Annotated in this window: 56 protein-coding genes, 1 tRNA gene, 1 other RNA gene and 1 riboswitch (1 of these 59 only partly in view); of the genes, 31 read left to right on the top strand and 27 right to left on the bottom strand. The window is 51.1% G+C overall.

Translation table 11 applies throughout. The features are described 5' to 3' along the window. Positions 1–1,673 carry the 3' portion of a glycosyltransferase gene (locus EYB30_RS17905; protein WP_166840812.1) on the top strand. The gene continues 1,165 nt to the left of window position 1, outside the view, so 1,673 of the gene's 2,838 nt are visible here — the last part of the coding sequence; its start codon lies off the left edge, out of view; its stop codon occupies positions 1,671–1,673. After that, positions 1,660–2,886 (top strand): alginate O-acetyltransferase AlgX-related protein, encoded by a 1,227-nt coding sequence (locus tag EYB30_RS17900; RefSeq protein ID WP_166840810.1) that lies wholly within the window; start codon positions 1,660–1,662, stop codon positions 2,884–2,886. The genes EYB30_RS17905 and EYB30_RS17900 overlap by 14 nt, the downstream gene beginning before the upstream one ends. Positions 2,887–3,020: 134 nt before the next feature. Here EYB30_RS17900 and EYB30_RS17895 read toward each other — a convergent pair whose 3' ends face one another. From EYB30_RS17895 to EYB30_RS17885, 3 genes are read right to left on the bottom strand one after another with little or no spacing between them, the layout of a single operon-like run. Next, complete coding sequence (locus tag EYB30_RS17895) at positions 3,021–5,222, bottom strand: glycosyltransferase family 2 protein (RefSeq protein WP_166840808.1); 2,202 nt, start codon at positions 5,220–5,222, stop codon at positions 3,021–3,023. Beyond that, the gene (locus tag EYB30_RS17890; RefSeq protein WP_166840806.1) at positions 5,219–6,262 is read right to left on the bottom strand and encodes a glycosyltransferase family 29 protein; all 1,044 of its coding nucleotides are present in this window, start codon (positions 6,260–6,262) and stop codon (positions 5,219–5,221) included. The genes EYB30_RS17895 and EYB30_RS17890 overlap by 4 nt, the downstream gene beginning before the upstream one ends. Further along, complete coding sequence (locus tag EYB30_RS17885; protein WP_166840804.1) at positions 6,259–7,290, bottom strand: glycosyltransferase family protein; 1,032 nt, start codon at positions 7,288–7,290, stop codon at positions 6,259–6,261. The genes EYB30_RS17890 and EYB30_RS17885 overlap by 4 nt, the downstream gene beginning before the upstream one ends. Before the next feature lie 107 nt (positions 7,291–7,397). Here EYB30_RS17885 and EYB30_RS17880 point away from each other — a divergent pair, with 107 nt between their 5' ends. The 8 genes from EYB30_RS17880 (at position 7,398) to EYB30_RS17845 (ending at position 18,238) form a co-directional block, all read left to right on the top strand. Then, positions 7,398–9,392 carry a capsular polysaccharide biosynthesis protein gene (locus EYB30_RS17880; RefSeq protein WP_166840802.1) on the top strand — a complete coding sequence of 665 codons (1,995 nt, stop codon included), beginning with the start codon at positions 7,398–7,400 and terminating at the stop codon, positions 9,390–9,392. 39 nt (positions 9,393–9,431) lie between these two features. Then, positions 9,432–10,841 (top strand): MBL fold metallo-hydrolase RNA specificity domain-containing protein, encoded by a 1,410-nt coding sequence (locus EYB30_RS17875; protein ID WP_166840800.1) that lies wholly within the window; start codon positions 9,432–9,434, stop codon positions 10,839–10,841. A gap of 57 nt (positions 10,842–10,898) precedes the next feature. Further along, a complete protein-coding gene (locus EYB30_RS17870) occupies positions 10,899–12,065 on the top strand; it encodes a nucleotide sugar dehydrogenase (RefSeq protein WP_166840887.1) in 1,167 nt (388 codons plus the stop codon). Positions 12,066–12,159: 94 nt separating this feature from the next. Then, the gene (locus EYB30_RS17865) at positions 12,160–14,142 is read left to right on the top strand and encodes a polysaccharide biosynthesis protein (RefSeq protein ID WP_166840798.1); all 1,983 of its coding nucleotides are present in this window, start codon (positions 12,160–12,162) and stop codon (positions 14,140–14,142) included. A 124-nt stretch (positions 14,143–14,266) separates the two neighbouring features. Next, positions 14,267–14,593 carry a hypothetical protein gene (locus tag EYB30_RS17860; RefSeq protein ID WP_166840796.1) on the top strand — a complete coding sequence of 109 codons (327 nt, stop codon included), beginning with the start codon at positions 14,267–14,269 and terminating at the stop codon, positions 14,591–14,593. A gap of 93 nt (positions 14,594–14,686) precedes the next feature. Beyond that, positions 14,687–15,406 carry a YjbF family lipoprotein gene (locus EYB30_RS17855; RefSeq protein ID WP_166840794.1) on the top strand — a complete coding sequence of 240 codons (720 nt, stop codon included), beginning with the start codon at positions 14,687–14,689 and terminating at the stop codon, positions 15,404–15,406. A gap of 7 nt (positions 15,407–15,413) precedes the next feature. After that, complete coding sequence (locus EYB30_RS17850) at positions 15,414–16,136, top strand: capsule biosynthesis GfcC family protein (RefSeq protein WP_166840792.1); 723 nt, start codon at positions 15,414–15,416, stop codon at positions 16,134–16,136. Further along, positions 16,133–18,238 carry a YjbH domain-containing protein gene (locus EYB30_RS17845; protein ID WP_166840790.1) on the top strand — a complete coding sequence of 702 codons (2,106 nt, stop codon included), beginning with the start codon at positions 16,133–16,135 and terminating at the stop codon, positions 18,236–18,238. The genes EYB30_RS17850 and EYB30_RS17845 overlap by 4 nt, the downstream gene beginning before the upstream one ends. A gap of 62 nt (positions 18,239–18,300) precedes the next feature. On the opposite strand, the gene EYB30_RS17840 is transcribed toward EYB30_RS17845, so the two are convergent. From EYB30_RS17840 to EYB30_RS17830, 3 genes are all read right to left on the bottom strand, one after another. Further along, a complete protein-coding gene (locus EYB30_RS17840; protein ID WP_166840788.1) occupies positions 18,301–19,839 on the bottom strand; it encodes a sensor domain-containing diguanylate cyclase in 1,539 nt (512 codons plus the stop codon). Positions 19,840–19,907: 68 nt separating this feature from the next. Further along, positions 19,908–20,924, bottom strand: a complete 1,017-nt coding sequence (locus EYB30_RS17835; protein WP_166840786.1) for an MJ1255/VC2487 family glycosyltransferase — start codon at positions 20,922–20,924, stop codon at positions 19,908–19,910. Between the two features lie 3 nt (positions 20,925–20,927). After that, positions 20,928–21,521: a thymidine kinase gene (locus tag EYB30_RS17830; protein ID WP_166840784.1), complete on the bottom strand. Its 594-nt coding sequence runs from the start codon at positions 21,519–21,521 to the stop codon at positions 20,928–20,930. Positions 21,522–21,661: 140 nt separating this feature from the next. Here EYB30_RS17830 and EYB30_RS17825 point away from each other — a divergent pair, with 140 nt between their 5' ends. From EYB30_RS17825 to EYB30_RS17815, 3 genes are all read left to right on the top strand, one after another. Next, positions 21,662–22,081, top strand: coding sequence for an MAPEG family protein (locus EYB30_RS17825; RefSeq protein WP_166840782.1), 420 nt, complete (start codon positions 21,662–21,664; stop codon positions 22,079–22,081). A gap of 50 nt (positions 22,082–22,131) precedes the next feature. After that, positions 22,132–22,557, top strand: coding sequence for a YqaA family protein (locus EYB30_RS17820; RefSeq protein ID WP_166840779.1), 426 nt, complete (start codon positions 22,132–22,134; stop codon positions 22,555–22,557). Between the two features lie 71 nt (positions 22,558–22,628). Then, the gene (locus EYB30_RS17815) at positions 22,629–23,021 is read left to right on the top strand and encodes a DUF2750 domain-containing protein (protein ID WP_166840777.1); all 393 of its coding nucleotides are present in this window, start codon (positions 22,629–22,631) and stop codon (positions 23,019–23,021) included. A 187-nt stretch (positions 23,022–23,208) separates the two neighbouring features. Here EYB30_RS17815 and serA read toward each other — a convergent pair whose 3' ends face one another. The 4 genes from serA to ssrS all read right to left on the bottom strand — a co-directional run bounded on the left by serA (position 23,209) and on the right by ssrS (position 26,333). Further along, positions 23,209–24,435, bottom strand: coding sequence for a phosphoglycerate dehydrogenase (serA, locus tag EYB30_RS17810; RefSeq protein WP_166840775.1), 1,227 nt, complete (start codon positions 24,433–24,435; stop codon positions 23,209–23,211). Between the two features lie 80 nt (positions 24,436–24,515). Then, entirely contained in the window at positions 24,516–25,172 is a 657-nt protein-coding gene (gene rpiA, locus EYB30_RS17805; protein WP_166840774.1) for a ribose-5-phosphate isomerase RpiA, read from the bottom strand. Positions 25,173–25,480: 308 nt separating this feature from the next. Further along, positions 25,481–26,086, bottom strand: a complete 606-nt coding sequence (locus tag EYB30_RS17800; protein ID WP_166840772.1) for a 5-formyltetrahydrofolate cyclo-ligase — start codon at positions 26,084–26,086, stop codon at positions 25,481–25,483. 62 nt (positions 26,087–26,148) lie between these two features. After that, positions 26,149–26,333: non-coding RNA, 6S RNA (gene ssrS / locus EYB30_RS17795), on the bottom strand. Positions 26,334–26,528: 195 nt separating this feature from the next. Here ssrS and EYB30_RS17790 point away from each other — a divergent pair. From EYB30_RS17790 to EYB30_RS17740, 11 genes are all read left to right on the top strand, one after another. Beyond that, positions 26,529–27,110 carry a UPF0149 family protein gene (locus tag EYB30_RS17790; RefSeq protein WP_166840770.1) on the top strand — a complete coding sequence of 194 codons (582 nt, stop codon included), beginning with the start codon at positions 26,529–26,531 and terminating at the stop codon, positions 27,108–27,110. Beyond that, entirely contained in the window at positions 27,110–28,294 is a 1,185-nt protein-coding gene (ubiH, locus tag EYB30_RS17785; RefSeq protein WP_166840767.1) for a 2-octaprenyl-6-methoxyphenyl hydroxylase, read from the top strand. Before EYB30_RS17790 ends, ubiH begins: the two co-directional genes overlap by 1 nt. Next, a complete protein-coding gene (locus EYB30_RS17780; RefSeq protein WP_166840765.1) occupies positions 28,294–29,517 on the top strand; it encodes an FAD-dependent monooxygenase in 1,224 nt (407 codons plus the stop codon). The genes ubiH and EYB30_RS17780 overlap by 1 nt, the downstream gene beginning before the upstream one ends. A gap of 189 nt (positions 29,518–29,706) precedes the next feature. Next, the gene (gcvT, locus tag EYB30_RS17775) at positions 29,707–30,786 is read left to right on the top strand and encodes a glycine cleavage system aminomethyltransferase GcvT (RefSeq protein ID WP_166840763.1); all 1,080 of its coding nucleotides are present in this window, start codon (positions 29,707–29,709) and stop codon (positions 30,784–30,786) included. Positions 30,787–30,842: 56 nt separating this feature from the next. Beyond that, positions 30,843–31,229 (top strand): glycine cleavage system protein GcvH, encoded by a 387-nt coding sequence (gene gcvH / locus EYB30_RS17770; protein ID WP_166840761.1) that lies wholly within the window; start codon positions 30,843–30,845, stop codon positions 31,227–31,229. Positions 31,230–31,330: 101 nt separating this feature from the next. Continuing rightward, positions 31,331–34,222 (top strand): aminomethyl-transferring glycine dehydrogenase, encoded by a 2,892-nt coding sequence (gene gcvP, locus EYB30_RS17765; protein ID WP_166840759.1) that lies wholly within the window; start codon positions 31,331–31,333, stop codon positions 34,220–34,222. 192 nt (positions 34,223–34,414) lie between these two features. After that, the gene (locus EYB30_RS17760; RefSeq protein ID WP_166840757.1) at positions 34,415–34,810 is read left to right on the top strand and encodes a Rap1a/Tai family immunity protein; all 396 of its coding nucleotides are present in this window, start codon (positions 34,415–34,417) and stop codon (positions 34,808–34,810) included. 26 nt (positions 34,811–34,836) lie between these two features. Further along, entirely contained in the window at positions 34,837–35,109 is a 273-nt protein-coding gene (locus EYB30_RS17755; RefSeq protein ID WP_166840755.1) for a hypothetical protein, read from the top strand. A 296-nt stretch (positions 35,110–35,405) separates the two neighbouring features. Continuing rightward, positions 35,406–35,591, top strand: a complete 186-nt coding sequence (locus tag EYB30_RS17750) for a hypothetical protein (RefSeq protein WP_166840753.1) — start codon at positions 35,406–35,408, stop codon at positions 35,589–35,591. Continuing rightward, positions 35,579–35,881: a type II toxin-antitoxin system RelE/ParE family toxin gene (locus tag EYB30_RS17745; RefSeq protein WP_166840751.1), complete on the top strand. Its 303-nt coding sequence runs from the start codon at positions 35,579–35,581 to the stop codon at positions 35,879–35,881. The genes EYB30_RS17750 and EYB30_RS17745 overlap by 13 nt, the downstream gene beginning before the upstream one ends. A gap of 96 nt (positions 35,882–35,977) precedes the next feature. Further along, the gene (locus EYB30_RS17740) at positions 35,978–36,232 is read left to right on the top strand and encodes an addiction module protein (protein ID WP_166840749.1); all 255 of its coding nucleotides are present in this window, start codon (positions 35,978–35,980) and stop codon (positions 36,230–36,232) included. Here EYB30_RS17740 and modC read toward each other — a convergent pair. The 9 genes from modC to moaA all read right to left on the bottom strand — a co-directional run bounded on the left by modC (position 36,229) and on the right by moaA (position 42,457). After that, on the bottom strand, positions 36,229–37,359 hold the full coding sequence (modC, locus tag EYB30_RS17735) for a molybdenum ABC transporter ATP-binding protein (RefSeq protein WP_422125037.1): 1,131 nt from the start codon (positions 37,357–37,359) through the stop codon (positions 36,229–36,231). The genes EYB30_RS17740 and modC overlap by 4 nt on opposite strands. 56 nt (positions 37,360–37,415) lie before the next feature. Next, positions 37,416–38,117: a molybdate ABC transporter permease subunit gene (gene modB, locus EYB30_RS17730; RefSeq protein ID WP_166840885.1), complete on the bottom strand. Its 702-nt coding sequence runs from the start codon at positions 38,115–38,117 to the stop codon at positions 37,416–37,418. After that, a complete protein-coding gene (gene modA, locus EYB30_RS17725) occupies positions 38,117–38,896 on the bottom strand; it encodes a molybdate ABC transporter substrate-binding protein (protein ID WP_166840744.1) in 780 nt (259 codons plus the stop codon). The genes modB and modA overlap by 1 nt, the downstream gene beginning before the upstream one ends. A gap of 3 nt (positions 38,897–38,899) precedes the next feature. Next, entirely contained in the window at positions 38,900–39,349 is a 450-nt protein-coding gene (moaE, locus tag EYB30_RS17720; protein ID WP_166840741.1) for a molybdopterin synthase catalytic subunit MoaE, read from the bottom strand. A 15-nt stretch (positions 39,350–39,364) separates the two neighbouring features. Beyond that, positions 39,365–39,727: a MoaD/ThiS family protein gene (locus tag EYB30_RS17715; protein ID WP_241698081.1), complete on the bottom strand. Its 363-nt coding sequence runs from the start codon at positions 39,725–39,727 to the stop codon at positions 39,365–39,367. Positions 39,728–39,856: 129 nt separating this feature from the next. Continuing rightward, positions 39,857–40,345: a cyclic pyranopterin monophosphate synthase MoaC gene (gene moaC / locus EYB30_RS17710; RefSeq protein ID WP_166840739.1), complete on the bottom strand. Its 489-nt coding sequence runs from the start codon at positions 40,343–40,345 to the stop codon at positions 39,857–39,859. 1 nt (position 40,346) lies between these two features. Then, positions 40,347–40,886 (bottom strand): molybdenum cofactor synthesis domain-containing protein, encoded by a 540-nt coding sequence (locus EYB30_RS17705; protein ID WP_166840738.1) that lies wholly within the window; start codon positions 40,884–40,886, stop codon positions 40,347–40,349. After that, positions 40,868–41,473 (bottom strand): molybdenum cofactor guanylyltransferase, encoded by a 606-nt coding sequence (gene mobA / locus EYB30_RS17700; RefSeq protein WP_166840736.1) that lies wholly within the window; start codon positions 41,471–41,473, stop codon positions 40,868–40,870. The genes EYB30_RS17705 and mobA overlap by 19 nt, the downstream gene beginning before the upstream one ends. Positions 41,474–41,485: 12 nt before the next feature. Further along, a complete protein-coding gene (gene moaA, locus EYB30_RS17695; protein WP_166840734.1) occupies positions 41,486–42,457 on the bottom strand; it encodes a GTP 3',8-cyclase MoaA in 972 nt (323 codons plus the stop codon). Then, a riboswitch (molybdenum cofactor riboswitch) is annotated at positions 42,446–42,579 on the bottom strand. It overlaps the preceding gene by 12 nt. Positions 42,580–42,779: 200 nt before the next feature. On the opposite strand from moaA, the gene EYB30_RS17690 reads away from it, so the two are divergent. Further along, complete coding sequence (locus tag EYB30_RS17690; protein ID WP_166840732.1) at positions 42,780–44,306, top strand: carbon-nitrogen hydrolase family protein; 1,527 nt, start codon at positions 42,780–42,782, stop codon at positions 44,304–44,306. A gap of 67 nt (positions 44,307–44,373) precedes the next feature. Here EYB30_RS17690 and EYB30_RS17685 read toward each other — a convergent pair whose 3' ends face one another. After that, the gene (locus EYB30_RS17685) at positions 44,374–44,739 is read right to left on the bottom strand and encodes a hypothetical protein (protein ID WP_166840730.1); all 366 of its coding nucleotides are present in this window, start codon (positions 44,737–44,739) and stop codon (positions 44,374–44,376) included. A gap of 223 nt (positions 44,740–44,962) precedes the next feature. Here EYB30_RS17685 and EYB30_RS17680 point away from each other — a divergent pair, with 223 nt between their 5' ends. Next, entirely contained in the window at positions 44,963–46,672 is a 1,710-nt protein-coding gene (locus EYB30_RS17680) for a phosphate ABC transporter substrate-binding/OmpA family protein (protein WP_206674681.1), read from the top strand. Between the two features lie 30 nt (positions 46,673–46,702). Then, entirely contained in the window at positions 46,703–47,401 is a 699-nt protein-coding gene (locus tag EYB30_RS17675; protein WP_166840728.1) for a hypothetical protein, read from the top strand. A 10-nt stretch (positions 47,402–47,411) separates the two neighbouring features. On the opposite strand, the gene EYB30_RS18770 is transcribed toward EYB30_RS17675, so the two are convergent. The 4 genes from EYB30_RS18770 to EYB30_RS17660 form a co-directional block, all read right to left on the bottom strand. Continuing rightward, complete coding sequence (locus EYB30_RS18770; protein ID WP_277816743.1) at positions 47,412–47,540, bottom strand: hypothetical protein; 129 nt, start codon at positions 47,538–47,540, stop codon at positions 47,412–47,414. A gap of 199 nt (positions 47,541–47,739) precedes the next feature. Beyond that, positions 47,740–47,816 (bottom strand) — tRNA-Val (locus tag EYB30_RS17670). A 127-nt stretch (positions 47,817–47,943) separates the two neighbouring features. After that, entirely contained in the window at positions 47,944–48,954 is a 1,011-nt protein-coding gene (locus EYB30_RS17665; protein WP_166840726.1) for a DUF3080 family protein, read from the bottom strand. Next, positions 48,920–50,299, bottom strand: coding sequence for an MATE family efflux transporter (locus EYB30_RS17660; protein ID WP_166840724.1), 1,380 nt, complete (start codon positions 50,297–50,299; stop codon positions 48,920–48,922). Before EYB30_RS17660 ends, EYB30_RS17665 begins: the two co-directional genes overlap by 35 nt. Positions 50,300–50,359: 60 nt before the next feature. On the opposite strand from EYB30_RS17660, the gene EYB30_RS17655 reads away from it, so the two are divergent. Further along, positions 50,360–50,989 carry a riboflavin synthase subunit alpha gene (locus EYB30_RS17655; RefSeq protein ID WP_166840722.1) on the top strand — a complete coding sequence of 210 codons (630 nt, stop codon included), beginning with the start codon at positions 50,360–50,362 and terminating at the stop codon, positions 50,987–50,989. Between the two features lie 23 nt (positions 50,990–51,012). On the opposite strand, the gene EYB30_RS17650 is transcribed toward EYB30_RS17655, so the two are convergent. The 3 genes from EYB30_RS17650 to EYB30_RS17640 all read right to left on the bottom strand — a co-directional run bounded on the left by EYB30_RS17650 (position 51,013) and on the right by EYB30_RS17640 (position 52,966). Then, on the bottom strand, positions 51,013–51,213 hold the full coding sequence (locus EYB30_RS17650; protein WP_166840720.1) for a CPXCG motif-containing cysteine-rich protein: 201 nt from the start codon (positions 51,211–51,213) through the stop codon (positions 51,013–51,015). Between the two features lie 66 nt (positions 51,214–51,279). Then, positions 51,280–52,044: a pteridine reductase gene (locus tag EYB30_RS17645; protein WP_166840718.1), complete on the bottom strand. Its 765-nt coding sequence runs from the start codon at positions 52,042–52,044 to the stop codon at positions 51,280–51,282. A 61-nt stretch (positions 52,045–52,105) separates the two neighbouring features. Next, the gene (locus EYB30_RS17640) at positions 52,106–52,966 is read right to left on the bottom strand and encodes a fructosamine kinase family protein (protein WP_166840716.1); all 861 of its coding nucleotides are present in this window, start codon (positions 52,964–52,966) and stop codon (positions 52,106–52,108) included. Between the two features lie 140 nt (positions 52,967–53,106). Between EYB30_RS17640 and EYB30_RS17635 the strand changes: the two genes are divergently transcribed. Genes EYB30_RS17635 through EYB30_RS17625 form a run of 3 tightly spaced genes read left to right on the top strand, consistent with a single transcriptional unit; the run spans position 53,107 to position 56,365 of the window. After that, complete coding sequence (locus EYB30_RS17635; protein ID WP_166840714.1) at positions 53,107–54,600, top strand: methyl-accepting chemotaxis protein; 1,494 nt, start codon at positions 53,107–53,109, stop codon at positions 54,598–54,600. 23 nt (positions 54,601–54,623) lie between these two features. Continuing rightward, a complete protein-coding gene (locus EYB30_RS17630) occupies positions 54,624–55,109 on the top strand; it encodes a DUF6436 domain-containing protein (protein WP_166840712.1) in 486 nt (161 codons plus the stop codon). Between the two features lie 14 nt (positions 55,110–55,123). Then, positions 55,124–56,365: an EAL and HDOD domain-containing protein gene (locus EYB30_RS17625; RefSeq protein ID WP_166840710.1), complete on the top strand. Its 1,242-nt coding sequence runs from the start codon at positions 55,124–55,126 to the stop codon at positions 56,363–56,365. The last annotated feature ends 65 nt before the right edge of the window (positions 56,366–56,430 follow it).

The raw sequence follows: 56,430 nt of genomic DNA, 5'->3' as shown, positions 1-56,430 counted from the left end.
ATACCGAGTATTATTACCGGATTAAACAGCGCTTTGGCGCGCACAGTATTACTGAGGTGCTACCCGGGGTGCCACTGGCCTTTGGCCGGGTGGATGCGCAGTCGTTAAGCCAGCACAGCCAGACCCATTTACGTACGCAATATAGTGGCGTGCGTAAGCAGTATATGGATGCGGCTTTCGCCTGGCAACAGCAGGCAGGCAATGAAGGCTTGTATCTTAGCGCGGCACCTGGGCAGCGGCCCTTTGCCGTACCGATGATGATTTGCCGCGGCGAAGATGCTGCGCGTTTACACAATAAAACGCTATTGATACAGGCGGCTGATGCCTTTGATGCCAGCTGGTATTTGCAGCGTTACCCTGACATTGCCGCAGCAGGGGTAGATGCGCTGCAACATTATTTATTGCATGGTGAAACCGAAGGGCGGGACCCTTCGCCGCTGTTTAGTAGCTCAGGTTATCGTTATGCTGCTAATTTGGCTGACGGCGAACCGGCACTGCTAAGTGCGATTGCGGCCGGTGTTAATACTAAGCAGCCACTGCAGGTAGCAGGAAAACTGCCATCAGATAGCCGCACCCCTGACACGCATCTGATGCTTTTTAGCCATGCGACCAGTGGCGGCCAGTTTGGTGCCGAGCGCAGCTTTATAGATGTACTGGCCGCGCTGCAGGGCACAGGTTACCGGCTGACGGTGGTGCTGCCCGGCGCGCAAAACGCAGAGTATGTCGATACAGTGCGACAGTACTGCCATTCTGTGTTGTTGCTACCTTATAGCTGGTGGCAATATCAGCGGCCTGTACAGCGCGCGCAGGTAGCGTATCTAACCGCTTTTATGCAGCAACAACAGGTTAAACTGGTGTATGTAAATACGTTGGTGCTGTATGAGCCTTTGCTGGCTGCCCGCGCCGCCGCTGTGTCGTCGGTAGTGCACGTGCGCGAATTATTGCAGCATGATGCTGGCCTGTGTCAGGTGTTGCACGCGACAGCAGAGCAGGCCCGGCAGCACTTGCTTGAAAGTGCTGATCAGTTTATTGCTAACTCTGCAGTGGTGGCAGATTGGCTGGATGAGCCCAAACGCTGCAGCGTGATTGCCAACGCGGTAACCCTGGCAGAGGTGGCGCCGATGCCTGCTGGTGAGCGGCTGCGGGTGGCGATGTTAAGCAGTAATCTGGCGAAAAAAGGCCTGGCAGATTTTATCCGTCTGGCGCAAAGTGCTGCACGCCAGCAGCTGCCGCTGGATTTTTACCTGTTTGGCCCCCACAGTGCTGATTTAGAGCAGGCTGTCGCTCGTGGTGAGCTGGCGGCCAATGTGCAGCTTTGTGGTTATGTTGCCAAACCTGAGCAAGCCCTGGCGCAGGTGGATGTGGTGCTGAATTTATCGCACTTTCAGGAGTCGTTTGGTCGCACCGTGCTTGAAGCAATGCAAGCGGCCAGAGCCGTGGTGGCTTACGAGTGGGGCGCTTTGCCTGAGTTGGTGTTGCCTGGCTGTGGCTTTTTAGTACCTTATAAAGACATTAACGCGGTGGAGCAGGTGTTGTTGCGTTTACACACCGACAGAGCCTTGCTAAAGCAAACTGCGCTGCAGGCCAGTCGTTATGCCAGAGCGCAGTTTTCGCTACAACGGCTGGGGCAGGGGTTAACGGCGTTATTTAGGAAACATTTTGACGAACTATAACATTAAGCTTGATAAACAGGCGCAGCAGCAGGGGCCAGTTAAGCGCTGGTGGCTGGATTTTCCTGTGGCTGACAGCCCGGCAACGCTGGTTGAGTTAACTGAAACAGGCTTGCTGTTTCAAGGCTGGGTGTTGCTGGAGCGGCCCTTTGCAGTGCAGCTGTATGTTAAGCAAGGCGCGCTACGCTGCTGCTTTGCGCTGGATAAACCCAGGCCGGATGTGGTGCAGGTGATTTTAAAGCAGGATGCGACTAACCACCCGCAGCGCCAGTGTGGCTTTCGCTTTACACTGCCAATGCAAGCGGCTGATTTTGAGTTGGGTGTTTTACATGATGGTATTGAATACCCGTTGTGTATCGGCCATATTAGCGGGCCTTTTAAGGTGCTGCAGGGCAAAGACGGCTGGCTGTTTTTAGATAACGATACCAACAAAAGCGTAGAGCAATTTACCGGAAAATTGCTGCTGGACAACGCGGCAAAGCAGGGGTGGCAACAGTTTATGCAGGCCCTGGTGCAGCAAAGCGCCGCGCAGGGCTGCAAACATGTATTGCTGCTGGCACCGGCGAAGGAAGCCGTGTATGCGCAGTTTCATCCGTATCAAAAAGCCAGGCTTACGCCGGTAGATCAGGTGTTGGCGCTGGCACCGCCGGCACTAACTCTGTGTTATCCGCAGCAGACACTCAGCACTAGCCCACGGCGCAGCTTTCGTTTGACCGATACCCATTGGTCGCCCTATGGCGCTATGCTGGCCAGTATTGACGTCGCCAAAGCATTCGGCTTAGATGCTGAAGCGATAACAGCGTTGTTTGCCCGGGATAACTACCGCGACGTGCTGGCGGGAGGCGATTTAGGGAATAAGATGTTCCCGCCGCAGCGCGCAACAGAGCAGCTGCTGAAAAGTTTTTCTTATCGCAAGTATGTTACTGAAGATAACGGCCTGGCTAATTTTGGCCGTACTATGGTGCTGCACTACGATGCCGCGTTAATAGACGCACATTTGGTGATTTTTGGCGCCTCGTCCAGTTATTCGATGCTGGATTATCTGTGTCGTATATTTAGCCGTATTACCCTGATGCACACTGCTGGTAATGTCGACCCTACCGTGTTAAACACGCTGGCAGCGGACTATTTGCTGTGCCAGACCAATGCCCGTTATGTGGTGCGCGCGCCCGTCGCCGATTACAACCTGGCACAGGTGATAGCGGCAAAACAGTAGGGGGAAATCTCCCCCCGGCCCCCTCTTTACGAAAGAGGGGGAGGAAAAGCGGTAGGGGTGCATTATTGCACCCTATCTTTTAAGCCTCCCTTGAGTAAAGGGAGGTTTGGAGGGATTTGCAATTGACGATATTGTTAATCAATATCAATACTAAAATCTTCCCGTAGCCGGGTTAGATGAGGGCTGTAGCAGGGATCGTGTTTGATGATCTGCGCCCATTTTTGCTGCATGTAGGCGATTTCCTGCTGCTCGCGTTGTTTTTTCTCCGGTGTGTCCTCTTTACCGCGGCTTTTCGACTCGAAGTGGTATAACTCGGCGCGCGGTGTCCACAGGTTGCGATAACCGGCTTGCTGCACTTTTAAACACAAATCGACATCGTTAAAGGCGACGGTAAGGTGAGTTTCGTCCAGGCCGCCGACTTGCTCAAACACACTTTTACGCAGTAGCAGGCAGGCTGCAGTGACGGCTGACAGGTTTTGCACGCTTTTTAGCCGCTGCTGATAGCCGTTGGCGTAGCGGTCATAGTTTTTGTGTGAATGACCGGCCAGGCCCCATAAGCCGAGGATGACACCAGCGTGCTGAATACTGTTGTCAAAGTAATACAGCTTAGCGCCAACACAGCCAATGTGTGGCCGGATGGCATGTTGTACCATTTCGGTCAGCCAGGTGTTATTGATAACTTCGGTGTCGTTATTTAGCAGGCATAGTAGCTCGCCACTGGCTTTGCTGGCGCCAAAGTTATTGATAGCAGAATAGTTAAAAGGGTGGTCGTATTTAATCACCTGTACTTTGTCATGAGCACTGATGGTATTAAACCACGCCAGGGTGGCTGCTTGCTGGCTCTGATTATCCAGTATGATAATTTCAAAATTCGGATAGTGCGTTTTTTGCAATACGCTGTTGACGCAGTTGCGGGTGATATCAAGCGCGTCCCGGGTGGGAATAAGAATGCTGACCTTAGGCAGCGGGCGTGGAATGCGGTAGCGCACGTTAAAACGGTTACTGTTGGCGATGGGGTTAACGCTTAGTACTGCACTGCCTTCACGTGCCGCCAATTGCTGCAGATATAATGCAGCTTGATCGCAGGTGTACTGATTGTAACGCTGGCGCTGGTTTTTTTGCGCTATATGTAACAGCACTAAGGGTAAGTGCCGTATTTGCCGGGCCAGATTGTCGCCGGGCAGCGCCAGTAGTGCTTGTAATAACAGCAGATAATGATGTTGCTGCCACCAGTGGTGCATGCTGTGGGCCGGGGCGGCTTGCTGTTGTAAGCCCTGCTGCAATATATCGGAACGTACCATATAAGCGCTGCCAATATAGTTTTGGCTTAGCAGCAAGTCTGGGTTCCAGTCTGGTTTAAAGTGTGGCGCAATCCGCTGCTGACTGGTGTTTAAGCTATCATGATCGCAGTACAGTAGCGCTACTGGCTGTGCGGCAAACTCTGCGGCAAAAACCTGTAACGCTTGTGGATGCAGGCAGTCACCTTCTTGTAGCAGCATGCTGTAGCTGTGTGGGGCTAAGGCTAAGCTGGCGTTGTCGGCCAGCAGTATGATGCGGCGGTCGCTGGCGATAAGCTGTTGTAACTCCTCTGTCAGGGTATTGGCAGCACTGCACAGGTATAACTGCCATTGGCGGTGTTGCTGCGCCAGGACACTGTGAATACTCAGCAATAACTGCTGCGGCTCGGCTTTAGCGCGCAGCAACAGGCAAAAGTGAATGTTATGCTGTTGTGCCTGCGGGTAGGCAGCCAGAAGCTGCGGCTCTTTGGTTTGCCGCCAGTAGCTGTAAGGTTCGCAGCTGATAAGCTGATGCGCCAGCAGGGGCTGATATTCGCGTACCAGCTTGGCCAGAGCGATGTCGACGCCACTGCGTTTACTGCGGGCGCGGCTGATGCGATAAATATAACTCCAGCTTTGACCGGCGGCTTTGTGGCGCCGCGATACTTGAGCCAGCATGTAAAACCAGGCTTTGGCGCGGCTGATTGGCCGCACTACCACGCTAAAACGGGCGTTTTGGGATGGTGTCGGTAGCTTATGCCATTGCAGTGTCAGGCGTCGCAATGGGTTGTGGCGCAAAAAAACCAGCGCCAGCTTATTGCGACTCTCGGGCAGTAAGTCTGCACCGTGTGGGTTGTGGTTTTGTTTGACAAATAGCTGTTGCTGCGCCAGCAGTTGTCTGGCGGCATCATTTTGCGCAACCAACACCAAGCGATACCAGCCGGGCGGCTGATCGGTGTTCGCTGTCAGCGATACGCTGTAACCGCCTGCTTTGCCTTGTTGCCAGATTGAGCCTTTAAGCTGCAGTGCGAGGGTAGGGAGATGGCTTTGTTCTGTCATGGGCCTGAGTTTTGCTCTGTTCTGTCGTTGTGTAGCTGTCGCCACTGTTGTAACAGCTGATGTTCTGCCAGCCAGTTATGGCGGCTAACCGCCTGATGAGCCGGGGCGGCATAATGATATTGGCCGCTTGCCGTAGTATGGCCAAAACCGGCCAGTTGCAAGACACTTTTAGGTTGCGCCTCGTTTTGCCGGCTGTTGTTGTGCAGAACACTATAGCCGAGAATGCTGGCAATATACTGCGCCGTTAATAGGCCGGCACTGGGTGGCGCTGCCAGTTGCCTTACCAGCTTGCGCCAGTGTACTAACCCAATGCTAAGTAGTTGCATGTCCGGGCGGGTGCAGCATTGTGGCCAGCGCTGTTGCTGCCATACCATATCCGGGCCACTGACCAGACACCACTGAACAGCAGAGGGCGCCTGACCACGAAAATCCGGCGCCATTACCCAGACGTTGCATTTACGGCCACTGTCGCAATATTGGGTGTGTTCACTGTGAAACTGATTAAAGCGGATCACGATATCGGCTGCATCAATAGCCGTACCCAGCAGACTACCGTTAAGTGTCGGGCTGTTACCCACCAGCACCACACTGCCTGCCTGTTGCAGGTATTGGCTAAACTGGGTATGCCAGCGATGCTGTTCTGATCGCCAGTGTCTGACCTGGCGCTGGTAACGCCGGGGCACGGCTGCAGTGGTCACCGCACCACCGCTGTCATGCTGGTGTTCGGCCAGCAAATTACGACATTGACGCAGGCGATGACCATATAATTTATGCCAGATGCGCCGGGGCCAGAGTGCTATAAAACGCTGTAATATGTTGGCTTTGTTCGCGCTAAGCGGGTAGCCCAGCGCGCGGCGAAACAGCAGGTAGGCCAGGTAGTCATGGCCCTTGCCACTTTGCAGCCACAACTTACGAAACAGCCATAAGGTGGCCAGATTGTAATGGCCGGCACGGCTTTGCGAGCTTGCCTGGGCACGCAACTGCTGACAGCTAAGCTGCTGACAATAGTTTGGTCGTTGACAAAAAGGGGCGTGCTTCATGCGGCGTAGATAAACTGCAGCAGGTGCTGCGCTTGCTGGTCAACATTGGCGGTAGCGAGCAGGCGCTGGCGTAATTGCCTGCTTTGCAACGCATAGTAGTCTGGTTTTGTTAATGCGCAAAGTGTATCAAACCACTGGTTGTCATTGTGCGCCAGTAGCGCGCCGCAATGGCTTAAACGCTGCATGTCGGCAATCGGGCTGGCGACAGTGGGGGCATTAAAATAGGCTGCCTCGATCGCTTTTAGCGCCGACTTATGCTGATTAAATTCGGTATTTTCCAGTGGTGCCAGATTAATGCTGCTTTGTGCTACATGATGTGCGTAATCGGCAAAGGGCTGTTTATCATGAATGAATAATTGGCCCGGGCGGCAGCTAAGCTGGCAGTTAAGATGGCCGGTAATGTGCAGCTGCGCCTGCGGGTACTGCTGTAAAAATGCTGTTAGTGGCGCCGCTATGCTGGCAAAATCACGGTCATGGCTGCGGGTGCCGGGGAAATACGTCAGCCGCAGCGGGCGCTCAGCACTTGGTTCGCGGTGTTGATACCAGCTTTGATGCACAGTGTTAGGCAGCGTTAATATCCGGGCTGAGGCGTACTGTTGTTGCAGTTTTTCTGCCAGCGGGGCGGTAGAGGTGCTGATAAGATCAAAGTTGGCCAGGGCTTTAGCATTAGCGCTGAAGTTTTTTAGCGTTTGCGCCAGACTCACTTGTTGGTTGATTACGCCGGGGCTGACCGGGGCATACTGGCTGGAAAAAATTAAATCATCAATATCAGCCAATAGCTTAACACCGCGTTTGCGTAGTTTTTTTACCAGCCAGTTAAAGCCAAAGCGGTAGCTGGGACGATGGAAAATAATGACGTCGTACTGTGCGCGGGATGACAATTGTGTATAGTGCAGCAGGCTGGTGTGATGGCCCTGCGCCGTTAATGCCAGTGCCAGATTTTCGCAACGATAGATAAACGAAGGGTCTTGCATAAACCGTTGCGGGTTTTTATTGCAGGCGACAAAAGCAAAGCGAAGTAAATTCAAAACAGTTCCCGGGCCGGTATTTAGCGGCAAATTGTAAACAATACTGCAGCAGAATAACAATGCTTGCGAAGGCTGCAGCGTAAATAAGCATAAAAGGAGCCAAGGGCGTGGCGTTTTCGGGTACCCGGCTGAGCTATTCTACTACAGCAACATTGCTCAGTTCATCTGCTGCTTTGGCGGCTATTCCACACTTAACCACCTTACTGGGCGCAGCGGCGATTAAACAACAACGTTGGCCGTTTGGTACTGCTGAGGCCGCTGCAGTGCTGGCCTGGGGGCGAAAACCCTCAGCAGTAAAAGCCGGGCAGCTGGCAAGCAGGCTTAAGTTGCCGTTATTACGCCTGGAAGATGGTTTTTTACGCTCGGTGGGGTTGGGCAGTCAGACACCACCTTTATCCGTCGTGTTAGATGATGTAGGCATTTATTATGATGCAACAGCGCCGTCACGGCTGGAGCAGCTGGTATGTCGGGATTTAACGGCGAAACAACAACAACGGGCGCGTGATCTGGTGCAGTTGTGGCAGCGCCTGGCGCTGTCAAAATATAACCACAGCCCGGATTATCAACCTGCCACCTCAGAGCCTTACGTGTTGGTGGTGGATCAAACCTTTGGCGATGCTGCCATTGCTTTTGGTATGGCCGATCAGGCGGCGTTTAGCCAGATGTTACTAACGGCGTTGGCACGCTACCCTGAGCACAAGCTGTTGCTAAAAATTCACCCCGATGTGTTTGCCGGTAAAAAGCGCGGCTATTTCTCTGAGCTGGATGCGGCAACCCGGGCGCGGGTAACTATTTTAGCCAAAGACGTACACCCGGCCGGGCTGTTGCAGCACGCTGAGGCGGTATTTTGTGTTACCTCACAAATGGGGTTTGAAGCCTTGTTATGGCAAAAGCCGGTATTTACCTTTGGTATGCCGTTTTATGCTGGTTGGGGCTTAACCACTGACGCACAAAATGCGCCGGCGCGGCGCAGCAAGGTGACGCTGGAGCAGCTGGTATATGCGGCTTTGGTCGCCTATCCGCGTTATATTGACCCCGAAACCGGGCAATGCTGCGAGGTGGAGCAACTGATGCAGTGGCTGGCATTGCAGCGCCTAGAGCGCAACCGTTTTGACCGACCGTTATACTTGGCGACACCACCGCGCTGGAAAAAAGCTATCTTTAAGCGCTTTCTTCAAGGTGCAGATTTACGTTTTGTCGGCAAAGGCATGCCACCTGCCAGCGATGGTTATCAGGTTGTTTGGGGGGCACAGAGCGGAGAAAATAAGCTGCGGGTAGAAGATGGTTTTATCCGCTCTGTTGGCTTAGGCGCAGATTTAACTCAACCGGCATCCTGGGTACTGGATGATGTAGGCATGTACTATGATGCCCGTTCGCCGTCACTACTGGAAAATATCCTGTCACAACATCAGTTTACTGACGCTGAGCGCGAGCGCTCGACGGCATTGATTGACCGTTTGCTGACGTTAAAAATGACTAAATATAATATTGGTAGCCAGAGCTGGCAGCGGCCGGCAGCAAACAGGGTGCTGCTGGTGCCCGGTCAGGTTGAGTCTGATGCTTCTATTCGTTACGGCTCGCCGGTGCTTAAGACTAATCTGGCCTTGTTACAAGCGGTAAGGGCGGCTAACCCCACAGCTTATGTCGTGTATAAACCGCACCCGGATGTGCAGGCCGGTTTGCGTATTGCCGGTCAGGCAGATTGCGGCGCTGCGGCACAGTACTGCAATGAGGTTATTGCCAATGTCGATATGGCGCACTTACTGAGCCAGGTTGATGAAGTGCATACGCTAACCTCACTGACCGGCTTTGAAGCCTTGTTGCGCGGTGTAACAGTGGTGTGTTACGGCCAGCCGTTTTATGCCGGTTGGGGGCTGACAACAGATATATATCCGCTGCCACGCCGGCAGCGCAAACTGTTGCTAAGCGAGTTGGTGGCAGCTAGTCTGATTCTGTACCCCAGCTACATCAGCGCGACGACCGGTTGCTTTACCACGCCGGAGCGGGTGTTATTGGAGTTGCAGCAGCAACGCAGCGCTTACCGGGGACTGACTGTCAGACGGCGGCTAATGCGCTTATTACAGCGCTGCTGGCGTTTTTAAGGCGCAAAAATCTCGCCCCGGCCATCAAAAGGACTTTTTATGGCGTTATATGTTAAACCGCAATTTATTCACCACGGCGCTGTAGATGGCGTGACCGGCTCTTGTCATGAATACCGCTTAGCGGCTGATTACGGCCTGTTAATTGACTGCGGTTTGTTTCAGGGCGCTGAAGTGTCGAGCTCGGGGGCAGCCGGCGCGCCGCAAATTGGTTTTGATATTAGTCATATTAAAGCCTTGATTGTCACCCATGTGCATATTGATCATGTCGGACGGATACCCTATTTGCTGGCCGCAGGTTTTGGCGGCCCTATCTATTGTACCCAGGCGTCGGCCACGTTATTGCCGCTGGTATTGGAAGATGCGGTAAAAATGGGTATTAGCCGCGATGCAACATTAGTTAACGGCTTTTTAGCGCGGCTGCGCCGTCAACTCGTGCCTTGTGCTTTCAATAGCTGGATAGCTTTGCCGGCGCTTGCCGGTGGTGCGGCTAAGCTGCGCTTTCAACCTGCCGGCCATATTTTAGGTTCGGCCTATGTTGAGCTTAAGCACAATACGCCGCTAAAAAACGGTTATAAAACGGTGTTTTCCGGCGACTTAGGCGCTCCCTATGCACCGTTGTTGCCAGCGCCTAAGTCACCTTATGCCGCCGATGAGGTCGTGATTGAAAGCACCTATGGCGACAGAGTACACGGTGACAGACGCAGCCGGATTAAACGTTTAGAACAGGTGCTTTTGCACTCACTTAACGATAACGGCACTGTGTTGTTTCCGGCCTTTAGTATTGGCCGCACCCAGGAGTTGTTGTATGAGCTGGAAGCTATTATTCATCGCCTGCGCGGGCAGAAAATTCATCAGCATTTGCGCTGGGACCAGCTACAAATTATTGTCGACTCGCCGCTGGCAGCCCGCTTTAATAAAGCTTATGACGCGCTAAAGCCGCATTGGGATGCTGAAGCACGCAACCGGCTCAAACAAGGCCGCCATCCGCTGAGCTTTGAGCAATTACATACTATCGATGGCCATGACCAGCATTTGGCGCTGGTGCAGTTTTTAGCCCAAAGCCGCCAGCCGGCGATAGTCATTGCTGCCAGTGGTATGTGCGAAGGCGGCCGGGTGGTAAATTATTTAAAAGCCTTATTGGCGGACAACGCGCACCAGGTGGTGTTTGTTGGTTATCAGGCGCGCGGTACGCTTGGCGCAGCAATACAAACTCATGGGCCACAAAGCGGCTATGTCGACATTGACGGTGAGCGCATCCAGATAGCGGCGGAAATTATCACATTAAGCGGTTATTCAGCCCATGCTGATAAAACAGGCTTAATTAACTTTGTTGCCCGTATGCGACGCAAACCAGAGCAAGTGCGGATAGTGCATGGCGATAATAGTGCTAAACAGGCGCTACAGAGTGCTTTTTTAGCATTGGGGATTAATGCTATTATTGCCAGCTGATTTTAGTTATTTTAGAAACAAGCCTGTGCAGGCAGGTAAAGGAAGAGTATGTCAGGGGTGAAAATTGCCGTTGCCGGCACCGGTTATGTTGGCTTGTCTAACGCCATGTTGCTGGCCCAGCATAATAATGTGGTGGCGCTGGATATCGTGCCTGAAAAGGTGGCGCTGTTAAACGCCAGAAAATCGCCGATTGAAGATCAGGAAATCAGTGATTTTCTGCGCAATAAAACGCTTAACTTTACCGCTACACTGGATAAGCAACTGGCCTTTGCTGATGCTGATTTTGTCATTATTGCTACGCCCACCGATTACGATCCTCAGACGAATTACTTTAATACCCAAAGTGTAGAAGCGGTAATTAAAGATGTAATAGCGATTAACCCTGATGCCGTTATGGTCATTAAATCGACGGTGCCGGTGGGATACACTGCGTCGGCACGGCAAAAATTCTCCACAGCTAACCTGATATTTTCGCCTGAGTTTTTGCGCGAAGGCCGGGCCTTGTATGACAACTTGTATCCATCACGCATTATTGTTGGCGAGCAAAGCGAGCGGGCGCAGCACTTTGCTGCTTTGTTACAGCAAGGCGCTATAAAACAAGATATACCGCTATTATTTACTGACAGTACTGAAGCCGAAGCGATTAAGCTGTTTAGCAATACCTATTTAGCGATGCGGGTAGCGTATTTTAACGAGCTGGATAGCTATGCTGAAAGCCATGGCCTGGATAGCCGGCAAATCATTGAAGGGGTAGGCTTAGACCCGCGGATTGGTAAACATTACAATAACCCCAGTTTTGGTTATGGCGGCTATTGCCTGCCCAAAGATACTAAACAGCTGCTGGCCAACTACAGTGACGTGCCGAATAATATGATCCAGGCGATAGTAGATGCCAACCGCACCCGCAAAGATTTTATCGCAGAATCAATATTAAAACGTAACCCGACAATTGTGGGTGTGTATCGGCTGGTGATGAAGGCCGGCTCTGATAATTTCCGTGCTTCGGCAATACAGGGCATTATGAAGCGCATTAAAGCCAAAGGTGTTGAGGTGGTAGTGTATGAGCCAGAGCTGAAGCAGGCTCAGTTTTATAACAGCAGGGTTATTACTGACTTAGCTGAGTTTAAACAGCTCTCTGATGTGATAGTGGCCAACCGGCGCAGTGACGCCCTGGCGGATGTCGCCGATAAAGTGTATACCCGCGATCTGTTCGGTAGTGACTGAAACCTGATGGCGCAGTGGCATCAGTGCTATACTAGCGCCAGTTTAAATTGATTTTTGCTGGCCGTACCGGCTGGCAGTGTTGTTGGAGTTATTAATGCTGGCATGGTTGCTGGGGTTGCCCAGGGCAGTAAAACGTTTGATCTCTGTGATTTCAGACATGTTTTTCTTAATCAGTTCTCTTTTTGCTGCCTATGTGTTAACACAGCACGAGGAGCAAACCGATGTCGCTGAAATAGCGTTAGCCTTTGCTATTACCCTGCCAATTACCTTATTTATTTTTACTAAGCTGGGATTGTACCGTGCGGTAATCCGCTACATTGGTCAGCATGCGTTGGGTGCTGTGCTGGCAGGTATTGTCAGCAGTGCTTTTGTGCTGGCGTTATTGTTTGGTGTCTTACAGGTGCAAGACAAAGGTAACCTGATTTTTGTCTATGCTATTTTGTCACTAATCAGCTCTGGCGGTCTACGGTTGCTGGCGCGGATGTTTTTAGTGCAGCGCAATAATGGTCATAAAGAGCGGGTGTTAATATATGGTGCCGGCTCGTCTGGCCGTCAGCTGGCGCAGGCGCTGATGAATGGCGAACAATATCACCCGATAGTCTTTGTCGACGATGATACCACTTTACATCGCTCGACGATTCTGGGGGTGCCAGTAGGCGCGCCAGCGCAGATCACCAGTTTGATTAAATCGCATAATATCAGCCGTATTTTATTGGCGTTACCCTCGGTTAGCCGGGCGCGGCGACGCGAAGTGCTGGATGCCTTAGAGGAGCTGCCAATACCGGTGCAGTCTATTCCGGGGATGAGCGACCTGGTTGATGGCTCGATGCGGATAGACGAGCTGCAGGATGTGAAGATTGAAGATTTACTAGGACGGGATCCGGTAGCTCCTAAAGCCAAGTTGATGCAGGCGAATATTCAAGGCAAAGTGGTTATGGTGACCGGCGCCGGTGGTTCTATCGGCTCTGAATTATGCCGGCAAATTATTACCTGTGAACCCAAAGTTCTGGTGCTGTTTGAGTTATCCGAATTTAGTCTTTATAACGTCGAACAGGAACTCAGCGTACTGATCAAACAGCGTGAATTGGATATTCAACTTATTCCAGTTATGGGCACGGTGCAACGGGGTAGCCGGCTGGAAACCGTAATGAAAGCGTTTAAAGTGCAGACAGTATATCACGCCGCCGCTTATAAGCATGTGCCTTTGGTAGAGTACAATGTGGTAGAGGGAGTGCGAAACAATGTGTTTGGCACCTGGTATGCTGCAGAGGCAGCCATTGCCAGTGGTGTAGAGACTTTTGTACTTATCTCTACGGATAAAGCGGTAAGGCCAACTAATGTAATGGGCGCCTCTAAACGGCTAGCTGAGCTGGTGCTGCAGGCGTTAGCGCAGCGACAAAACAGCACCCGCTTTTGTATGGTGCGCTTTGGTAATGTGCTGGGCTCCAGTGGCTCTGTGGTGCCGCTGTTTCGGGAGCAAATTCGAAAAGGTGGACCGGTAACGGTGACACACAAAGACATTATCCGTTACTTTATGACCATACCTGAGGCGGCGCAGTTAGTACTGCAAGCCGGTGCCATGGGCCAGGGCGGCGATGTCTTTGTATTGGATATGGGCGAGCCGGTGAAAATAGCCGATTTGGCTAAACGCATGATCCACCTGATGGGGCTGGAAGTGAAAGACGAAGTACACCCTAATGGTGATATTGAAATTAAGTTTTCTGGTCTGCGCCCGGGCGAAAAACTGTATGAAGAGCTCCTGATTGGAGAGCATGTGCGTGAAACGGCGCACCCCCGCATTATGGCAGCGGATGAAATATGTTTAAGTTGGCCGGATATGGAAGCATTACTGACGCAACTGGATGTGTTGTGCGATAGCTTTGCGGTGGAAGATATTATCGAACTGATGCGCGTTGCCCCCACCGGCTTTAATTATAGCTGTGCCAGTAGTGATTTAGTGGTAAAGGCGGGCGGTGACCCGGAACAGTTCGCTCCTGCAGCGGTTTCGCTTAATGTGGTGGCTGATAATACGACGAACAGAGCCGGAGCGGTCGCCGCAGGCAAAAAATATTGCTAGCCAAAAGGTTAACAGTAAGCTGCAAAAAAATGCGACAAAAACGCATTTAGTGGTTGAGTAAGCCTTGGCTTTAGTTTAATCTTCCACTAACTGGAAACTTAAGTTTGTTATTGAGGGAATTGCTATGAAAAAATTAATTATTGCTGCTGCGGTAATGGCTTTATCAGCCGGTGTTAACGCACAGGAAGCTGCTGGTGGCGCTAACGCAAAAGAAGGCACTATCGGCGGTGTTGCTACTACTACTGTAGCAGCTGGTGTGGTTGGCGTTGCTGTTGCAGCGGCTGTTATTTCTAACAACCGTGGTTCAACGGTTAACCCAGGCCCAGGCCCAGATGCCGATACCTGTAATGCGGGTGACGGTGCTCCGGTAAACGGCATTTGTACTGGTACTACGGTAACGGGCACTGGCACTAATACCATGACGGTAACTTATACTTATTCAGCCCAATAATGCTAAGTTAGCTGTTGTTTAAGCCGCCAGTTGGCGGCTTTTTTATTGCAAGATAATTAATGGACTATTTAATTTAGCAGGCATTTAACTGTGATGGCTTTTGTTAAAACTGTTTTTAGCGGCGCCTTGCTGCTTACGCTTACCGCCTGTGCTGGCACTTACCACTCGTATATTGATAATTTACAGCTGGCATTTGCCAAATCTGAAGATGTTCAGCTAAGCCTGACTGAGGTCCTCAATGCGCCCTCAGACTTATTGTATGTAAAGCATGGTGAACGCGCCGTGGCTGCTATGGCGTTATATTACATTGAGGCTGGTCAGCATAAGTGGATTTCAGCTGATAATGCGCTGCTGGTGATGGAGCAGGGCCGGTTAGTGCGCACCCTGGGCTTTAGCAATGATTTACTGTATTTAACCAATACCACAGCCGACCCGCTGCGTAACAGTGACAAAATTAGCGCTGACAGCAGCTGGTTACGTCTGGCCGACTGGCAAAGTGGTGAATATGGCTATGGCTTGCGTTCGCGCTTCGAGGTAATACCCGGGCAGACACTAGAGTTTTTTCAGCAGCCGTTGCAAACGACTTTAGTGGTTGAGCATGTGCAGTATGAGAATAAATCAGCGTATCTGCGGTTTGATGATAGCTGGCAAAACCGCTTTTGGTTTGACACTGCCAGCGGCACTCTGATCAAGAGCGAGCAGACATTGGCGCCATTTTGGCAGCCGCTAACTATGACTTATATTAGTCGTATTGCCCGTTTAATACCGACAGTTGATGCCGCAGCTGCGCAGGGAAGTGATGATGCCAAGTAAATTACGAATGAGCGCCCTACTGCTAACGGCAGGCCTGTGTTTTACTGCCCGCTCAGCGGTACAGGTAACGATTGACAATAAACTGTATCAGTATGACAACAAGCCGCGCCTGGCTGAGGTATTAGCGCCGGTGGCGCTTGAGCGCAACTGGTACTGGCCTGCAGCGGCGTTGTATCAGTTAGATAGTCCTGAGCCTGAGCAATTACGTGCAGAGTTGCTGGCGTTGATCGGGGAGTTACTGGCGCAATATCAGGGAGATGCTGCCGCGCAGCAAAGTTTGCAGGCAATAAAAACGCAGCTGACCTCCTGGCGGCTGGCGAAGCGCTTAGCGATCAGTATTGATTACGATGCAGCCAGAATTAAACCCGCACTTAACCCGCGCTTCGGCAATGGAGCCTATTTGTTACAATTGAGCACACGACCTAATCATATCTATCTGTTTGGTGCGGTAGAAACTGAAGTAGTACTGGAGCATCGTCCGGCAACCCCGGTAGTGGATTATATAGTGGCTGCTAACACGACAGCGCTGGCAGAACAGAGTAAAGCGATGATTATCCTGCCGGCTAATAAAATGGCTACCGCAGGTGTGGCGTATTGGAATCAAACATATAGCGAAGTGATGCCCGGTGCCCAACTGTTCATACCACTAAAGACATCGATGCTGGATACGCGTTTTGCAAAGCTGAATCAGGGATTGTCAGAGCTTGCTATGCATAGGGTATTGCCATGAATGTAGTACGAATTCCATTTTGTTTATCATTAATTTCAGCCGCTTTGTACACTATGCCGGCTAAAGCAGAGCAGCGTCAGAGCTGGCAGTTGCAACCTGCCGGGGTGTCGCAAATGGCACACGGCGGCGTCGGCTTAATACAAACACCAACAGCGCGTATGGCACCTGCCGGCGATTTATCAATAAACTATACCGACAACGAAGAATACCGCTTATGGTCGGTTAGCATTCAGCTGTTTGACTGGATGGAATCGACAGTGCGTTATACCGATGTACGAACCCGCTTATACAGTGCTGATCCCGGTTTTAGCGGTGATCAAACGCTAAAAGATAAGGGGATTGATGTAAAGTTTCGCTTGCTGGAGGAAAGCACCTATTTGCCACAGGTATCCGCGGGCTTCAGGGATTTTGGTGGTACCGGTTTTTTTGAAAGCGAATTTATCAGCTTAAGTAAAAAATGGCATAACCTGGACTTCCATCTGGGCATTGGCTGGGGCTACTTAGGCACTGGCGGTAATATTGACAACCCGTTTTGTCAGTTAAAAGACAGTTTTTGCGAGCGCCCAAGAGGGTTTGCCGGGCAGGGCGGCAAAATTGACTATAACCGCTTTTTTAAAGGGCCTGCATCATTATTTGCCGGTGTGGAATACCAAACGCCGTGGCAGCCGCTGCGGTTAAAGCTGGAATATGAAGGCAATGATTATAGTAATGACAGGGCTGGTGATTTACAACAGGACAGCAACTGGAACTTTGGCGCTGTGTATCAGTGGGGGAATTTTAACTTTGATTTGAATTACCAACGCGGTAACACCCTGGGTTTTGGTGTGCATTATAAACTTAATTTACACAGCGCCAGCCAGCTGAAAATTAAACCTGCACCACGTCAGTTGCCCGAGCAGATTGAGCGTACCGAGATTACCGATAGGGATGCCTTACCACAGGCTCTTTACAGCGAAGCGGGTTTTGTGTTGCAAACTGCGCATATGACTGACGATGAGTTTGTAATTTATGGCCAACAGGTTGCTTACCGGGATGGTGCCGAAGCAGTTGAGCGCATAGGCCGTATTTTGGCGACCGAGGTGCCGGCCTATATTAAGCGCTACCGTATTGTTAACTATGGCGGTAATTTACCCTTAGTTGAAACTGTGGTGGATGCTGAGCAATTTATTGCCGCCGCGCGCTATGATTCGCTTGACGCCGATATCAGCTCAACCTATGTCCGGCAACGGCCTGAGCAACATACGCTGGATTTAACCGCACAGCCAGCGCAAACCGGCTTTTATAGCGGGCTGGAGACGTTCTGGATCCAAACTTTTGGCGGCCCTGAGGCGTTTTATATGTATCAGGGCGGTGTATTTGCCAGTGCTGGTTATCGCCTGAGCAGTAATTTGAGTGTAAATGGTACGGCTAAACTAACTTTACTGGAGAACTTTGATAAGTTTAATTTTAAGGTAGACAGCCAGGCAACGCCGTTACCCCGGGTGAGAACCTATATTCGTGAATATGTGACGGGTAGTACAGTGTCGATGGAAAACCTGTATTTGCAGTGGCAGGATCAGATAGCGCCGGATGTGTATGCCCAAGCCTATGGCGGTTACCTGGAAACCATGTTTGGCGGTGTCGGCGGTGAAGTATTATACCGGCCGGTCGATTCGAACCTGGCGATTGGTTTTGATATTAACTATGTACAGCAACGCTCGTACGAGAACGATTTTGACTTTTTTGATTACAAAACCTTTACCGGCCATGTCAATGTGTACTGGAAGCCGGAGTTTTTACCCGACACCCAGCTAACCTTTAATATTGGCCAGTTTTTGGCCAAAGATAAGGGGGTAAATATTGATTTTGCCAAGCGCTTTGACAGTGGCATAGTGGTGGGCGCTTACGCTGCCATCACCAATGTTTCTGCTGAGGAGTACGGCGAGGGCAGCTTTACCAAAGGTTTTTATCTGTCGATACCATTTGATTTGTTCTCGCTGAGACCATCAAAAGGCCGCGGCCGTTTACCATGGATCCCGATTGCCCGAGACGGCGGCCAGCCACTGAACAGGCCTGCCACGTTAATCGATGCGACAGAGCAGCGTTCGCCGTTTTATGATTAATACGGCAAAGGCCGGATAACTATCAGGGCAGCTTCGGCTGCCCTTGCTTTTTACACTGGTTTTTAGCTCGCGCTACATACCTGATTACGGCCGGACTTTTTCGCTTGATACTGGGCGGCATCGGCTTGTTTTATCAGCATTTCGGTGCTGCTGCTTTGGTTGGCAAAGATGCTGCAGTAGCCCATGCTGACCGTAAGCACCGGCTGAATGTCAGAGTTTTGATGCGCTATGCCCAGCTGTGTCAGCTGTTGCTGTATATTGCTGGCAACTTTATGGCACGCCTCGCTGTTGCTACCGGGCAGAATGATGGCAAATTCTTCTCCACCATAGCGTGCGGCCAGCTCGCCCTGGCGTTTTACCTGTTGTTGTAACAGCTGTGCTACTTGTTGTAAGACTTCATCACCGGCCTGGTGGCCATAGTGATCGTTATAATGCTTAAAGCGGTCAATATCCAGCATCAGTAGCCCCAACGGCTGTTGGTTACGGGCGCTACGTTTTAGCTCGCTTTGCAGGTGATGGTCAAACTGACGGCGGTTGGCAATACCGGTTAAGCCATCCTGGCTGGCTTGTTTTTGCAGCTCCTGATTGGCTTGCAGCAGTTGTTGTTGTATCTGTTGCAATGACTGGCGGTAGCGTACGTTCTGCAGGGTTTTCGCAATCATTTCGCCTACCAGTTTCATCCGTCTGAGGTCGTTACTGGTCCAGTCGCGCTGCCGCGCGACCATGTCGCAGCCGACAAAGCCAAGCAATTTGTTATCTGCGTGCATAGCACAACACAGCACTGACTGGATATCTTCGGCGTCAAATTCTTGCTTTTCGGCCTGGGCGGCCAGTGGTAGTTCAGACACTTTGTTAACGGCAAAAACCAGATCCTGGCGTATTTTCTGATAAAAGTAAGGCAAGCCTTCTTGCGGGATTTGTTGCAACTGATCTTTATGGCTGCTTACACCGGGGCGCACCCATTCGTGGGTGTTGCTCATTTCACTGATGTCGGCATTAAACTGAAATACATAACTGCGATCGGCATGACAAAATTCGCCCACTGCGGCCAGCGCATCAAGAATATGCTGGTCGAGTTTGTCGTGCTGCACATTAATAAGTTCGGTTGAAATCAGTGAGATAAGCTTGTCAAACGCCAGCGCCTCTTCCAGTTCGCTAATATCGGTAGCAGAGCCAGACTTTTCCGCGGCTAAGGCACCGGTGCTGTCGCTGATAAACTTTTGCCCCTGCATCGGCTGTAAGCTTATCAGCACGCTGCTGTGTAAGGTAAAAGACAGGGTAACCAGTTTACTGTGTAACAGCAGCGGCTGGCCCGGATTGTTGCCCAGTATTACCGGCAGTTGCAGCGCTGTGCCACTAAGGGCCAGCAGCAGGGGGTTGTGTAGTAAATCGTATGGGCTGTGGTTATCAGGATTGTATAGCGGTAACTGCTGAATATCGGCCAGCGACAGCTCTGCCAGGGTGGGATCGCGTTGCAGCAGTGTCAGCGCGGCCTGGTTCGCCAAAATACGGCTGCGGCTGTGCTCTTTGTACAGCAACGGGGCTGGCATGGCGTCCAGAATCGGCCAGAAGTGGGGTAAAGCAACGGAGTTTTCAGCCATAGCATACTCAATGAATAATGAGTTTTAACTATAACGGATTTGGCCATTTTGGCCAAAATAGCAACAGTCTAACGCCAGAGCTGCTGGCTAAGGCTGGCGACACTGTCGGTAGCGCCCTGCAGCAACCAGTGGCAGATAGCCTGGGCGACATTGGGATACTGCACGCTGCGGCGGGCCTGATTGCTGTTAAGCCACTGTGCTATGTGCTGGCTGCTAAGCTCGTCGGTGGTGCTGGCCAGATTAAGCTGTTTTAAGGCTAAGGCGTTCGAGTGCTGCTCCATCTGGCCTTGTAACGGTTTGACCATAATGCGTTTTTGCAGTTGCAAGGCTTCGCTTATCAGTTCGAAGCCAGCATTGCTCAGCACATAGCTGCAGCTGGCTAAGTCGGCTTTAAACGGCGCTAGTGCCGGCGGGTGTGTACTAATATGGCCCTGAGTGCCTATCTCGAGGCCAGGACCATACAGGCTGAACTGATAACCGGTTAGCGGTTTAAGCCAGCTGATGACCTGCTGCTGGTCTTCAAACGGCAGATAGACTAACACTTGTTGCGGTTTAACGCTGCTGTGGTCGCCTGTTTCGTCGATAATGGGCGGCAGTATTGGCTGGTTAAAGTGGTGCCAGTGCAACCCGAGCTGGGTTTGCGCCGGCGCAAAGTGCTTAAATACCAGCTGTGTCATCAGATTGGCATCTTGCATTGGGATTTTATGCAAAAAAGCGTACTGATGGCCAATGGCGATGCTACGTTTGCCTGCGCGTCGGGCGGCATGCGCTGTGATGGGTTCGAAGTCGGTAAGGATTAGATCATAGCGGCTGACATCGAGGCTGTTAATGTCATGCTTCAGTTGCAGCAGTGACGCTTGCTTAACGCTTTGCCAGTAACTGACTTTGCCATTTAGTGTCACAAACGTCAGGCCGCGTTTCAGCTGAAAATTGCCAAATTGCTGCATATCAAACAGGCCGGACTCTTCGCGGCCGGAGAACAGATAATCTACCTGTACACCGGCCTGCGCCAGATATTTCCCCATGGCGCGGGCCCGGCTGATATGGCCATTACCTGTTGCCTGCACACCATAGAGAATTTTCATCTGTTACTCCAATTGTTTATCCTGCCAAACCAGGGCTTTAAAATGCGCCCGGCACATTGAAACATAGCTTTCGTTACCGCCAATTTGGACCTGCGAGCCATTGGTTGCGGCGTTGCCCTGTTCATCTAAGCGCACCACAAAGTTGGCTTTGCGGCCGCAGTGACAAATGGTTTTCAGCTCAATCAGTTTGTCGGCCCAGGCCAGCAGCGCTTCACTACCGGCAAAGGTTTCGCCTAAAAAGTCGGTACGCAGGCCAAACGCCAGCACCGGAATATTCAGCTGGTCCACCACATCGGTCAGCTGGCGCACCTGGGCTTTGGATAAAAACTGTGCTTCGTCTATCAGCACACAATCTAAAGCGCCACTGTGCTTTAACTGCTGTATATGGCTGACAAAGTTAAAGCTGCTATCGAAAATATGGGCATCCATTGCCAGGCCGATACGCGAGCTTACCTTGCCAAGACCAAAGCGGTTGTCCAGGGCGGCAGTGTAAATGGCCACCGTCATGCCTCTTTCCTGATAGTTATACGCACTTTGCAGTAAAGAGGTGGATTTACCGGCATTCATTGCCGAGTAGTAAAAATATAATTGCGCCATAGCATCGCTCTGAAAAAAATAACGATGCAGTATAGCAATATCGCTGCAGAAAATATAAAGCCTGAAGATGACAGAATTAAGACGCTGGTAACTTAGTGCAAGCTGCATTAATCTCTGCTGAGATTAATAAGGAGTTGATAATGGAAAAGTTAATTTTACTGCCGGTGTTTATTCAGGTGCTGCTAACCAGCGTGGTGATGGTGTTGATGGGTCGTCGGCGTATTGCCGCGGCGAAAAACAAAGATATTTCGCTGTCGGCATTTCGTACCATGAATTTAACCGGCGCCAGTGAGCAGGTGATTGCCACCAGCCGTAACTTTGATAACCAGTTTCAAATGCCGATGCTGTATTTGTTTAGTGTGTTATTCACGCTGCAGCTGGGGGTGGCCGATTTGGCCTATGTGCTGCTGGGGGCAAGCTTTGTCTTACTGCGTATTATCCATACGGTCATTCATATTGGCAGCAACCATGTGCGTAGCCGGTTTAATGTGTTTTTACTCGGCTGCGCCGTGCTTTGGGCTATCTGGCTGCGTTTAGCCTGGCAGGTATTGGCCAGCTAAAATGGGGTCAGAGCCCTCTGACCTCATTTTAGCTACCCCCATTTTATCGGATGGTGTATTTTAGCCTGTTTTTTAGCGGCCTGCTGGCGGCGACGTTGTTTCCTGCCTCCAGCGAGGTATTGCTGCTGGCGTTGTTGCAGCAGGGCTATAGCCCGTTATGGCTTTTTGTGGCGGCAACTGCGGGTAATACGCTGGGCTCTTGTGTTAACTGGTATCTGGGGCGGCGTTTGCTGGATTTCCAACACAAGCGCTGGTTTCCGGTGTCGGCGCCGGCACTTGAAAAGGCGCAGCAGCAGTTTCAGCGTTTTGGCAGTTGGAGTTTACTGTTGGCCTGGTTGCCGGTAGTGGGCGACCCGCTTACCTTAGTTGCCGGTGTTCTGAAAGTCCCTTTTAGCCTGTTTTTACTGCTGGTACTGCTAGGTAAAGCGGCGCGTTATGCGTTGCTGATAGGGGCCGGCAGCGCCTGGCTTACTTAATTTTATTGGTAAAATGCCCGCAGATCCGTCATCATTAGCGCCATTCTTGCTGCCACTTTAGGAACCTGATTATGGAATACCAATTAACCGCTGACGAACTAAACCGCATAACTGCCCTGGATGCCGAGCAGCGCTATGCCTATTTTATTCAGGCGGTTGCCGATCTGGAGAAGATTTGGATTTTAGTAGACGACGATGGCTTTGTGCTGGTAAGTGCTGAAGACGAGCGCTGCATTCCGGTGTGGCCCCATGCCGAGCTGGCCGAGCAGTGGATTGAAGGTGAGTGGTCACATTGTACAGCGCAGGCGGTTGACGTAGACACCTGGCTGGATAAATGGACGTCAGGCTTAAACGGTGACGAGTTGGCAATTGCTGTACTGCCGGATACCGATGGCCCGGGCGTTGTGGTATTGCCGGACGAGCTGGCCGAGACATTGATTAACGAAATGCAGGATGATGCCTAAACAGCACATTAGGCCGCTGTAACAGCTGTAGGGGCGCATTATTGCGCCCTTTTTATTGCTGCGGCTAAATGCGAATACGATATAAACAGGGGCGCAAATATACGCCCCTGTGATGTGATGCCTATGTATTAGCGGGGCGCCAATGTTATGTGTTCCGGGGGCGCAAATATGCGCCCCTACATAGGGGCTAGTGCAATACGCGGGCGCGCAGCGTGCCCGGAATGGCTTTTAGCTCATTCAGTGCCTGCTCGACATCATCTGAGTCGATATCAATCACCACATAACCAATATCGGCATTGGTTTGCAGGTACTGGCCGGCGATATTGATATTGTGTTTGGCAAAGGCTTCGTTGATTTTAGTCAGCACGCCGGGCTGGTTTTTATGAATATGCAGCAGGCGTGAGCGGCCTTTGTGTTCTGGCAGTGACACTTCCGGGAAGTTAACCGCTGATAAGGTAGAGCCGTTATCGCTGTATTTTACCAGCTTACCGGCCACTTCAAAGCCGATATTTTCTTGCGCTTCCTGGGTTGAGCCGCCAATGTGTGGGGTCAGGATCACGTTGTCGAACTCACGCAGTGGCGAGACAAATTCTTCGTCGTTACCTTTGGGCTCTACCGGGAACACGTCTATTGCCGCACCGGCCAGCTTTTTACTGCGCAGCGCTTCGGTGAGGGCATCAATGTCCACCACAGTGCCACGTGAGGCATTAATTAAAATGCTGCCCGCTTTCATTAATTCCAGCTCGGCTTCGCCAATCATGTTTTTGGTTTGTGGCGTTTCCGGTACATGTAGTGTGATCACATCTGAGGTTTTCAGCAAGGTACCGAAATTGACCTGGGTGGCATTACCCAGTACCAGCTTGTCTTCGATATCGTAAAACTGCACCCGCATACCGATATTCTCGGCCATGATGCTAAGCTGGGTGCCGATATGACCATAACCGATAATACCCAGGGTTTTACCCCGGGCTTCGAACGAGTTGTTGGCGGTTTTTTGCCACTCGCCGCGATGTGCTGCGGCGTTACGCTGCGGAATGCCGCGCAATAACATAATGATCTGCCCAAGCACTAATTCGGCCACCGAGCGGGTATTGGAAAATGGCGCGTTAAATACCGGGATCGCGCGTTTTAATGCTGCGGTTAAATCAACCTGATTGGTGCCGATACAAAAGCAACCAATGGCGACCAGTTTACCGGCGGCATCCAGTACTTTTTCAGTTAACTGGGTGCGCGAGCGGATACCGATAAAATGCACATCTTTAATGCGTTCAATCAGCTCATCTTCCGGTAGTGACGTTTTTAAGTATTCAATATTGCTGTAACCCTGATTTTTAAAGCTTTGCACCGCACTTTGGTGCAAGCCTTCCAGCAGCAGTATCTTGATTTTGTCTTTGGCCAGCGAAAATTTTTCCATGTCACTCTCTTCATTAAATTAAAATAAAATCAGTAAGTTATTATTGTTATTAGTCTATTCTCGTGGGCCCTGTTTTCGGGTTAGCGTATCACTTGGGTACCGTCAGCGCTGCCAACCAGCACCATGTCGGCGGCGCGGTGGGCAAAAATGCCGTTACACACCACACCGACGATATTATTAATTTGCTGTTCCAGCTTTAGTGGATCAGTAATAGCAAGCTGATGGACATCCAAAATAACGTTGCCGTTGTCGGTGGTCACGCCAGCGCGCAACACCGGCTTGCCCCCCAGCTTTGTCAGCTCTCGCTGCACATAGCTGCTTGCCATTGGGATCACTTCAACCGGCAGCGGAAACGTACCCAACACGTCAACTTGTTTGCTCTGGTCGACAATACAAATAAAGCTGTCGGCAACCGCCGCAACGATTTTTTCACGGGTAAGCGCAGCACCACCGCCTTTGATCATGTGTTTTTGGCGGTTTATTTCGTCGGCGCCGTCAACATAAACGCTAAAGCTGTCGATGCTGTTTAAGTCAAACACTTCGATACCCAGCGCTTGTAGTCTCTTGGTTGACTGTTCCGAGCTGGATACTGCACCTTTTATTTCGTGTTTAATACTGGCCAGCGCATCAATAAAATGATTTACCGTTGAACCGGTACCCACGCCCACCACCGTATCGCGCGGGATATATTCTAGTGCAGCCCAGGCAGCATTTTTTTTCATTTCATCTTGCGTCATTGCTGATCCAAAGTCGTTTAGCCATACAGATGGATATTATATCGAAAGGCGTTGCCGACAAAAGGGTAAAAGCAAAAAAAGCCGCCGGGGTGTATATTTGCGCCGGAAAAACACAGCCGCAGCGCAGCATTGTAGGGGCGCATACTTGCGCCCGAATTTGCATAGGTAGGGGCGCATAGGTAGGGGCGCATACTTCGCCCGAGTTTGCATAGGTAGAGGCGCATCATTGCGCCCGAAATAACAAAACCGGGCGCGATGATGTGCTTGAAAAATACAGCTAGGCGCAATGATACGCCCCTACGATTAGGTCAGAAGATAAAGCAGTGCTCTGGCGTAATAATCTGTTTTAAAGGTATATCCCAGGCTTGTGCCGGCACGGCATCCACCTGCTGGCAACTATGCGCCAGGCCAATAACCTGGCAATGGCTGTCCGGGTACAGTTGCGATAGCGTACGATCGTAAAAGCCGCCACCCATACCCAGGCGGTTGCCTGTGGCATCAAAGGCTACCAGCGGCGTAAAAATAATATCCAGCTGGTTAACAGGGATTAAACGCTGGCATTGAGCCAGAGGCTCTGGAATACCAAATTTGTTCGGGAATAGCAGGGTGTTTTTGTCGTAGCGGATAAACAGCAGATACCCTGCCGTAAAGGGGTGCAATACCGGCAAATACACGGTTTTGCCAAGTTGCCACAGTGCCTGTATCAGCGGATAGGTGTCCAGCTCGCCGTCGTTGGCTAAATACAGCGCGATATGCTCTGTGCTGGCTAAGGCGGTTAGCTGTGTCACCTGGCGGATCAAACCGGCTGCTGCCTGTTGCTGTGCTGCCGCACTGAGTTGTTGCCGGCGTTGGCGTACTTGTTTGCGCAGCAGCTGGCGCTGGTTATGGCTATCTGGCACGGCGCTTAACGTCATTACTTAGAAATCATTGCTTAAAAAGAGTGTCTTAGTATGCCTGAAGCGGTGGCGAAGAAAAGGGGTTCTCCAAATTGCCGTGTCTGGTGTTAGCCCTTGAACCATAGGTTCAAGGCGGGAGTCAGATGGCCACCTCAGGCTTCCCGGTACGGGCCGGGCTTGCACACTGGCAGCGCAGAAGAATCCCTTGGTAAAAACAATTATCGGCTCAGGGACATCCACCTGATCACCAACAACCCAGAGAACTGGCTTAAGTATAACACCGCCTTTTAGGCTGTATAAGGTTATTCATCGCAGTTTTCGCCCTGTTTAGGTTAGTTGCATGGTTTTACAGCAACTTTTGTTTACGCTTTGCGCTGGGTCAGTTTTTCTGCCACTAAAGTTGGCGCTTTTTCACTGTGGTGGTAGCATAAAGGCAGTTGATTACAGCACGAATGGTTATATGAGCAGCCCTTTTTTACTGAGCTACGATGAATGGACGTACAAGCTGGATCAGGCCTATGTAATGGCCTCTGCAGCCGAGGTACACGGGTTAATTGCCGGCTTGCTCAGTGCCGGTGTTGAACCTGACGCCCAGCAACTGTTGCCGGTACTGCATGATTTTCTTAACGATGGCCAGGCCCTGCCCACTGAGATGAAACAACATGTGGTGAACCTGATTGAAACGACCAGTTCAGCATTGGCCGAAAACGATTTTAGTTTCGCTCTGCTATTACCCAGCGATGATGACAGCCTGCCAGAGCGCTTAGATGCCATGGTAGAGTGGACTCAGGCTTTTTTAGTTGGCTTTGCCGTACAACAAACTGACTTATCTCTGGTGTCTGAAGATGTCCGCGAGGCGCTGGATCAGCTAACTGAAGTAACCCGTATTGATATCCATACTACCGATGATGGCAGTGCTGAAGAAAATGACGAAGCGTATTTTCTGGTACTGGAGCACATCCGCATTATGGTGCTGGCCTGTTACACCGAAGTGGGGCAAAAATTTAGCGCCAAGCCGGTCAGCAACAAGACACTACATTAATGCCAACTGATAACAGCACCGTGTTTGATATTGTCATCGCCGGTGGCGGCATGGCCGGCAGTACGTTAGCCTGGGCGCTGCTAAAGCTTAATCCTGCGCTTAAATTGGCTATTATCGAACAACAGGCCGATAGTGTCAGCCCAGTCAGCTTTGACAGCCGCAGCATTGCGCTGGCGGCTGCCAGCAGTGCCTTATTGCAGCGCTGGGGGCTGTGGGATGAACTTAGCAGTAAAGCCTGCGCCATTAAGCATATTCATGTTTCGGATCGGGGCCATTTTGGCAAAACCAATATAACGGCAGCAGAGTATCAGCAAAGTGCGCTGGGCTATGTGCTGGAAGTGGAGCATTTGGGCGCATTGCTCAGTAAAAAGCTGGCCGGCCAGCGCCAGCTAAGCCGCTTTGCGCCTGCCAGTATCAGCAGCATTACACCGCAGCAGCAACAGCAGCAATTAACCTTAGCTGACGGCAGGGCGCTGAGCGCCAAGCTGCTGGTAATTGCTGAGGGGGGCTTATCTCGAAGCCGTGCCCTTGCCGGCTTTACGGTGCAGCAGCGCCAGTATCAACAACATGCGGTTATCGCTAACCTGGCATTGGCACAGCCCCATCAGCATAGCGCCTACGAGCGCTTTACTGAGCACGGGCCCATTGCGTTGTTGCCGTTGCCACAGCAACGTTATTCGCTGGTGTATACCGTTGACGATAGCGCTGTTGAGCACATTATGCAGCTGGACGATGCCGCTTTTGTCGACCATGTGCAACAGGCGTTTGGTTATCGGGCCGGCGTGTTTAGCGCGGCCGGTAAGCGGGTGAGTTATCCGCTCAGTTTGCGTTTAAGCGGTGATATTGTGCGCCACCGCGTGGCATTGTTAGGTAATAGTTTACATAACCTGCATCCGATAGCCGGGCAGGGCTTTAATCTGGCGCTGCGTGATATTGCCCAGCTGGTGCAGCAGGTCGCTGCTTATGGCAATGACATTGGCGGCTACACTATGCTGCGTGCTTATCAGCACGCGCGGCGACAGGATATTAATATAGTCAGCACCGCTACCGATGCGCTGGTGCGGCTGTTTTCTAATCGTTCACGGCCGCTGGCGTTGGCGCGAAATGTCGGGTTATTGGCCATGACACTGTGCGATGATCTAAAGCGGCCACTGGCCGAGCAGGCAATGGGGCTGCGTAGTTAATGCAAAATGTTGATATCACGATAGTAGGAGCTGGCAGTGCCGGTTTAACACTGGCTTTGCTGCTGGCGCCGCTGGGCCTGAGCATTGTGATACTGGAGCAAGGCAGCGCGCCCAATAGCGCCGATGTTCGCCATCAGCGGGTGAGTGCGCTTAATTTAGCCTCGCAGCGTTTACTGAGTCACCTGGGCGCCTGGCCGGCAATAGCAACGACGGCACAGGCTTACAACCAGATGCAGGTATGGGATGCTGACAGTTTCGCCGGTATCGAATTTGATGCTGCTACCGAGCGTTTATCTGAGCTGGGCTGGATTTGCGAAAACGAGCAAATCCGGCTGGCGCTGTATCAGCAGTTACAGCGCCATAGCAATGTACATTTCGAGTTTGACTGTACCATTAACAGCCTGGTGCAAAGTGAGCGCGAGGTGCTGGTGAATATTAACCAGCAGCAATTGCTACTCAGCCGCTTGCTGGTGGGGGCCGATGGCGTGAACTCCCGGGTGCGGCGCGATGCCCAGTTAGCGTTAACCCACTGGGACTATGAACAACAAGCTATAGTGGCCACCATTAATACCACTTTGCCACATCAGGCCTGTGCCCGGCAGGTATTTTTGCCGACCGGCCCTTTGGCTTTATTACCGCTGCCCAACCCGACACAATGCTCTATTGTCTGGAGCTGCACGCCAGCACGTGCCGCTGAGCTATTAGCACTGCCACCAGCGCAATTTAATCAGGCACTGACGGCCGCCAGCAACAGTGTGCTGGGCGTATTACAGCTGCACAGTCAGAGGCAGGCTTTTGATCTTAAAATGCGCTATGCCAGTAGCTGGCTGCGCGGGCGCATTGTGCTGGTAGCCGATGCGGCGCACAGCATACATCCGCTGGCAGGCCAGGGCATGAATTTAGGCCTGATGGATGTGGCTGCATTAGCAGAACTAATCAGTGAGGCGGTAGAGGCCAATAAAGACTTTGCCGACAACCGCCTGCTCAGGCGCTACGAGCGCTGGCGCAAGGCCGAAGCGCAAACGCTGATCGCGGCGATGGAAGTTTTTAAACGCGGTTTCAGTAATCAGCAACCGTTACTTAAGCTGGTAAGAGCTGTGGGTATGAGTGGCGTTAATCAATTGCCCTGGCTGAAAACACAGATCATCGCTGCAGCCCTTGGTAACAGTGGTGACCTGCCTAAAGTCGCCCGGCCTCAGACAAAAGCGCAGCACAGCGCTTAGGTTAGTTTTTTTAGTAAGCAGGCTTGTCGCATTACAAAAACTAATTAATCAGGGGCTGTTGGCCTGCCTTAGCTTGCGTTATAATCCGGCTGCCTTTTTATCCGCTTTAACTGTATGGATATGCAAATTGTTCAGCAGTGGCGCTGTGTGTAGAGCGTAAGCGGGCCTTACATTAAGCAGGACATAACAATGGCTAATCAAACTGCGTTACATGGCAAACACCTGGAAGCCGGTGCCAAAATGGTCGACTTCTTTGGCTGGGACATGCCAATCAATTACGGTTCACAAATTGAAGAACATCACGCGGTACGCCGCGACGCCGGTATGTTCGACGTCTCTCACATGACCATCGTTGATTTAAAAGGCGCTAATACCCGCGCCTTTTTGCGTTATTTACTGGCTAACGATGTGGCAAAACTGACGGTGCCGGGCAAGGCGCTGTACAGCGGCATGCTAAATGAAGCCGGCGGCGTGATTGATGACTTAATTGTGTATTTCCTGCAGGAAGATTTCTTCCGTCTGGTGGTTAACTCTGCCACCCGCGAAAAAGATTTGGCGCACATTAATAAAGAAGCCGCGGCATTTAACGTAAGCGTAACCGAGCGGCCTGAATTTGCGATGATAGCGGTACAGGGTCCGAATGCCAAAGCTAAAGTAGCCATGTTATTAACTGCTGAGCAGCAAGCGGCAGTAGCGGGCATGAAGCCGTTTTTTGGTGTGCAGGCCGGCGACTTGTTTATTGCTACCACCGGTTACACCGGTGAAGACGGTTATGAAATTGCCTTGCCAAACGAGCAGGCGGCCGATTTTTGGCAAAAGCTGCTGGACGCCGGCGTAGCCCCGGCCGGTTTAGGTGCGCGTGACACCCTGCGCTTAGAAGCCGGCATGAATTTATACGGCCAGGATATGGACGAAACGGTATCGCCGCTGGCGGCCAATATGGGCTGGACTATTGCCTGGGCGCCTGAAGAGCGCAATTTTATCGGTCGTAAAGCCTTAGAGCAGCATAAAGCCGCAGGCACGCACAAACTGGTGGGCCTGGTGATGGAAGCCAAAGGTGTATTGCGCCACGGTCAGCGCGTAGTGGTTGAAGGTGGCGAGGGTGAAATTACCTCGGGTACTTTCTCGCCTACGCTGGGCTTTAGTATTGCGATGGCACGGGTACCGGCTACGGTAGGCGACAGCGCTGAGGTAGACATTCGCGGTAAAATGGTACCGGTAAAAGTGGTGAAGCCGGCTTTTGTGCGCATGGGCAAAAAAGTCATCTAAACTGTTTTGATGTATAAAAAATAAACTAATTAAAAACGCCAGGTAAGGATTAAATAATGAGCTCAATTCCTAACAATTTAAAATACGCCAGCAGCCACGAGTGGGCGCGCGACGACGGCAATGGTATCTACACTGTAGGTATTACTGAGCATGCCCAGGGCTTGCTGGGTGATATGGTGTTTGTTGAATTGCCGGAAGTGGGCGATGCAGTAACCCAGGGTGATGACTGCGCGGTTGCGGAGTCTGTTAAAGCAGCTTCTGATATTTATGCGCCGCTGTCGGGTGAAATTGTTGAAGTCAATGAGGCCTTAGCCGATTCACCAGAGCTGGTAAACAGCAACCCATATGAAGATGGCTGGATGTTTAAGATTAAAATTGCTGATGAGGCCGAACTGTCTGCCTTGTTAGATGCAGCCGGTTATAAAAACTCCATTGATGAGTAACCACTGACCAATCCCGTTTAAGCCCCGTGTCGTATTAGTTATCAGATAAGCCACGGGGCTTAATTTTAGCAGTAACGCAACCTTACCAGGACATTCAAGGCATGACCAACTCCGCTGTGAAAACCCTGTCGCAACTTGCGAACCACGACGAATTTATTCAGCGCCACATTGGCCCTGATGCGGCTGAAACGGCCGCTATGCTAAGTGAACTTGGCGTAGACAGCATCGAGACGCTGATTGCGCAAACGGTACCGGCCGATATCCGCCTGACCACACCACTAGCCACCGGCGCAGCCCGCACCGAAGCTGAGGCGCTGGCGGTGTTAAAGCAAGCCGCCAGTAAGAACAAGATGTTTAAATCTTACATTGGTATGGGCTATCACCCGACGTTAACGCCGAATGTGATCCTGCGTAATGTGCTGGAAAACCCGGGCTGGTACACGGCTTATACACCGTACCAGCCAGAAATTGCTCAGGGGCGGTTAGAATCACTGCTGAATTTCCAGCAATTAACGCTGGATTTAACCGGTATGGAGCTGGCCAGCGCCTCACTGCTGGATGAAGCTACCGCCGCGGCGGAAGCGATGGCACTGGCCAAGCGGGTAACCAAGAGCAAGTCTAATCTGTATTTTATTGCCGATGATGTGCACCCACAAACCATCGACGTAGTAAAAACTCGCGCTGAAATGTTTGGTTTTGACATCGTGGTGGGTAAGGCCGCAGAAGCTGACAGCCATGATGTGTTCGGTGCCCTAATTCAGTACCCCACCACCAACGGTGATATCCGTAATGACAGCGCGTTAATTGCGGCGCTGCAGGCGAAAAAAGCCATCGTAGCGGTAGCAACTGATCCGATGGCATTAATGCTGTTAAAAGCCCCTGGCCAGTTAGGCGCTGATGTAGTGCTGGGCAGCGCGCAGCGTTTTGGCGTGCCGATGGCTTACGGTGGCCCGCACGCGGCGTTTTTTGCTACCCGCGATGCCTATAAGCGTTCTATGCCGGGTCGTATTATCGGTGTATCAAAAGACCGCCGCGGTAATCAGGCGCTGCGCATGGCGATGCAAACGCGCGAGCAGCATATCCGCCGTGAAAAAGCCAACTCTAACATCTGTACCGCCCAGGTATTGCTGGCCAATATGGCCTCATTCTATGCGGTATACCATGGCCCACAGGGGCTGAAAAATATCGCTGAGCGTATTCACCGCAGTGCCGATATTTTCGCCGCAGGCTTAAAAGCCAAAGGTGTGGCTATTGTTAATGCTCACTGGTTCGATACCATTACGTTCACCGTGGCTAACCGGGCTGAGGTGATTAACCGCGCCTTAGCTGCCGGCGTTAACCTGCGTACCGACATCGCCGATAGCTTAGCGGTCAGCTTCCATGAAGCCACCAGCAGCAGCGATATTGCTGAGCTGTTTGATATTGTACTGGGCAAAGATCACGGCTTAGATGTTGAGGCACTGGACAGCGCTATCGTGACTGACGGCAGCGAGTCTATTCCGACCGATTTAGTGCGTACCGACAGCGTACTGGGTCACCCGGTATTTAACCAGTATCACAGCGAAACTGAGATGCTGCGTTATATTAAAAAGCTGGAAAACAAAGACTTATCACTGAACCACTCGATGATCTCACTTGGTTCATGCACCATGAAGCTTAACGCCACTGCCGAGATGATCCCGATCACCTGGCCGGAGTTTGCCTCCTTGCACCCCTTTGTGCCGCGCGACCAGGCCGAAGGTTATTATGAGATGATTACCCAGCTGGGCGACTGGCTGGTTAACATCACCGGTTATGACAATATCTCGATGCAGCCAAACTCGGGTGCGCAGGGTGAGTACGCCGGTATGGTGGCTATTCGTAAGTATCATGAAAGCCGCGGCGAAGGCCATCGTAATATCTGCTTAATTCCGGTATCAGCGCACGGTACTAACCCGGCCACTGCTGCGATGACCAGCTACGACGTGGTGCTGGTAGAGTGTGACAAGCGCGGCAATATCGACATGGACGACTTAAAAGCCAAAGCTGCCGAAGTAGGCGACCGCTTAGCCGCCATCATGGTAACTTACCCGTCAACCCATGGTGTGTTTGAAGAGAGCATCCGCGAGCTGTGCGACATTATCCACAGCTACGGCGGCCAGGTATATATGGACGGCGCCAATATGAATGCCCAGGTAGGCTTAACGGCACCGGGCTTTATCGGCTCAGACGTATCGCACTTAAACCTGCACAAAACCTTCTGTATTCCACATGGCGGCGGTGGCCCTGGCATGGGTCCTATTGGTGTGAAAAGCCATTTAGCGCCGTTCCTGCCTAATCACGCTGTGGTGGGTATCGACGGCACCGGCAAGGATAACGGCGCGGTATCAGCAGCCCCGTTTGGCAGTGCCGGTATCCTGCCAATCAGCTGGATGTACATTGCCATGATGGGCGGCGAGGGCTTAAAACAAGCCACGGAATACGCTATTTTAAACGCGAACTACATGGCGAAGAAGCTCGACCCGTTATTCCCGGTACTGTACCGCGGCACTAATGGCCGGGTGGCGCACGAATGTATTATCGACATTCGCCCGCTAAAAGAAGCCAGCGGCATTACCGAGATGGACATTGCCAAACGCTTAATGGACTTTGGTTACCACTCACCAACGATGAGCTTCCCGGTAGCCGGCACCTTGATGATTGAACCAACTGAGTCTGAAAGCAAAGCCGAGCTGGATAAGTTTATTGAAGCGATGAGCACCATCCGCAGCGAGATTGCCAAAGTGGAAGCGGGCGAGTGGACAGTGGATAACAACCCACTGGCCTACGCACCGCACACCATGGAAGACATTTTCGACCCGGCGTGGGATCGTGCCTACGAGCGCCAATACGCCGCCTTCCCGGCAGCTTTTGTGGCAGAAAATAAATTCTGGCCAACGGTAACCCGTATCGACGACGTATACGGCGACCGCAACCTGATTTGTTCATGCCCAAGCCCGGAAGCGTATCGCTAAGCGGTTTGCATTTTTGTAGTAGTAACCCAAACCCCGGCCAGCGCGCCGGGGTTTTTTATCAGCGGGTTTTACGCATTGCCGGCCTTTCAAACCTGCTAATGTTTAATTGTGTAAGTAATGTAAATTAAAGGTGTTAAATACGGTGTGGGTAAGGCAAAATTTCCTATCATGTTTATCTGCCGGAGCCTTCGTATGCCATTTCGCCTGGTTGTAGTTACAACCTCCTTGTTTAGTGCGCTTGTAAGCGGCGCGGCATTGGGCACTGCAGATCAAAATGCCAGGGTGCCGCTTGATCGTCTGCAAGCCCTGGCAAACGGTAATCCTGTTACGCCCTTGCCGCCGGCATTTTCAGCGCAGGCAGCAAAAGGTATCGCCAGTGAGCAGCTCGCTATGTATCTGGCCGGTGTTATCGACAGTGGCGAAGGGCAAAGCTGGTGCGTAGCCGCATCTAATGTACCGCCGCATGAAGTTAATCAGCAGCTGTTGGCAGCGCTACAACGTGATTTACAGCAGAAGAAATCTGCCGCCAAAGCCAACTCCGCAGTGTTGCTGGTCAGCAAGCTTAGGGCTTTATTTCCTTGTAGTTAAGAAAGGCATAGGGAAGTGTGTACGCTATGAGTGAATTTACTAAAGAACAACATTCGGCATTTCTGGCGCTGGCAAAAAAGTATGATAAAAATGTGTTTGCACTGTTCGGTAAACAGCAAGGTGCAATTTCAGTAAGCAACGCTGAAGAAGCCGCATTACTGGGAAACTTCTCGGGCAAAGTCTGTGATTGGGTGCTCAACGATAACCCCGATTACGATGCTAAAGATGAAGACATTAACGCTGACGCCGAGATGGTTAGCTTTATGCTCGCAGATATCCTGGCCGATGCCGGCTACTAACCACTGATTGAAGTGGCGGCGCTGGTTTCTAAAGATGCGAGCGCCTTTGCTGCATCAGCATCTTTTAACATCAGGCTGGCGTGTAGTGTTAATACTGCACATCATGCGCAATAAACAGCAATCACGGGCTTTATGTTACCGCCGGCAAGCTAACTTACCCGGCACTGCAGTGATTGAATGTTGGTTGCGTGCAGTATCCGGTTAAATTACGCTATGCTTTGACTTAATTGAAACGCTATCCGTCCGGGGCTGTGACTTATATCGCTCAGATCCGTGCAAGCAAGTTGGAGAGCAAGATGTCTGATGTGAAAGAAAAGATAACTGAGATTGTTCAATCCCAACCGGATGATGCCAGTTATGAAGAGATTTTGCGCGAGTTAGCGTTTGAGCATATGGTTCAGCGCGGTCTGAAAGATGTCCGGGAAGGGCAGGTAGTGTCGAATATGGTAATGGAACAACAAATACGTTCATGGTCGAAATAAACTGGACTTCAGAAGCACAGCGCTGGATGCGCGATATTTACGACTATATTGCAGCCGATAATTCGCTTGCCGCGCAGAAAGTGGTAACAGACATTTTTGCCAAGTCCCAAATTCTCAGCCAGTTTCCTCAGATTGGCTATTTCTATCGTAAAGAGGCTGAAGGTGAGATCCGTATTCTGCTTTATGGCCATTACCGCATAGCGTATTTAGCTCGTCCAACTCAAATCGATATCCTTGGTGTTTTCCACGGCGCCTTAGATATTGAACGCTATTTTCCGGAATCGACATAGGGCAGGTTCTCAAACTGCACGTAATCCGCAAAATTTGGTGTAAGTCCGTGTCAGCGTGTAGACTATTGAAACAAATAATTTGCTACAGGGGTATTTATGTTACCTGCCACTGAGGCGATTGAGTCTGAGGCACTTTATCTTCCTGTGTCGGAACCTGCGGAGCTGATTGTGCATCTGCTGAACAGTCTGGAGCCTTACCCAACGGCTGCTCCTGCTCAGGTTGAAAAATTCTGGGTAAACGAGGCTCATCGACGTTACCAGTCTTACCTGCAAGGAGAAGAGGAATCCTATTCTGCTGACGAAGTTTTCTCAGAATTACGGATAGATGACGATTTAAGTCTATTTAGCTAATCCAACGCCACTGCTTTAATCTGCGCATACACCTGCTGGCCTGCCTGCAAGCCCAAGCGTTCTGCTGATTGTTTGGTTAGCAGTGCCTGTAGTGGTTGGCCTTCGAGTGTTAGCTGCACCAATGTTTCGGCCGGGTGGGGGGCGTTGTTAAAGCCGCTGATGCTGACTTGTAACTGATTACTGACCGAGCTGTCGGTTAGCGGCGTTAGGCTTAGCGCCACATCGCGCGCCTGAATGCGTAAACGGTATGAAGTGGGGGAATAGTTTGCGTTGTCGCACTGTTGCGGTGCTGGTAGCTGCAACTGCTGCTGACCGATACTGAGCTTAAGCAGATGGTTACTGCTGCCGTGGCTTTTTGCGTGCAGCAGCGACATAGCGCCTATAGCGGCAAGCTGTGGTTGCATTAACTGCTGTGGCAGCGGGCCCTGGCTGATAATACGGCCATCCTGCATTAGCACCAACTGATCGGCCAGTTTCACCACGTCATCTAACTGATGGCTGACCAATAGCATAGGGATGCCGGTTTGATTCGCGATACGCTGTAAAAACGGCAAAATCTCATTGCGGCTTTGCTGATCCAGTGATGCCAGAGGCTCATCTAATAACAATAATTCTGGTTGACTAAGTAAGGCCCGGCCCAGCGCAATACGCTGGCGCTGGCCGCCGGACAGCTGCTCTGGCTGCAACGGCAATAAGCTTTGCAGCTCTAATAAGCTGATGACCTGCGCCGGTTCCAGCTGTATTGCACTGTGTTTAACCCGGCGTTTAAAGCCGTACAACAGGTTTTGCAGAGCCGATAAATGCGGCAATAAGCTGCTGTGCTGAAACACCATACCGATACGGCGCTGATGCACCGGCATAAAGTGATTGCCTTGCTGCCAGACGACATCATTGCAGCGGATCTGCGCGTCAGCGTGGCGATCCAGCCCGGCGATGGCGCGCAGCAGGGTGGTTTTGCCACAACCAGATCGGCCAAATAGCGCGGTAACACCGCGTAATGACAAGCTGTGGTTAAGCTCAAGCGTAAAAGCGCCGCGCTTAACTGTCAGTTGTAATTGCAGGCTCTGTGCTGCTGGCGGCTGGCTGGCCTGACGTTCAGGGGTTAAGTGCTGCCAGCCCTGCTGCATTGCGCGGGTTAAGCTGCTCATTACGGTGCTCGTCAGGTTACTCATTATATTGTTCATTACAGCACGGCCTCACGCTCAAAACGCCGGTTTAAACCATAGACAATAAACAGCACCACAAAGGCACTGATTAATAAGCCGAGCGACAGCTGATGCGCCTGGGCGTAGTTCATTGCTTCGGTGTGGTCGTAAATCAGCACTGACAGCACCTGGGTTTCACCGGGGATACTGCCGCCGAGCATTAAAATAACGCCAAACTCGCCCAGCGTATGGGCAAAGGTCAGGGTAGCCGCAACGATAAAGCCGCCGCGACACAGTGGCAGTACCACGCTAAACAGCTGGTCCAGCTTGCCGGCACCCAAGGTTGCGGCGACTTCCAGCGGCCCGGGCCCCATGCGACGAAAGCTTTCCAACAGTGGCTGCACAGCAAAGGGCAGTGAGTAAATCACCGAGCCAATTAAAATGCCGCTAAAACTAAAAGCCAGATGCGATACGCCTAAGCGTTCCAGCGTGCTGCCAACGGCGCCGTGTGGGCCGAGTAGCAACAGCAAGTAAAAGCCCAGTACCGTTGGTGGCAAGACCAGCGGCAGCGCCACTATGGCCTGAATGGCGGTGCGCAATTTGCTTTGCCGCAGCGCTAACCACCAGGCCAGTGGCGTAGCCAACAGCAGTAAAATGGCGGTGGTATACAGGCACAGCTTTAATGTTAGCCGAATGGCTTGCCAGTCTTGCGGGCTGAGTGCGGCGAACAGCTCTGGCATCATTGCGTCTCCGGCTGCTCAACGCCCGGCTGTTCAAAACGCCCTTGTTCAAAACCATAGCGCTGCATAATATCCAGCACTGCTGGCGTGGCGACAAACGCCGCGAACTGCCGCGCGGCAAGGTTATCGGCGCCATGGCGGGTGATCACATAGGCCTGCAGCAGCGGTTGGTGTAGCTCAGTGGGAATAGGTTGGTAGCCCTGACTGGCCAGCTCCGGAAAGCGGGCCAGCGACAGCGCAATAATGGCGATATCAGCGCCGCCGCTTTGTGCCAGTTGCGCGGTTTGGGCGATATTTTCGCCATAGACAATTTTCGCCTCCAGCGCCTGCCAAACGCCGGCGGCCTGCAAGGCTTGTTTGGCGCGCTGGCCATAAGGCGCATGGGCGGGTTGGGCGATGGCCAGGCGGTCAAAATCAAATTCTGCCAGTTGGCTCAGGCTAATACCGGCCATATTTTGTTTTGGGCTCCACAGCACTAAATGCCCGAGTGCATAGGGCCGTGGTGCAGTGGCTGCCAGGCCGTCCTGGTATAGCTGTTGGGCAAAGCTGATATCGGCAGAGAAAAACATATCATAGGGCGCGCCATGGCGGATTTGCGTGCTGAGCTTACCGCTGGCGCCATAAATTACCCTGACATCAAGTTGAGTCTGCTGCTGAAACAGGCTGACGATGTCAGCCATGGCATAGCGCAGATCAGAGGCGGCCGCTATGGTGAGCTTGTCGCTGGTCTCGGCGGTTAAGCTGTAGATAAAGCCCAGTATTAGCAGTAACTGACGCATTGGCTAGTCCCAGCGCGTTAGCGCGTGTTGGTCACTGGTTTTGGCCGCTACCCAGTAATCGCCGTTGCTGGTGTGTTCTTTTTTCCACAGCGGCGCGCGGTTTTTCAGGTAATCCATTATAAACTCGCAGGCGGCAAAGGCGGCGGCGCGGTGCGCGCTGGCAATGCCGACAAACACTATTTGCTCATGCGGCTTCAAGGTGCCAACGCGGTGAATAAGGTGCACTGCGCCCAGTTGCCAGCGCTGTTGTGCCTGTTCAGCAATGGCTGAGAGGGCTTGCTCAGTCATGCCGGGGTAGTGCTCCAGTGTCATGCTGTGCAGTTGGTTGTCGCTAAGCTCGCGTACCAGGCCGCTAAAGGTGACGATAGCGCCGCAGCCTGATTGGCGGCGCAGTTCGTTATATTCACTGGCGACACAAAAGTCATCGCTTTGTACGGCAACAAAGATGCTCATATGCTTTACCACCTGCTAGCCACCAGTTACCGGCGGAAAAAACGCCAGCTCATCGCCGTCCTGCACGTTGGCGCTTAGTGGCACCAGTTGCTGGTTTAGTGCGCAGAGCAAATCGCTGCGGCTAAGTTCCTGCCGCCAGCTATGACAACGGCTTTGCAGTTGCTGCAGGATATCGGTCACCTGCAACATGTTGCCATCGCAACTCAGCAGGTATTGTTCGCAATCAAGCCGCTCGCGCAGGGCGGCGAAAAACAGAATTTTAATCATATTGCCTCCGGTGATTTCTTTTTTCGTTGATACTGATATTGCCCGGTCCTGACTGGCCGGGCGCAGATTGATATCTACTCCGGACTCGCCGCAGCGTCGTTGCGGGCACATCCTGCCCTCCACGCGTGCGGGCCAGCTGACGCTGGGCAAATTCGTTCCCGACGAATTTGCTGCCCGCCTTCGCTATTCGCGAAATGGGTCTGCGGCGATCCTCCGTATATATCAATCTGGCAGAAACCGTCATTTGTTAGCTTCCACAAGGTAGTGCCCGGACTTGCCGCCGGTTTTCTCCAGCAGGCGGATATCGCTGATGATCATCGCTTTATCTACCGCTTTACACATATCGTAAATGGTTAGCGCGGCCACACTGGCAGCGGTTAACGCCTCCATCTCGACGCCGGTGCCGCCGCTTAACACACAACAGCTTTCAATTTGAATTTGGCCTTGCGTTGGCAGTAGCTGAAAATCGACTGATACTTTGCTGAGCATTAATGGATGACATAGCGGGATCAGCTCGCTGGTTTTTTTCGCTGCCATAATGCCGGCAATGCGCGCTGTGGCCAGTACATCACCTTTTTTTAGCAGTGCCTGGGCAATTAACTCAATCACCTGTGGTGTGGTTTGCACCAGGGCGCCGGCGCGGGCCAGCCGGGTGGTGGCTGCTTTGGCACTGACATCGACCATCGCAGCCGCGCCGCTCTGATCCAAATGGGTTAGGGTTGCTGTCATTTTAAGCTCCACAGCTTTTCAGCGGACTGTTTTTAACATGGGCAACAAAGTTGCAGGGTCCGGTTTTGCTATCTAATTGCGGCAAAATCAGCTGCTGCATCGCAAGCGTACAAGCGCCGCCTGAGCCGGGCATGGCGAACAGCAGGGTGCCATTGGCCAGGCCAGCTACCGCACCGGATTGCAGCGCGGCTGAGCCTAGCTGGTTAAACGACAGTTGACGGAACAGCTCACCAAAGCCGGGTACCAGCGTATCGAGCAATGGCGTTAGCGCTTCAACGGTGCAGTTAGTGTGATGAAAGCCAGTACCGCCGTTAATCAGCACGACCTGAATGTTATCGCTTGTGATCCACTGGCTTAGCGTAGCGCGCAACTGATATTTGTTATTGGGTAATAATGAGCGCGCAACTAACTGATGATCGGCGCTTTGCAACAGCTGACATAATAGATCGCCACTGCTGTCATTAGCGCTGGTCCGGCTATCCGACACTGTGAGTACAGCGATATTCAGCGGATAAAACCGGCTTAAATCTGGCTTTGGCATAGGCCCTCCTGCTGTTCCTTGTTGCTGCTGCCCGTGCTGCTGCCGCTATTGAGCAGAGTTAAACAGTGCAGCCAGTCGGCTGGTGTATTGGTATTAAATAATTCTGTGTCTGGCGCCACCAGGCTTTTAGCATTAAGTAGCCTGAGCAGGGCGTGAACCGAACGCTGGCCAGTGCGCAGTTGCGCGCTTATCAGGGGGCTAAGGGCCGGGGTTACCGGCAATACGCAAGGTAGCGGGTTATCGCTAAAATGGCAGGCCGCGCCATTGGCGTGTTGCAGCAAGAGTTGCAGGCTGGTTACCGTTAATAGCGGGGTATCAACCGGCAATACCAGTAACTGCGAACCACTGCAGTATTGCAGCGCTGCCAAAATACCGGCTAAAGGCCCTTGTTGCGGCGTTGTATCGGCAATAAAGCCCGGCAGATTGCGGCTTACCAGCACTTCAACGGCGCCACTGTCCAGTGCCAGTTGCTGCATATGCGCCAGTAAGCTTTGGCCATTAAGTTGCAGCAGGGCTTTATCCTGGCCCATGCGGCTGGACTGGCCACCGGCTAAAATCAGCGCACTAAACGGCATTGTTATGCTCATATTATCCGCCTGTTATCCACCAATCTGGGCTAAATGCCGGGTGCTGCCGCTGTAATCCTCCGCCAACTGGTGGCTAAAGGCTTTGCCTTGCACCGCTTGCTGTAAAAAACGCATTAGCGGCGCGCTGTCATCGCTTTGCAGCAGGCTGCGCATGTCCTGATGGCTGTCGGTAAACAGGCATAAATACAGCTGACCCAGGCTTGATACCCTAAGCCGGTTACAATCGGCGCAAAAGTCTTTGCTGTACGGCATAATCAGGCCAATCCGGCCCTGATAACCGGCATGCGAATATTCCAGCGCCGGGCCGTCGGTGTTGGCTTTGGCGTTTAGCTGCCAACCTTGTGCCAGCAGCTGCTGCTGAATATGCTCGCCACTTAAATGTTGGCGCTGATAAAAGCCGGCATTGTCACCGGTGCGCATCAGCTCGATAAAACGCAGCGCGATATTCTGCTGTTTAACAAAAGTAAGAAAGTCCGGCAGCGCCAGCGCATTGTGCTGCTTTAACAGCACGGTATTAATTTTTACCTGCTTAATGCCAATGGCCCTGGCGTGTGCTATGCCGTCTAAGATGTCGGCCAGTTTGTCCTGACCGGTCACCAGATGAAAAGTCGCCGCGTCTAAACTATCGACGCTGACGTTTACTGCATCCAGGCCGGCTTGTTGCCAGGCCAGCGCATCACGTTTTAGCCGGTAGCCGTTGGTGGTTAGCGCCACTTTTTCAACACCAGGCACGGCTTTGCAGGTAGCAATAATTTCGGTTAAGTCTTTACGCAGCGATGGCTCGCCGCCGGTAATGCGCACCTTGCGGGTGCCGAGTTTGGCAAAGGCGGTGACTAAGCGGCGAATTTCCGGCAGTGTTAGCTCGCTGCTTCGGCTGTTACAGTCATTACCGTCAGGCAGGCAGTAGCTGCAGCGGAAATTGCAGCTTTCGGTGACAGACAGCCGCAAATAGCTAAAGCGGCGCGCATAGGCGTCAGTTAACATAATTCACCTTTCCAAGTGGGGAGGTAAGGCCGTTTCCAGACTTACCCGGTGGCGTTAGTGCCACGGCAAAGGCTTCATTGCTTTTCAGCTTTAGAACGCCTTGCTCGGTGTTATGTGCATAAGCTTAAAAGCTTTGTGCCGGTATTGTTATTGCCATTAAGGGGCGTCTGGCTACTCCATTGGGGGTAGCAAACAGATGTAACTAAAACAACAATACGCGGCTGAGATAGCGGCATAGCGGTCCGCGCTTTCTGGTTTAACTTCTGCCGGTTGTGACAGGCTGTGTTACGCTTAATACAGTACAGCAACCACAGGAGAGCTTATGGAAGCCAACCATGTTGAAGTGCGTCACTTAACGCGGGAAGATATGACGGCGCTGCGTAAAGCGTCAGAACAGGTATATCAGGATGCGCCCTTGCTGGCCTGGACTGAGCCGGTGGTCAATACCTTGTTGACTAAGTTTCCCGAAGGCCAGCTGTGTGTCTGTGTCGATGGCAAAGTCGTCGGCTGCGCCTTTTCGTTGATTATCGATTACAGCAAATTTGGTGATGATCACACTTACGAGCAAATTGTCACTGGTTTTTCGTTTAAAAACCACGATCCCAACGGCGATGTATTGTACGGCATAGAGGTGTTTATTCATCCGGATTTTCGCGGCCTGCGCCTGGCGCGGCGCTTGTACGATGCGCGCAAAGAGCTGTGCGAAAACCTGAATTTACGCGCCATTATGGCCGGCGGCCGTATGCCGAACTATAACGAATACGCCGATAAAATGAGCGCCAAGCAATATATCGAAAAAGTGAAGGTGCGGGAAATTCACGACCCGGTACTGAGCTTTCAGCTGGCCAATGGCTTTCATGTGCGTAAGTTACTTAAAGGCTATCTGCGTGGTGATACCCAGTCACAGGAATATGCAACCTTGCTGGAATGGGCCAATATTTACTACACCAAGTCCGTTAAGTTAATTAATGTGCCCAAAGCCGAAGTGCGTTTAGGCCTGGTGCAGTGGCAAATGCGCAATATGAAAGACATTAACCAGCTGTTTGAGCAGATGGAGTTTTTTGTTGATGCGGTGTCTGATTACAAAAGTGATTTTATTTTGTTTCCAGAGCTGTTTGCCGCGCCTTTGATGGAGCATTACAACCATTTAAGCGTAACCGAAAGTATCCGTCAGCTGGCCAAATATACCGATACCATCCGCGATAAATTTGTCGAATTTGCCATTGCCTATAACATCAATATCATCAGCGGCAGTATGCCGTACCTGTATGATGGCAAACTGCATAACAGCGGCTTTTTATGCCGCCGTGATGGCAGTTGGGAGCAATATGACAAGGTGCATGTAACCCCGGCGGAAAAGCGTAACTGGGCGATGACCGGCGGTGACAAGGTCAGGGTATTTGACACTGACTGCGGCAAAATCGGCATTATGATTTGCTACGATGTCGAGTTTCCCGAGTACGCCCGGTTACTGTCTGATCAGGGCATGAATATCTTGTTTGTGCCGTTTTTAACCGATACGCAAAATGGCTACACCCGGGTGCGGCACTGCGCGATGGCCCGCGCCATAGAAAACGAATGCTATGTCGCCATTGCCGGTGCTGTAGGTAACCTGGCGCGGGTGAATAATATGGATATTCAGTACGCCCAATCGGCACTGTTTACGCCGTCAGACTTCGCCTTTCCCACCACTGGCATAAAGGCAGAAGCCACGCCCAACTCAGAAATGTTACTGATAGTCGATGTTGATCTGGATGCGCTAAAAGAGCTACATACGCACGGCAGTGTGAACACCATGAAAGACCGGCGGCATGATGTATATCAGTTGTCTTTAGTTAAACCGCTGTAACCAAACTAAAAAAGCCGCCGCAGAACAGTATCTGCAGCGGCTATATCACTTTTAACTGCGCAGTTATTTAGCTGAACAGTTTGGTCAGAGTCTGTTGACGTTCGGCTGCTGACATCTCGGTCATTTTAAGCACTAAAGAAGCACTTGGGCGCAGTGCAGAGCCCTTTAACGCTTCTCTTAACAACTTCCGTACATCTTGTTGTGCCGAAACAGCGCTTTGCTCATTCACCACCTTAGTGAGAGCCCGGCACTCTTCTGTCGTTGGGGTAAAGCCTAACTTACGGCTGTAGGCGTCTAAAAACGGCGCTGACGCTGTACCGTTAGCTAATTGACAGTATTCAGCGTTTGAATAAACATAAGTATTGTTACTTGCTTCGCTAACTGTGCTGAAAAGTGCCAGTGACGATACTAAAGTAATAGATAACAGTTTCATGGTTTGCCTCTGCAGTGCTTGATTTAATTGAAGTCTATTTTATATAGAGACAGTGACACTTCTGTGTAAGATACACGAGATAAAATAACTGATATCCATTAGATTAATTAATCCAATCATCGCTAGAAGTGACAGACATAGTTTGATGAACTGTAATGTTGCTGCAATATCAGTTGCCTATAATCAGCTCGTTGTTTTCCCGTCAGTTAAACAGGAACAGGCAGTGAGTGTGACTTCAACCAATTATTCAGGTGTAAGCAATGTGCTGAGTCGTTTAGTTCAGCTATGCCAGAGTAAGTTTCAGATTCAACTGTCATTAGCACAGTTACAGGATAACGCCGACTACCGTGCTGCCGTAGTGGCTGAGCTTGCCGCGTTAAAAGATGAAGAGCTTGATCAGCTGTTACATCAATTAGACAAGGCTCAGAATACTGCGACCGACGCCACTATTATGGCTGATACCAAGGTGGTATCAGCCACGGGCAACCGTAATCTGGTATTAGCAGCTTTGGTTGTCAGTGTTGTTGCGCTAATGAGCGCTGGTTACGTCTGGTTTGCGTCAAACCAGGCTCAGCCGTCTCAAATAGTCAGTGCCACGACAGCAGTGACAACACCGGTTGTGCAGCAGATGCAAACTGAAACCGCTGTAACAGTTAAATCAGCAAGCACTGTAGCGTCAGTCAGAACACCTGTACTTAGGGTGCATGGCTCTAATACGGTTGGTGAAAAGTTGGCTCCTGCACTGTTAGAAGCGTTCTTAGCACAGCAGGGAGGCCGTGCTTTCTCCTGGCAGCAAGGCAATTCAGAAGTAGAAAGGCAGCTTCGGTATGACGCCGCCGGGCAAACGGCGGCGATAGAACTGCATGCGCATGGCTCTGGTACAGCCTTCACCGGCTTGCTGGCGGGCAAGGCTGATATAGGCATGTCGTCCCGTCGGGTGACAGCGGATGAAGTAACACAGGCCCGGGCGGAGCTTGGCGATCTGAGTAAAATTGGGAATGAGCATATTATTGCACTCGATGGTCTGGCGATTATTGTTAACCAGAATAATTCCCTGAAGGCCATTTCTACTGAAACGCTGGCAAAGATCTATGCCGGTGAAATATCGCGCTGGTCGCAACTTGGCGGAGTAGACAAGCCGATAGTGCTGCTGGCACGCGATAATAATTCCGGTACCTATGATACGTTTAACAGTTTAGTGCTGAAAAAGCATGGCAAGAAGTTGGCTGACAATGCTAAACGGTTTGAATCAAGCACCGAGTTGTCTGTTGCTGTATCGCAGGATGAAGCCGCAATAGGCTTTATCGGCTTAAATTACATTTCGTATAACAAGGCACTGGCTATTTCAGAGGGTGCTGATACGACACCTATCTATCCCACCCGTTTTACCATCAGTACAGAAGATTATGCGTTGTCACGCCGGCTGTATTTGTACACGCCTACCGCAGCCTCGCAACTGGCGAAAGATTTTGCCCAGTTTGCGATATCAGAGCAGGGGCAGCAATTGGTTGAACAAAGCGGTTTGATTTCGCAAAACATTCGCATAGAAAAAGCCTTTGCCGTAGAGGGGGCGCCAGCGTCATATAACCGTTATGCCGAAACAGGGCAGCGCTTGTCGCTGAACTTTCGGTTTAATTACGGTGAAAATGATTTGGACAACAAGGGTAAGCGTGATTTGGAGCGGCTTATCCGCTTTATGGAACAAAACAGTGGCCGTCGTCTGGTACTGATGGGGTTTTCCGATGCCGTAGGTGCTGTGGCAAAAAATGAGGAGCTGGCGCTGCGTCGCGCCAAAGCGGTAGAACGCGAGTTAACTGCGCGTGGCATACCGGTGGTGGCTGTTGAGTCTTACGGTGAGCTGTTGCCGGTAGCAAATAACGATACAGACGCCGGCCGTGAGCGCAACAGGCGGGTAGAAGTATGGGTGCTTTAGCACCCTAATAGTTACTATAAGGACATCACTATGTACCGGTTTTTATCAGATTCAGCCAATTTAAAAGCGGTATTTGGCAGTTACAGTACGCTGGAGGCTTTGCGGGTTAAATGCAATATTGAGCAAGCTGTCAAACGGCTTAGTATTCCCTCAGCAGCATTATTAGAGCAAATGCAGCAGGAAGGCTTAAACCTGGCTGATATAGAACCGGCAGTAAAAGACAATGCTGAATGGGCAGTGATGTCTGAAACGGTGATCCGAAGCCATCTGCGCAGTACTTTTTTAGCTGAAGATAAGCTATATGCGGCGCTTAGTGCATTAAGTTTGTCGCAACAAGCAGAAGTTAGGGATTTACTGCAGGTTGTGGTTGGTTACCTGCATCTGCCATCAGAGACTCTGCTAAAGCGAATGGCAGAAGAGGGACTGACGCTGGATAAGTTGGGCGTAAAATCCAGTACTGCACAGGTTGATAATGTACGCAATAAGCTGAACGCTCTTAATCAGCAACATAGGGCTCAGGCGCCGCTTGCAGACAATCAACAACGCACTCTGGATGCAGTAGCAGGCATCCGGCAACGGATAAAACAACTTGGTGAAACTCAGCTAAGAGATACTAATGAAAAGCCGTCGGAAACTGTGACGCAAAGTGATGCAAATGATCCCGAGCGCGCCGCAGAGAATGTAGTGACCTTTTCTGCTATGCAGGAAAAACTCAAAGCTAAAGCCTGATGGCATGAGTTCATACCTTAATATGAGTGGTAAACATTAAGCCGGCATCCCGCACGGCTTTGGTGGGGGAGATAAACTGTGCCCGTTCTTCTCCTAATACCGATTGTGCATGCCAGTCGCCCCAATAAAAGGTATGCATTTCGCAGAGCGTGCTCGGATGTTTTTTATCCTAGTCGCTTAGACGACTCGTCAATTCAACTCTATGCGCTTGTTAAAAGGTATCTGGACTACAGAAATGATTGTGTGACTGGATAAATGGCTTATGTAACACTGGCAAAATTATTCTGAAGCTTAAAATAAAAACGCCACCCGTAAGGTGGCGTTTTTATTGGAATTTTTGGTGCGTCCTAGTGGACTCGAACCACCGACCCCCACCATGTCAAGGTGGTGCTCTAACCAGCTGAGCTAAGGACGCACACTTTACGTTGTAAACCGCTTTTCAGTCATGCTGACAACGGCGGCTATGTTATTGTGCTGCCGTCGCCTTGGCAAGTGTTTTTATAACAGAGGTGTGAGTTTGCTGTATTTTTCACCGCTTTGCGTCAGCTGCCAGGCGTTAGCTGCAGTGGGCATTGGCGGTTCAGGTTTTGCCACCACGCCACATGGTTAGCCAGCTCAGTGCGCATCAGTTGATAATTACCGGCAAAACGCTGTTGTAAAGCCGGATATAGCGGGGTGTCCTGGTACAGTGTTTGTAACAGCGGCCACAGCTGTTGCTGATATTTTTCCAGATTAACCGTGTATTGCTGTACCTGGGCAATAAAATACTTACTAAAAATATTACTCAGGATCTGCAGCTGTTGTTTATCCGGCCGTGGTTGGCACAGCTGTTCCGTTTTAATACTGGCCAGCGTCAGGTTGAGCTGTGCCAGCTGGTGGCTGCTCAGGCGTAAGCTGTGTTGTAAACGGCCGACAAAGTTGTACTGATATAACAGTTGCAACTGCTGCTCTATATCAACCTGGCTGGCAGCCTGCCAGTTTTGCTCGCGGATAAACTGCTGTAACCCATTCAGCTCGGTCAGTGCCTGCCAGGTTTCGCTGTGTCCGGCGACATCGTTAAGTGGCAGGCTGTTGCGCACGCCAAGTAATTGTTTACGCAGGGTGTCATCGGTAACCAGCATATTGTGAAACGCCAGCTGAACGCTGTGTTGCTTGTGCTGATACACCTGCTGCAACTGGTTAAGCAGGGCACTATCGTCCCAGCTTTGGGCCAGGCAGTGCTGTAGCCGGTTTAAAAAGCGCAGCTCGTAGCTTAGTTGTTTACTGGCGCTGTATACCCGGCCAAGGCTGGAGTTGCGCTCGCCAATTAAGGTATCCAGGCTACAATGGCGGGTGGCTAGGGTGTCGGTGAGATCCAAGCGCAGGTCCGGCAGCGATTGTTTTAAATCACGCGGTTCGGCCAAAGCCGCATAGGCCGGTACCGGCTGCTGTGCAATGTCGGCGTCAAGTACCCGCGCCAGCCGCTGTTGATAATTATCAAATAGCTTATCGCCGCTGTCTTGGGAGCAGGCAATAAGGCTAAGGGCCAGTAGCGGCAGTAACCATAGCTTCATGTTCCAACCTGTGCAGAGTACGTTTTAGTATAATAGCTAGTAATATCGCCGCGACGCTTAAGCCGGCAATAATGCCAATCCAAAAGCCGTGTGCCCCCATCGGCGCTACCAGCCAGTCAGTTAAGCCTAATACGGCACCCAGGCCAAAGCCGATTGGCCAGTAAGCAATAAAGGTAATAAAAAATACCGGTTTGGTCACTTTCATCCCACGCAGCGCACAAGCCGACACCACCTGAATGGCGTCTGACACCTGATAAAAGCAAGCCAGGATTAACAGCGATGCGGCCAATGCAATCACACTCTCATCCGGAGAATATAAAGCAGCAATACCGCCCCGCAATATATAGGTCAGGCTGGCAATAACAAAAGACATCAGCACCGCCAGCACTATGGCAGTGGAGACGGCTTTTTTCAGCTCCAGTATGCTTTGCTGACCGACCAGATGACCCACCCGGATAGTGGTTGCCATACCGAGGCTGAGCGGCAGCATAAATACGATGCCACTGTAGTTTTGTGCAATTTGATGGCCGGCCACCATAATGGGCCCAAGATGCACTATCGCCAGCGGAATACAGGCAAACAGGGTAACTTCAAAGAAGATAGAAAACGCAATCGGCGTGCCGATACAGATAATTTGCCAGATATCTTTGACGTTAACCCGGTAGCTGTCCGGGTGAGCGCGATAGGCTGCGGTGCTGCGGCTAAACCAGCCGTAAAGCAGCATGGCGGTAAACATTGCCAGAAACACCAACGCTGTGGCGATGCCGCAACCGGCGCCGCCCAGTGCCGGCATGCCGAGTTTGCCGTAAATAAACACATAGTTGGCGGGGATGTTCACTAAAATGCCAACAAAGCTGATCCACATGCTGGCCTTGGTGTTACCAATGCCTTCAAACATGCTGCGCAGCACCATATAGCCGGCGGCCGGAAACAAGCCAAAGCTGACATAAAATAAATAATCCAGCGATTTTTGCCGCAGGGTTTCATCCATATTCAACAAGTCTATCGGTACATGCACATACAGCATCAACACAAACATTGCGGCCGCAAGTAGCAGTGCCAGATACATCGCCTGCACCGTAAAGTGGGTAACCGGTTTAACTTGTTTGCTGCCGTAGTACTGCGCCACTATCGGTGTAAGGGCCAATAATAAGCCCTGCATCGTCATCACTACCGGAAACCATAAACCGGAGGCAACGGCAATGGCCGCCATATCAACCGCGCTGTAACGGCCAGCCATTACGGTATCGACAAAATACATCAGGGTTTGGGTAAGCTGCGCCAACACGATGGGGCCACTAAGTTTTAAGATGGTTCTGGCTTCGAAGCGGGAAAAAGGTAACATATGCAGCTCAGTTGTATCAGCAGCCTTGAGTGGCGCGCAATGTAGCACAAATGGGGGCTTATGTTTACCGGAATAGTACAGACTAAAGTGCAGGTGACTGAAATACGCGACAAGGCGCAGTTTCGTCAGCTAACCTTGCACAGCGGGCCTGAATATTTGCAGCAATTGCAACGTGGTGCCAGTATTGCCATTAACGGTGTGTGTTTAACCGTAACCGATTTTGATAGCACTGCCGGTTGGGTGTGTTTTGACGTAATAGCCGAAACCTTAGGCAAAACCAACCTGGGTAGCATAAAGGTGGGCGATGTCGTTAACTTTGAGCGCTCGTTAAGCTTTGGCAGTGAGCTGGGCGGCCATATTGTGTCGGGGCATATTCAAACGACGGCGACAATAACCGCGCTGGAAAAAACCGCAAATAACTGCGCCATGCGTCTGACATTAGCGCCAGAATATATGCGTTACATTTTAAGCAAAGGTTTTATTGCGGTAGAAGGCTGCAGTTTAACGGTAGGCGAAACTTATGCCGATGGCTTTAGCTTGTATTTAATACCCGAAACACTGGCGATTACCACGCTGGGGCAAAAGCAGCTTGGCGATAGGCTGAATATCGAGTTAGATCAGCAAACGCAAACCATAGTGCAAACGGTAGAGCGGATTATGGCCGAGCGGTTTGCCCACGCAGCGCAGTAGAGGCTGCGCCGCAGTGTTAAACGCTAATAGTACTGCTCATCATCGGCGTCGATAAACAGCTGCACGCTGTGATGCAGCTCGTCTTTGTGTACCCGCACATGAATAGGGTTGCAGCAGTTGCTGCAATCTTCAATGTAGTCTTGATCTTCGTCTGTGACCTCGACACTTAAATGCACTGTGTGGCCACAGAACGGGCAATCTATGGTTTTATTCAGTACCTTCATACGGCTCTCCTTGTTAAGCGCAGTGACAGCTAATTTCCGCCACTGCGAACGCCAAGCTGCCTGCAATCAGGCTTTAGCGGTATTGCCTAAACTACGGCCCCCATCTACTGCAATGATTTGGCCGGTAATATAGGGCGATTGCACTAAAAACAGCAGCGTTTTGGCGATGTCATCCGGTGTGCCCAGCTGCTGCATGGGTATTTGCGCAAGTATAGCTGCCTTATCCTGCTCTTGCAGCGTAACCGATTGCTCGGGCGGCCACAAAATAGCGCCCGGTGCTATGCCATTAACCCGGATGGCTGGCGCCAGTTCTTTCGCCAGGGCTTTGGTCATCATTAACAGCGCTGCTTTAGCCATACAATAAATGCTGTGCTGCGCCAGTGGTTTGTCGGCGTGAATATCAACCATATTGACTATAACGCCATTGTGTTTGGCTAATTCAGGTGCTAACGCCTGAGATAAAAAAAACGGCGCCTGAACATTAGAGCCAAATAAATCCCGCCACTGTGCTGTGGTTGCACTGCTCACCGGAGTAGGGTAAAAACTGGAGGCATTATTGACCAGTGCATCCAACCGGCCAAAGCACCGTATAGCTTGCTGTGCTAAGTGGGGGATGGCTGTCGCGTCAGTTAAATCGGCCTGTAGCACCATGGCGCTTTGTTCTCGCTGTTGGTTAAGGCCCCGTGCCAGGCTGTCAGCCTCAGCGCGCGAATGGTGGCAATGAATAATCACACGATAGCCCTGTTGGTGTAGCGTGGTGATCATAGCCCGGCCCAGCCGTTTGGCGCTGCCGGTAATTAACACCACCGGTTGCTGCTGCGTATTATGCATAATGGTTCCGCTAAAAGCTGCTTAACGTTAGGGCGGTGCTTTGTTGTCAGTGAAGGAGCGGTTAGTGAAACAGCTGTTTAATTAACTCTTGTGCCTGTACCAGATAAGCGCCGCGAAATAAGTAAGCATGGTTTAATACATGGTACAGATTATAAAGATCTTTGCGCTCGCTGTAAGCTTTATCCAGTGGATACAGCTCCTTATAGGCCTGATAAAAGGCTTCAGGGAAGCGGCCAAACAGGGTACTGTATGCTAAATCGGCTTCGCGGTCGCCATAATAGCAGGCCGGGTCAAATATCGCCGGGCTGTCGGCAACAAAGCCGACATTGCCACGCCATAAATCGCCGTGTAATAAACTGGGAGGCGGTTGATAATGCTGCAAACGCTGACGGCATTGCTCAACCAGCTGGTCGATATTGCCAAAACCAAAACCCTGTTCCAGTAGTAGTTGCAGCAGCCAGCCAATGCGCTGCTCAGAGAAAAAGCTGCTCCAGTTACTTTGCCATTTGTTCGGTTGCACTGTACTGCCAAGCATATTATCCCAGTCAAAGCCGTACATGGCTTGCTCGTGTTGCTTATGCAGCAGAGCCAGTTGCTGCGCCAGGTTACGCCAGCCAGCAACCGTTTCACCGGCAAAAGGCAGATATTCCAGCACTAAAAAGGCTTTATCCAGTGTCTGGCCGTGGCAAATAACCTGAGGTACGCGGATACAGTGTGCTTGTTGCAATGCCTGCAGGCTTAGCACTTCGGTTTCAAATTGCTCAACTTGTTCGCGTTGATTAATTTTGACAAAAAATTGCTGGCCCATGCCTTTGATATGCCAGGCCAGATTAATACTGCCACCGGCAAGCTGCTGTTTATGCTCCAGCTGAAAATCACACTCCAGCTCACTGTTAATATGCTCGGTTATTGCCTGCCACATGTGTTGTCTCCGTTAACACTGAAACTCAAGTATGGCTGATAAAGCAGAAATTTCACTGATCGGGATCATGCTGCAGCAGCGTATATCAGGCCAAGCTTATCCAGGCGTTTACGCACTTCATTATTTTAAGGCAATTTACTATGACAGCTCCTACGGCCCGGTTCCGGCTATCTGCTTATAAGATAATGCTGGCAATTAACGTATTGCTTTTTACCGTATCACTTGGTTTGGCGGTATTACATAACAGCTGGTTAGCCGCGATTGCTGTCGGCCTGCCGGCGGCGATAATACCACCATTGCTTTACAAACTGCTCGGCGACCACAGTTTAAGCCGTATTAGCTACGGCATAGGCTTTATGTTTTTTGCTGCGCTGTTTATTCACGAAACCGGCGGTATGCTGGAAATGCACTTTGCCATCTTTGTGTTGCTGGCGGTATTGATTGCCTTTCGTGATTATCAGGTAATAGTGGGGGCTGCTCTGACTATTGCTGTGCATCATTTACTGTTTATGTATTTACAAATGCGAAACGCCGGCGTGTATTTAGTGCCTGATGAGAGCCTGTCACTTGGTATTATTTTGTTGCATGCGTTGTTTGTTGTGGTGGAATCTGCTGTGTTAGTGATTATATCCCGGCAAAGCTTGCGCGAGGCACAGGTAGGACAGGCGTTGTTTGACGCTACAGAAGCGTTAGTTACAAAGGATGGAAAAATCGTGTTAACTCACCGCTGTGATGATATTAAATCTCAAGTGATAAACAGTTTTAATACCGTGCTCGAAACCTTACAACACACCATCAGCACTATAGATGTCGCCAGTAAAGCATTAAACGTAGATGCACAACAGTTGCTGGAAGATGGCAATAATTTGTCCGATAGCATGATTAAAAAACTGGCGGAAGTGGATCGCATTGCCGCGGCGACAGAACAAATGTCGCAGAGCATACGCGAAGTAACAGCATTGTCGCATCAGGTATTGCAAACGGCCACTCAGGCAGAGCAAGCAGCGTCGGACGGTAAGCAATCTGTTAGCCAGACAATTCACTCTGTTTCGGCACTGGCGCGACAGCTGGGTGAAACCGGTGAAAAAGTCAATGATGTAGCGAGTGCCACCGCAGACATCCGTAAAGTGTTGGATGTTATTGAATCTATAGCTGAGCAAACTAATTTATTAGCGCTAAATGCGGCTATTGAGGCCGCTCGGGCGGGAGAGCAGGGCAGAGGCTTTGCTGTTGTAGCTGATGAAGTCCGAACTCTGGCATCCCGCACCCGCGGCTCCACCGACGAAATAAAAGCGATGATTGAGCAATTGGTTGCCAATAGCAGTCAGTCGGTTGCCGTGGTGCAGCGTAGTGTTGAACAATTGCAGGATACCCGTCAACATGCAGAACAAAGCGGCAAAATGCTCGAGCAGATAGTGCAACATGCGCAGCAGGTTGCCGGCTCAGCCGGTGTGATGGCTGATGCACTAAGTCAGCAAAGTACGGCCAGTGCCGAAGTTGCAGAAGGTGCACAACTTATTAGCAGTATGACGTCGGGGCAAAATGCTCAGGGCCAGCGCGTGGTAGAAAGCGCTGGGCGGGTTAGCGACGTTACCCGGCAGCTGGCCAGCGAGTCCGGCAAATTTGCCGTTTGATGTCGCATAAGCGTAGGATCCAGTTGGCGCTTATTTTGTTTGCCAGCTGGATTGTCATAACGTCAGTCCTGCTATTTTATTTGGGTAACCGGCATTACGGTACCTTTGCATCAGAACTGCCGTGGCAAACGACATCGATATCATTGCAGGATCTGGCTATCACCGCTTTTGAACCTGTGCAGTTGGTTCATGTGTTCGATGAGTATTGCGCCTGCAACATACGCGCACGTGCCCACATCAATAAATTAAATAAAAATCAGGCAACTTCTGGTATAGGGCAGCACTTTGTTGCTCCAGCTACACTACAGGCACTGGGGTTCGTATTGCCTGCTACACCGGCTGTGCTGGTTTTTATCGACGGTCAGTTAATCTATGCAGGCCCTTATGCCAGTGGTGTTATGTGTGCGGTGGACGATAGTTTTATTGTGCCTATACTTAAGCAAGATGTAATATTGCCTAGCTTGTGGTTAAATGGTGATACAACCGCCTGTCGCTGTGCAATGCCTTAACACCGGAGAGTCGAATGACGCATTCTCACGCCACCTCTGCAACACCACCGTTGTCACAAAGTTTGTTTGCTGCTCAGCCTATTTTTGATATTAATAATCAAAGAGTTGCAGTGGAACTGTTGTATCGGAATGATAATGGTGTGACCGCATTGGAAATCAGTGACAGTCAGGCGACAACCGAGCTCATTTATAACTTGTGTAGTGGTATTTCCGCGCAGATCGTGCAATACCAGGCTCCGGTTTTTATCAATGTCGATGCCGATTTTTTAATGTCGGGTAGTTTCTTGCCACTGGAGCCAGATAAAGTGGTTATTGAGTTGGTGGAGCGCATTATACCAACGCCGGAGTTTATCGCGTCAGTGTCTGCACTAAAGCAGCGGGGGTTCCGTTTTGCGCTGGATGATTTTGAGTTTACGCCAGAGTGGGAACCGCTAATTGCGCTGACAGATATTATCAAAGTAGATGTTTTAACGTGCTCAATGAGCAAAGTCCGTGAGCACATGCAGCGTCTGAAACGTTACTCTATTGACTGGTTGGCAGAGCGCATTGAAACGCAAGAGCAGTTAACGGAATGCAAAGCGCTGGGGTTTAACTTGTTTCAGGGGTATTTTCTGGCGCGACCTGAATTAGTCACGGGAAAAAGAGTGCCTGTTGCCACCTTGAAACTCGCAGAGCTGATAGACAACTTGTTTCAGCCCGAACCTGATATAGCCAAGCTAAGCCAACAACTTAATGATGAGCCTAATCTGGTGATCGGTATGCTGCGGATAGCCAATAGCCCTTTGTACCGAAAGACACGTGAGGTCAGTTCGGTCAAAGAGTTAATCGTTCGTTTAGGGCTGGATTTGGTCAGAAAGTGGGTGCTGATGTTTTCAGTACTGAATAACTGTAATCCAGCTGCCGCCAGTTTGGTGCTTACCCGTGCCTATACTGCCCAGCAGTTAGCTGATTACTGGCAGTTAAATGCTGCCGAGCAAAGCCAATACTTTTTAACGGCACTTATCTCAGGTGTTGATGTGCTGTTTGCCGTAGCACCAGAAGAGTTTGTTAGTGGTCTAAATGTGGCGGCAGAGATAAAACAAGCTATTTGCTCAGGTTGTGGTGGCGCAGCAGAGGCCGTTGCCATAGTGAAGGCCATTGAGCAATGCTATTCAATGAAAACCCTGGCAGATAATATTAATCCGCAATATTTTAGCTTGTACAACCAGCAACAGTTTGAAGTGCAGCAAAAACTCCGCTTGTTTGCTGGCGATTAGTATATGTCAAGTAATTATGGCTTTTAGCCACTACTAACACCTGCTACTATAGCCGCCAGTTTATT

The sequence above is a fragment of the Rheinheimera pleomorphica genome (assembly GCF_011634895.1).
Classification (GTDB): Bacteria; Pseudomonadota; Gammaproteobacteria; order Enterobacterales; family Alteromonadaceae; genus Alishewanella; species Alishewanella pleomorphica.
Note: the sequence above shows the minus strand (reverse complement) of the source record. Positions and strands in the feature narration are given on the sequence as shown.

Bases quoted from the DNA above. Each gene is read 5' to 3' on its own strand.
- EYB30_RS17895 (WP_166840808.1), bottom strand. From the start codon at position 5,222: ATGACAGAACAAAGCCATCTCCCTACCCTCGCACTGCAGCTTAAAGGC.
- EYB30_RS17890 (WP_166840806.1), bottom strand. From the start codon at position 6,262: ATGAAGCACGCCCCTTTTTGTCAACGACCAAACTATTGTCAGCAGCTT.
- EYB30_RS17875 (WP_166840800.1), top strand. From the start codon at position 9,432: ATGGCGTTATATGTTAAACCGCAATTTATTCACCACGGCGCTGTAGAT.
- EYB30_RS17865 (WP_166840798.1), top strand. From the start codon at position 12,160: ATGCTGGCATGGTTGCTGGGGTTGCCCAGGGCAGTAAAACGTTTGATC.
- EYB30_RS17860 (WP_166840796.1), top strand. From the start codon at position 14,267: ATGAAAAAATTAATTATTGCTGCTGCGGTAATGGCTTTATCAGCCGGT.
- EYB30_RS17855 (WP_166840794.1), top strand. From the start codon at position 14,687: ATGGCTTTTGTTAAAACTGTTTTTAGCGGCGCCTTGCTGCTTACGCTT.
- EYB30_RS17850 (WP_166840792.1), top strand. From the start codon at position 15,414: ATGAGCGCCCTACTGCTAACGGCAGGCCTGTGTTTTACTGCCCGCTCA.
- EYB30_RS17845 (WP_166840790.1), top strand. From the start codon at position 16,133: ATGAATGTAGTACGAATTCCATTTTGTTTATCATTAATTTCAGCCGCT.
- EYB30_RS17840 (WP_166840788.1), bottom strand. From the start codon at position 19,839: ATGGCTGAAAACTCCGTTGCTTTACCCCACTTCTGGCCGATTCTGGAC.
- EYB30_RS17835 (WP_166840786.1), bottom strand. From the start codon at position 20,924: ATGAAAATTCTCTATGGTGTGCAGGCAACAGGTAATGGCCATATCAGC.
- EYB30_RS17830 (WP_166840784.1), bottom strand. From the start codon at position 21,521: ATGGCGCAATTATATTTTTACTACTCGGCAATGAATGCCGGTAAATCC.
- EYB30_RS17825 (WP_166840782.1), top strand. From the start codon at position 21,662: ATGGAAAAGTTAATTTTACTGCCGGTGTTTATTCAGGTGCTGCTAACC.
- EYB30_RS17820 (WP_166840779.1), top strand. From the start codon at position 22,132: ATGGTGTATTTTAGCCTGTTTTTTAGCGGCCTGCTGGCGGCGACGTTG.
- EYB30_RS17815 (WP_166840777.1), top strand. From the start codon at position 22,629: ATGGAATACCAATTAACCGCTGACGAACTAAACCGCATAACTGCCCTG.
- serA (WP_166840775.1), bottom strand. From the start codon at position 24,435: ATGGAAAAATTTTCGCTGGCCAAAGACAAAATCAAGATACTGCTGCTG.
- rpiA (WP_166840774.1), bottom strand. From the start codon at position 25,172: ATGACGCAAGATGAAATGAAAAAAAATGCTGCCTGGGCTGCACTAGAA.
- EYB30_RS17800 (WP_166840772.1), bottom strand. From the start codon at position 26,086: ATGACGTTAAGCGCCGTGCCAGATAGCCATAACCAGCGCCAGCTGCTG.
- EYB30_RS17790 (WP_166840770.1), top strand. From the start codon at position 26,529: ATGAGCAGCCCTTTTTTACTGAGCTACGATGAATGGACGTACAAGCTG.
- ubiH (WP_166840767.1), top strand. From the start codon at position 27,110: ATGCCAACTGATAACAGCACCGTGTTTGATATTGTCATCGCCGGTGGC.
- EYB30_RS17780 (WP_166840765.1), top strand. From the start codon at position 28,294: ATGCAAAATGTTGATATCACGATAGTAGGAGCTGGCAGTGCCGGTTTA.
- gcvT (WP_166840763.1), top strand. From the start codon at position 29,707: ATGGCTAATCAAACTGCGTTACATGGCAAACACCTGGAAGCCGGTGCC.
- gcvH (WP_166840761.1), top strand. From the start codon at position 30,843: ATGAGCTCAATTCCTAACAATTTAAAATACGCCAGCAGCCACGAGTGG.
- gcvP (WP_166840759.1), top strand. From the start codon at position 31,331: ATGACCAACTCCGCTGTGAAAACCCTGTCGCAACTTGCGAACCACGAC.
- EYB30_RS17760 (WP_166840757.1), top strand. From the start codon at position 34,415: ATGCCATTTCGCCTGGTTGTAGTTACAACCTCCTTGTTTAGTGCGCTT.
- EYB30_RS17755 (WP_166840755.1), top strand. From the start codon at position 34,837: ATGAGTGAATTTACTAAAGAACAACATTCGGCATTTCTGGCGCTGGCA.
- EYB30_RS17750 (WP_166840753.1), top strand. From the start codon at position 35,406: ATGTCTGATGTGAAAGAAAAGATAACTGAGATTGTTCAATCCCAACCG.
- EYB30_RS17745 (WP_166840751.1), top strand. From the start codon at position 35,579: ATGGTCGAAATAAACTGGACTTCAGAAGCACAGCGCTGGATGCGCGAT.
- EYB30_RS17740 (WP_166840749.1), top strand. From the start codon at position 35,978: ATGTTACCTGCCACTGAGGCGATTGAGTCTGAGGCACTTTATCTTCCT.
- modC (WP_422125037.1), bottom strand. From the start codon at position 37,359: ATGCAGCAGGGCTGGCAGCACTTAACCCCTGAACGTCAGGCCAGCCAG.
- modB (WP_166840885.1), bottom strand. From the start codon at position 38,117: ATGCCAGAGCTGTTCGCCGCACTCAGCCCGCAAGACTGGCAAGCCATT.
- modA (WP_166840744.1), bottom strand. From the start codon at position 38,896: ATGCGTCAGTTACTGCTAATACTGGGCTTTATCTACAGCTTAACCGCC.
- moaE (WP_166840741.1), bottom strand. From the start codon at position 39,349: ATGAGCATCTTTGTTGCCGTACAAAGCGATGACTTTTGTGTCGCCAGT.
- EYB30_RS17715 (WP_241698081.1), bottom strand. From the start codon at position 39,727: ATGTGCCCGCAACGACGCTGCGGCGAGTCCGGAGTAGATATCAATCTG.
- moaC (WP_166840739.1), bottom strand. From the start codon at position 40,345: ATGACAGCAACCCTAACCCATTTGGATCAGAGCGGCGCGGCTGCGATG.
- EYB30_RS17705 (WP_166840738.1), bottom strand. From the start codon at position 40,886: ATGCCAAAGCCAGATTTAAGCCGGTTTTATCCGCTGAATATCGCTGTA.
- mobA (WP_166840736.1), bottom strand. From the start codon at position 41,473: ATGAGCATAACAATGCCGTTTAGTGCGCTGATTTTAGCCGGTGGCCAG.
- moaA (WP_166840734.1), bottom strand. From the start codon at position 42,457: ATGTTAACTGACGCCTATGCGCGCCGCTTTAGCTATTTGCGGCTGTCT.
- EYB30_RS17690 (WP_166840732.1), top strand. From the start codon at position 42,780: ATGGAAGCCAACCATGTTGAAGTGCGTCACTTAACGCGGGAAGATATG.
- EYB30_RS17685 (WP_166840730.1), bottom strand. From the start codon at position 44,739: ATGAAACTGTTATCTATTACTTTAGTATCGTCACTGGCACTTTTCAGC.
- EYB30_RS17675 (WP_166840728.1), top strand. From the start codon at position 46,703: ATGTACCGGTTTTTATCAGATTCAGCCAATTTAAAAGCGGTATTTGGC.
- EYB30_RS18770 (WP_277816743.1), bottom strand. From the start codon at position 47,540: ATGCATACCTTTTATTGGGGCGACTGGCATGCACAATCGGTATTAGGA.
- EYB30_RS17665 (WP_166840726.1), bottom strand. From the start codon at position 48,954: ATGAAGCTATGGTTACTGCCGCTACTGGCCCTTAGCCTTATTGCCTGC.
- EYB30_RS17660 (WP_166840724.1), bottom strand. From the start codon at position 50,299: ATGTTACCTTTTTCCCGCTTCGAAGCCAGAACCATCTTAAAACTTAGT.
- EYB30_RS17655 (WP_166840722.1), top strand. From the start codon at position 50,360: ATGTTTACCGGAATAGTACAGACTAAAGTGCAGGTGACTGAAATACGC.
- EYB30_RS17650 (WP_166840720.1), bottom strand. From the start codon at position 51,213: ATGAAGGTACTGAATAAAACCATAGATTGCCCGTTCTGTGGCCACACA.
- EYB30_RS17645 (WP_166840718.1), bottom strand. From the start codon at position 52,044: ATGCATAATACGCAGCAGCAACCGGTGGTGTTAATTACCGGCAGCGCC.
- EYB30_RS17640 (WP_166840716.1), bottom strand. From the start codon at position 52,966: ATGTGGCAGGCAATAACCGAGCATATTAACAGTGAGCTGGAGTGTGAT.
- EYB30_RS17635 (WP_166840714.1), top strand. From the start codon at position 53,107: ATGACAGCTCCTACGGCCCGGTTCCGGCTATCTGCTTATAAGATAATG.
- EYB30_RS17625 (WP_166840710.1), top strand. From the start codon at position 55,124: ATGACGCATTCTCACGCCACCTCTGCAACACCACCGTTGTCACAAAGT.